At 38.5% G+C, this 45,812-nt stretch carries 36 protein-coding genes and 2 pseudogenes; 26 read left to right on the top strand and 12 right to left on the bottom strand.

Annotated elements, in window-relative coordinates; genetic code table 11:
* The 3 genes and pseudogenes from ACM03V_RS22770 to ACM03V_RS22760 form a co-directional block, all read left to right on the top strand.
* Nucleotides 1-86, top strand: a pseudogene (locus ACM03V_RS22770) (photosystem II protein D1); the annotation flags it as partial.
* Nucleotides 87-538: 452 nt separating this feature from the next.
* Nucleotides 539-1,117: a Uma2 family endonuclease gene (locus ACM03V_RS22765; RefSeq protein ID WP_414623076.1), complete on the top strand. Its 579-nt coding sequence runs from the start codon at nt 539-541 to the stop codon at nt 1,115-1,117.
* 99 nt (nt 1,118-1,216) lie between these two features.
* Nucleotides 1,217-2,089 carry an S-methyl-5'-thioadenosine phosphorylase gene (locus ACM03V_RS22760; protein WP_414623075.1) on the top strand — a complete coding sequence of 291 codons (873 nt, stop codon included), beginning with the start codon at nt 1,217-1,219 and terminating at the stop codon, nt 2,087-2,089.
* A gap of 160 nt (nt 2,090-2,249) precedes the next feature.
* On the opposite strand, the gene ACM03V_RS22755 is transcribed toward ACM03V_RS22760, so the two are convergent.
* The 3 genes from ACM03V_RS22755 to ACM03V_RS22745 all read right to left on the bottom strand — a co-directional run bounded on the left by ACM03V_RS22755 (nt 2,250) and on the right by ACM03V_RS22745 (nt 6,331).
* A complete protein-coding gene (locus ACM03V_RS22755) occupies nt 2,250-4,454 on the bottom strand; it encodes a caspase family protein (RefSeq protein ID WP_414623074.1) in 2,205 nt (734 codons plus the stop codon).
* 112 nt (nt 4,455-4,566) lie between these two features.
* Entirely contained in the window at nt 4,567-5,745 is a 1,179-nt protein-coding gene (sat, locus tag ACM03V_RS22750; protein ID WP_414623073.1) for a sulfate adenylyltransferase, read from the bottom strand.
* A 181-nt stretch (nt 5,746-5,926) separates the two neighbouring features.
* Complete coding sequence (locus ACM03V_RS22745) at nt 5,927-6,331, bottom strand: hypothetical protein (protein WP_414623072.1); 405 nt, start codon at nt 6,329-6,331, stop codon at nt 5,927-5,929.
* Between the two features lie 146 nt (nt 6,332-6,477).
* Between ACM03V_RS22745 and rppA the strand changes: the two genes are divergently transcribed.
* The gene (rppA, locus tag ACM03V_RS22740; RefSeq protein WP_414623071.1) at nt 6,478-7,152 is read left to right on the top strand and encodes a two-component system response regulator RppA; all 675 of its coding nucleotides are present in this window, start codon (nt 6,478-6,480) and stop codon (nt 7,150-7,152) included.
* A 283-nt stretch (nt 7,153-7,435) separates the two neighbouring features.
* Complete coding sequence (locus ACM03V_RS22735; protein ID WP_414623070.1) at nt 7,436-8,731, top strand: sensor histidine kinase; 1,296 nt, start codon at nt 7,436-7,438, stop codon at nt 8,729-8,731.
* A 231-nt stretch (nt 8,732-8,962) separates the two neighbouring features.
* Here the strand turns inward: ACM03V_RS22735 and ACM03V_RS22730 are convergent, their stop codons facing one another.
* Nucleotides 8,963-10,594 carry a hypothetical protein gene (locus ACM03V_RS22730; RefSeq protein WP_414623069.1) on the bottom strand — a complete coding sequence of 544 codons (1,632 nt, stop codon included), beginning with the start codon at nt 10,592-10,594 and terminating at the stop codon, nt 8,963-8,965.
* The gene (locus ACM03V_RS22725) at nt 10,587-11,558 is read right to left on the bottom strand and encodes a hypothetical protein (protein WP_414623068.1); all 972 of its coding nucleotides are present in this window, start codon (nt 11,556-11,558) and stop codon (nt 10,587-10,589) included. Before ACM03V_RS22725 ends, ACM03V_RS22730 begins: the two co-directional genes overlap by 8 nt.
* Nucleotides 11,559-12,308: 750 nt before the next feature.
* Between ACM03V_RS22725 and ACM03V_RS22720 the strand changes: the two genes are divergently transcribed.
* The 3 genes from ACM03V_RS22720 (at nt 12,309) to ACM03V_RS22710 (ending at nt 14,719) form a co-directional block, all read left to right on the top strand.
* Nucleotides 12,309-13,421 (top strand): trypsin-like peptidase domain-containing protein, encoded by a 1,113-nt coding sequence (locus ACM03V_RS22720; protein ID WP_414623067.1) that lies wholly within the window; start codon nt 12,309-12,311, stop codon nt 13,419-13,421.
* 168 nt (nt 13,422-13,589) lie between these two features.
* On the top strand, nt 13,590-14,090 hold the full coding sequence (locus tag ACM03V_RS22715; RefSeq protein WP_414623066.1) for a hypothetical protein: 501 nt from the start codon (nt 13,590-13,592) through the stop codon (nt 14,088-14,090).
* A 302-nt stretch (nt 14,091-14,392) separates the two neighbouring features.
* Entirely contained in the window at nt 14,393-14,719 is a 327-nt protein-coding gene (locus ACM03V_RS22710; protein ID WP_414623065.1) for a hypothetical protein, read from the top strand.
* 225 nt (nt 14,720-14,944) lie between these two features.
* Here ACM03V_RS22710 and mnmA read toward each other — a convergent pair whose 3' ends face one another.
* Nucleotides 14,945-15,997, bottom strand: a complete 1,053-nt coding sequence (mnmA, locus tag ACM03V_RS22705) for a tRNA 2-thiouridine(34) synthase MnmA (RefSeq protein ID WP_414623064.1) — start codon at nt 15,995-15,997, stop codon at nt 14,945-14,947.
* Between the two features lie 240 nt (nt 15,998-16,237).
* Between mnmA and ACM03V_RS22700 the strand changes: the two genes are divergently transcribed.
* Both ACM03V_RS22700 and ACM03V_RS22695 read left to right on the top strand, forming a co-directional pair.
* Complete coding sequence (locus ACM03V_RS22700; RefSeq protein WP_414623063.1) at nt 16,238-16,954, top strand: hypothetical protein; 717 nt, start codon at nt 16,238-16,240, stop codon at nt 16,952-16,954.
* Nucleotides 16,955-17,110: 156 nt separating this feature from the next.
* The gene (locus tag ACM03V_RS22695) at nt 17,111-18,709 is read left to right on the top strand and encodes an NAD(P)H-hydrate dehydratase (RefSeq protein WP_414623062.1); all 1,599 of its coding nucleotides are present in this window, start codon (nt 17,111-17,113) and stop codon (nt 18,707-18,709) included.
* 35 nt (nt 18,710-18,744) lie between these two features.
* On the opposite strand, the gene ACM03V_RS22690 is transcribed toward ACM03V_RS22695, so the two are convergent.
* A complete protein-coding gene (locus ACM03V_RS22690) occupies nt 18,745-18,984 on the bottom strand; it encodes a hypothetical protein (protein ID WP_414623061.1) in 240 nt (79 codons plus the stop codon).
* Between the two features lie 490 nt (nt 18,985-19,474).
* On the opposite strand from ACM03V_RS22690, the gene ACM03V_RS22685 reads away from it, so the two are divergent.
* The 4 genes and pseudogenes from ACM03V_RS22685 to ACM03V_RS22670 all read left to right on the top strand — a co-directional run bounded on the left by ACM03V_RS22685 (nt 19,475) and on the right by ACM03V_RS22670 (nt 23,802).
* Nucleotides 19,475-20,695 (top strand): RNA-guided endonuclease InsQ/TnpB family protein, encoded by a 1,221-nt coding sequence (locus ACM03V_RS22685; RefSeq protein ID WP_414623060.1) that lies wholly within the window; start codon nt 19,475-19,477, stop codon nt 20,693-20,695.
* A 238-nt stretch (nt 20,696-20,933) separates the two neighbouring features.
* Nucleotides 20,934-21,899: pseudogene (glsA, locus tag ACM03V_RS22680) on the top strand (glutaminase A); the annotation flags it as partial.
* Between the two features lie 105 nt (nt 21,900-22,004).
* The gene (glsA, locus tag ACM03V_RS22675; protein WP_414623082.1) at nt 22,005-22,943 is read left to right on the top strand and encodes a glutaminase A; all 939 of its coding nucleotides are present in this window, start codon (nt 22,005-22,007) and stop codon (nt 22,941-22,943) included.
* 427 nt (nt 22,944-23,370) lie between these two features.
* Nucleotides 23,371-23,802, top strand: a complete 432-nt coding sequence (locus tag ACM03V_RS22670) for an FKBP-type peptidyl-prolyl cis-trans isomerase (RefSeq protein ID WP_414623059.1) — start codon at nt 23,371-23,373, stop codon at nt 23,800-23,802.
* Nucleotides 23,803-23,931: 129 nt separating this feature from the next.
* On the opposite strand, the gene glcD is transcribed toward ACM03V_RS22670, so the two are convergent.
* Nucleotides 23,932-25,407 carry a glycolate oxidase subunit GlcD gene (glcD, locus tag ACM03V_RS22665; RefSeq protein ID WP_414623058.1) on the bottom strand — a complete coding sequence of 492 codons (1,476 nt, stop codon included), beginning with the start codon at nt 25,405-25,407 and terminating at the stop codon, nt 23,932-23,934.
* 790 nt (nt 25,408-26,197) lie between these two features.
* Between glcD and ACM03V_RS22660 the strand changes: the two genes are divergently transcribed.
* The 9 genes from ACM03V_RS22660 (at nt 26,198) to ACM03V_RS22620 (ending at nt 34,679) form a co-directional block, all read left to right on the top strand.
* On the top strand, nt 26,198-27,265 hold the full coding sequence (locus tag ACM03V_RS22660; RefSeq protein ID WP_414623057.1) for a GNAT family N-acetyltransferase: 1,068 nt from the start codon (nt 26,198-26,200) through the stop codon (nt 27,263-27,265).
* Between the two features lie 141 nt (nt 27,266-27,406).
* The gene (locus ACM03V_RS22655; protein WP_414623056.1) at nt 27,407-28,117 is read left to right on the top strand and encodes a Uma2 family endonuclease; all 711 of its coding nucleotides are present in this window, start codon (nt 27,407-27,409) and stop codon (nt 28,115-28,117) included.
* A 131-nt stretch (nt 28,118-28,248) separates the two neighbouring features.
* Nucleotides 28,249-28,818, top strand: a complete 570-nt coding sequence (locus ACM03V_RS22650) for a TetR/AcrR family transcriptional regulator (protein WP_414623055.1) — start codon at nt 28,249-28,251, stop codon at nt 28,816-28,818.
* A gap of 20 nt (nt 28,819-28,838) precedes the next feature.
* On the top strand, nt 28,839-30,116 hold the full coding sequence (locus tag ACM03V_RS22645) for an ABC exporter membrane fusion protein (protein ID WP_414623054.1): 1,278 nt from the start codon (nt 28,839-28,841) through the stop codon (nt 30,114-30,116).
* Nucleotides 30,117-30,254: 138 nt separating this feature from the next.
* Entirely contained in the window at nt 30,255-31,418 is a 1,164-nt protein-coding gene (gene devC / locus ACM03V_RS22640) for an ABC transporter permease DevC (protein WP_414623053.1), read from the top strand.
* A 102-nt stretch (nt 31,419-31,520) separates the two neighbouring features.
* A complete protein-coding gene (locus tag ACM03V_RS22635; RefSeq protein WP_414623052.1) occupies nt 31,521-32,198 on the top strand; it encodes a TMEM175 family protein in 678 nt (225 codons plus the stop codon).
* A gap of 16 nt (nt 32,199-32,214) precedes the next feature.
* Nucleotides 32,215-33,024, top strand: coding sequence for a class I SAM-dependent methyltransferase (locus tag ACM03V_RS22630; RefSeq protein ID WP_414623051.1), 810 nt, complete (start codon nt 32,215-32,217; stop codon nt 33,022-33,024).
* A 96-nt stretch (nt 33,025-33,120) separates the two neighbouring features.
* Nucleotides 33,121-33,831, top strand: a complete 711-nt coding sequence (locus ACM03V_RS22625; protein WP_414623050.1) for a DevA family ABC transporter ATP-binding protein — start codon at nt 33,121-33,123, stop codon at nt 33,829-33,831.
* Nucleotides 33,832-33,932: 101 nt separating this feature from the next.
* The gene (locus tag ACM03V_RS22620; protein ID WP_414623049.1) at nt 33,933-34,679 is read left to right on the top strand and encodes a Uma2 family endonuclease; all 747 of its coding nucleotides are present in this window, start codon (nt 33,933-33,935) and stop codon (nt 34,677-34,679) included.
* A gap of 5 nt (nt 34,680-34,684) precedes the next feature.
* Here the strand turns inward: ACM03V_RS22620 and ACM03V_RS22615 are convergent, their stop codons facing one another.
* Both ACM03V_RS22615 and miaA read right to left on the bottom strand, forming a co-directional pair.
* Complete coding sequence (locus ACM03V_RS22615; RefSeq protein WP_414623048.1) at nt 34,685-35,434, bottom strand: GDSL-type esterase/lipase family protein; 750 nt, start codon at nt 35,432-35,434, stop codon at nt 34,685-34,687.
* 122 nt (nt 35,435-35,556) lie between these two features.
* Nucleotides 35,557-36,558 carry a tRNA (adenosine(37)-N6)-dimethylallyltransferase MiaA gene (miaA, locus tag ACM03V_RS22610; protein WP_414623047.1) on the bottom strand — a complete coding sequence of 334 codons (1,002 nt, stop codon included), beginning with the start codon at nt 36,556-36,558 and terminating at the stop codon, nt 35,557-35,559.
* A gap of 429 nt (nt 36,559-36,987) precedes the next feature.
* On the opposite strand from miaA, the gene gyrB reads away from it, so the two are divergent.
* Both gyrB and rpoD read left to right on the top strand, forming a co-directional pair.
* Nucleotides 36,988-38,928: a DNA topoisomerase (ATP-hydrolyzing) subunit B gene (gene gyrB / locus ACM03V_RS22605; protein WP_414623046.1), complete on the top strand. Its 1,941-nt coding sequence runs from the start codon at nt 36,988-36,990 to the stop codon at nt 38,926-38,928.
* A gap of 1,621 nt (nt 38,929-40,549) precedes the next feature.
* Entirely contained in the window at nt 40,550-41,725 is a 1,176-nt protein-coding gene (rpoD, locus tag ACM03V_RS22600) for an RNA polymerase sigma factor RpoD (RefSeq protein ID WP_414623045.1), read from the top strand.
* Nucleotides 41,726-41,889: 164 nt separating this feature from the next.
* Here the strand turns inward: rpoD and ACM03V_RS22595 are convergent, their stop codons facing one another.
* Nucleotides 41,890-42,069 carry a chlorophyll a/b-binding protein gene (locus tag ACM03V_RS22595; protein WP_414623044.1) on the bottom strand — a complete coding sequence of 60 codons (180 nt, stop codon included), beginning with the start codon at nt 42,067-42,069 and terminating at the stop codon, nt 41,890-41,892.
* 370 nt (nt 42,070-42,439) lie between these two features.
* Nucleotides 42,440-44,965: a DNA topoisomerase (ATP-hydrolyzing) subunit A gene (gene gyrA / locus ACM03V_RS22590; RefSeq protein ID WP_414623043.1), complete on the bottom strand. Its 2,526-nt coding sequence runs from the start codon at nt 44,963-44,965 to the stop codon at nt 42,440-42,442.
* Between the two features lie 244 nt (nt 44,966-45,209).
* Between gyrA and ACM03V_RS22585 the strand changes: the two genes are divergently transcribed.
* Entirely contained in the window at nt 45,210-45,620 is a 411-nt protein-coding gene (locus ACM03V_RS22585; RefSeq protein WP_414623042.1) for a response regulator, read from the top strand.
* The last annotated feature ends 192 nt before the right edge of the window (nt 45,621-45,812 follow it).

The following is a 45,812-nucleotide window of genomic DNA, read 5'->3' as shown; positions in this document are numbered from 1 at the left end:
AAAGAAATGCACACAACTTCCCACTTGATTTGGCTGCTGGTGAAACTGCTCCTGTAGCAATCAGCGCTCCCGCAATCAACGGTTAAAATTTAATATTGATATTGTAGAGATGTAACATTTTACATCTCCACAAAATATAAAAAACGCCTTCCGAGCAATCGGGAGGCGTTTTTTATTGGTTTATTTTTCTGGATCTTCAGTACTTACTATGCTAAAAACACTCGCATAAACATTGTAAATGTTGCCATGTAATAGATTTAGACTTTTTAACTAACATTTTTACCTTTTTTACAGTTTTGAGCTTCAAACCCAGGTTAAAAAACAATATTTTAGTTTTTAACTAATAATTTGGCATACTAGGTACTGAAGAACCATTTTTCTTCTGATTAAAATACAAGTAGTTAGCTTTTGACACGGAATTAGTTTACAAGAGTGTAGTATTTAAAGATTCCGAATTAAATTAGCTGAGTATACGTTCAAAATTTTAATTTTAACTTTACTGTTAACATCACAATATAACTAAATAAAAAAAATAATCATGGTCGTAATTCCGAATTATCAATATATAACACCCCAGGAATATCTAGACTGGGAAGAACAACAACCGCTTAAATACGAATATATTAACGGTGAAGTTTTCGCTATGACAGGGGGAACTGTCAATCATGGAACTATTGGTGCTAATTGTTTTCATCAATTAAAAACTCACCTTCGAGGGGGTTCATGTCGTCCGTTTGTCTTCGATGTAAAACTAGGTGTATCAGAAAATGGCCCCTTCCACTATCCCGACGTGATGGTAAGTTGTGACGAAAGGGATAAACTCGCCACAAAAGTTATTCATCATCCTTGTTTAATTGTAGAAGTTCTTTCACCCAGTACCGAAGGAATTGATAGAGGAAAAAAATTTCAAAACTATCGACAAATATCAACTTTAAAAGAATATGTTTTAATTAGCGCAGAACAAATAATGGTGGAATGTTTCCGACTCAATGATAAAGGTTTGTGGGAACTTCAAACCTATAATCAAGGTGATGAAATTGATTTTACAAGCGTTGATTTTAAATTTTCCATCCAATTACTTTATGAGGATGTGGTATTTGAAAATTCAGAAGAATAAAGGTTAAAAACTTCTAGCTCCTAACTCCTAATTCCTAACTCCCATTCCCAATTTCCAGTAAAATAACGACCATATGACTTAAATTTACGGGAAATAATAATGGCACAGGCTCAAATTGGGGTTATCGGCGGCAGTGGTTTATACAAGATGGATGCGCTCAAGGATATTCAAGAAGTTCAAGTAAAAACACCATTTGGTAAACCTTCCGATGCTTTAATTGTTGGTAAATTAGAAGGTACATCAGTTGCTTTTTTACCCAGACATAACCGCAATCATACGCTTTTACCTTCGGAATTACCCTTCCGCGCTAATATCTACGCGATGAAGCAGTTGGGTGTGGAGTATATTATTTCAGCTTCTGCGGTGGGTTCATTGAAGGAAGAAGTTAAACCGCTTGATATGGTGGTACCAAACCAATTTATTGACAGAACAAAAAATCGAGTTTCTACGTTTTTCGGTGAAGGAATAATTGCTCACATTGCTTTTGGCGACCCAATTTGCAATAATTTAGCTGAGATTTTAGCAAGTGCGATCGCCTCTCTGAATCTTCCAGATGTTACTTTACATCGCGGCGGTACTTATGTATGTATGGAAGGGCCAGCTTTTTCTACAAAAGCGGAATCTCACCTCTACCGCAGTTGGGATGCAACCGTTATCGGCATGACTAATTTAACAGAAGCTAAGTTAGCAAGAGAAGCGGAGATTGCTTATACAACTTTGGCTTTAGCAACAGATTATGATTGCTGGCATCCCGACCATGATAGTGTAACTGTAGAAATGGTAGTTGGTAATTTACAAAAAAATGCCGTTAACGCCCAAAAGGTAATTCAAGAAACAGTAAAACGTGTAAGTCAAAATCCACCCGAAAGCGATGCACATTCGGCTTTGAAATATGCAATTTTGACACCTTTAGATAAAGCACCAGCTAAAACAAAGGAAAAATTAAAGCTGTTGTTGCAGAAGTATTTGTAAAAAGAGGGAATAGGTAATTGGTAATGGAGAGAGTGGGAAGAGGGGGTAGAATTTTCAACTCATAACTCCTAATTCCTAACTGCCAATGCCCGATGCCCAATTACCAATTACCAATTCCCATTTGTTTGCTTTAATACATTTGCTATGAATTTTTAAGCAATCAAACTACTTGAAATACGAAGTTAAAACTTGCCCAATGATTAACATTCCATACCCAATCAGCAGGTGGATTTTGTGTTTCATCTTTTTGAATGCTGGCTTGATTCAAGTCTTGTAAAAGCGCTTGTGCAACTTCAAAAGGATTTAACAACGGTGAAATGCGGTGAGTTTCTTTTGAAGAATGTTTGCCTTCTTCTAAAGCAATCAAGGTTTTAGTGAAAGGTGAGGTGCTAAAAATCATCTGGGTTTCACACCAAAAATCTGGCCCTGACATTACCCATTCAAAACCAGCAGTAGTTTTTGGTATTACTAACGATTCTCCGGGAGGAATAACTACTTGTTCAAGTTCGGGTTTGCTGGAATTTTCTTCAGAGTCTTGATCTTTATACCAGGGATAAAGAGCGATGGGATTCTTATGATTATTTAATCCCAGCAACATTAGATACAGCTGTCTATCTCCAGTATTTTCTACCCGGTAGCGTATTTTACTGCCTGTAGATACTGTAGAAATTCCTGGGGAAGATACACTATCTGCTTTCTGGCTAGATGTTTCCAACAAGAATGTTAGTCTTGTTTGACGCTGCATTAAAGTAAGCGGCAATTTCTTATCGATCGCTTCTAAAGTTACTTTGACACTCAAACCGGAAGAAGCTTCGTTTTGCGTCAGCTTCCATAATTTAGCAGCTAAAAGAGTTTTGAGTTTAGGAGCTAACCGATTAACTGCCACTTTTAATGCTTCTCCTTCTTCTCCCAAAGTTTCGGGAATTAAATCACCTCCCAAAGTAAATAAGCCATAGCGACTTGAAGACGACATAGCCATTGCATTATTTACTTTTGCGTCGGGAGCTTCGGTTTCTGGTAGCTTCGCAAATAAATAATCGGCTGGTTGCTCTCCAGCAATTACGCTACCTACGCGCTCAATAGAAGCAAAAGCACTTGTCGCGTCAACTCGTTCGATTCTTTCTAAACTAACGTCATCAAGGGCAATTTTTAATTTAATATCTTTGGGTAAAACTCGTACTGTCTCCCTAACAAGCTGCCCAACTTCGGGAGTTATTTGTTGCTTTGATTGGTTGAATGTAGCTTTTGCTTTCAAACCATTGCGACTGCGTAACACCAAGGGTGTAGTTGAAGGTGATGCTGCCGAATAAAAGGTAAATCGCGAATTGACTCCATAATATTCCAGCACTTGCGGCGGTATTCCTCCCAACCACAAATGAACGGTTTTACCATCATCTTCTATATCTGTTACACTTCCTTGCGCTCCTGCAATCAGCTTTGATTGTACGTTAGCAGCAATCAAACCGAAGCTTTGATTGTTATTTTCAAGTAAAACTGGTTCTTGTTTACTACCCAAAGACAGCATGGTACTTCCGACACGAGATAAACTTATTTGAATCGTTTTCGCAGTCGTTGTTTCCCAAAGATATTGCGTCAAAGCGTAGGTAAATAACCCAGCACTAAAATCAGAAAATACAATTTCCTTAGCCAAATCTTTTGAGTTCGAGTTAGATGCAAGCAACACGCTTAACTTATCGGCAGCAGTTTTCTTTGTTAGCTGCTTTTGAAACTCTACTTCTTCAGCTAAAAATAATCCTTCTGAAGGAGCTTTCCAACAACGATATCTTAATCCCGTAGGTTGGGAAATGCTGGGTTTGTAATAACTAGTGTCTAATATTGCCGTTGCCCGCTCGGTAGCTAACGACTGCATCATCAGCAATAAAGTGTCTTCTAATAAATAGTTAGCAATTGTCTCTGAATTTTCTATAACTTGGTTTCCATCGACGGGAATCAAAGCATTTTCCATCCCGCCAAGTAGACTTTTCGTTTTAATCCGATTACCATAACCGCTGAAATGAAAGACAACCACGTCACCGGGTTTTGCCTGGTTAACAAGATGCTCAACAAAGGCATTTTCAATACCTTGTCTGGTAGCTTGCTTGTTTGTCAAAGATAAAATATCTGACGGTTGGAAACCAAAGCGATGAATCAAAAGTTCCCTTTGCAGTTCCACATCCGTCAGACAGCCTTTAAGTACGGGAATCTTTGGGTATTGATTAATACCTACCAATAACGCTAACTTGCGTGGAGTAGTATCGGCTAGCGCCTGTTGTAGACTGCTAGCCTTCGTCCACCACTCGGACTCGGTAACTCCCAATACCGCCAAAATAGACCCAATTCGTTGTAAAAAGATTCGCCGCTTCATAAGTTCACCCCTCAACCCTCAATTCATTAGCTATCAGATTAAAGGGCTGAATTCGATTATGTAAAGCTATAGCTTATACGGTTTTTCAAGCAAAATATGTATTATGCCCGAATTAAGCTTTAATAGGAACTCGCATGGCACGCACTAACTCTGCTGCTACCTCCGGACGAGAAAATTCTGCTGGGGGTGATTCTCCCCGACGTAACATTTCTCGTACCTTGGTTCCAGAAAGGTGAATGCGTTCTTCTTTCTTGCTAGGACTTGTTTTTGCAGTCGCCATCTGCTTAGTGCGAGTGCAGTAAAAAGCGTGTTCAAACTTCATCGGGATAATGCCCAATTCACCCGGTTCAAACTCATCAAAGATGTGCTGTGCGTCGTAAGTACCGTAGTAGTCACCCACACCAGCATGATCTCGTCCAACAATAAAGTGAGTACAGCCATAGTTCTTACGAACCAAAGCATGAAAAATTGCCTCGCGAGGGCCAGCATAACGCATTGCAGCCGGATTGATAGCCAAAATAACTCTATCATCTGGATAATAGTTTTCTAATAAAATTTCGTAACAACGCATCCGCACGTCGGCAGGAATGTCATCTGATTTTGTTGCTCCTACCAAAGGATGTAAAAACAAACCATCAACAGTTTCTAAAGCGCATTTTTGAATATATTCGTGGGCGCGGTGGATGGGATTGCGAGTTTGAAAACCAACAACTGTTTTCCAACCTTTTTCCCTAAACATCTTTCTTGATTCGGCTGGATCGATTTGGTATTTAGGAAATAGTGCATTTTCCTTACGTTCCAATAACCACACATCACCAGCTATATTTACAGAGCCTTGATTGTAAACCACCTGTACGCCGGGATGCTTATCCTCCGAAGTACGATAAACATTGATTGCTTCTTGTTTTTTATCGTAATTATATTTTTCAGTGAATTCTAATACCCCAATAAATTCACCGTTTTGATTATCCAAACGAATTAAATCGCCTTTCTTAAAAGAATTTGCGACTTCTTCTGTCACCGAAAGCGTAATTGGAATCGCCCAGGCAACTCCATTCGCCAACCGCATTTCCGCAACAACCCGTTTATAGTCCGACTCATTCATAAAACCAGTCAACGGACTAAAACCACCGATCGCAATCATTTCCAAATCGGAAACAGCCCGTTCGTCAAGTTCTACTCTGGGTAAACTATCAGCTTTTGACAAAAATTCTTGTTTTTGTTCGGGTGAAGCGATGCGATTTATCAACTTTCCGCCGTGTGCGGCAATAGCATCGAGATTATTACTCAACGTATCTCCTTTATATCCTTAACTGCAACTTTTTCTCGCTATGAATAATTTACCAAGAAACGGGTATATCTACGCGCTTTTTGGGAAAAGGCATGGGGAGATGGGGTAGTTAGGAGTTAGGAGTAGTGGGAGCATCTTGCTCCTTGATAGTTATAACTGGTAATTGATAACTGTTCATTGTTCATTGTTCACTGTTCACTGTTCCCTGTCGTCGATATCGCATCATTTTGCGTACTTTTTTGCGAGACATTCCAAGTTCGGCACCGATTGCGGCTTCTACGAAGGGTATATCTGTAGTTTTTAAAAACATTTTAGATTCTGTATATGTTCTACTTAACTTTTTTATTTTTACTATGGAAATACCTTTTTTAGGATAAATTTCTACTTTTATTGATGCTATTCCATACTGGTATTCTGGCTGGCTTGCTTGCAATTTAACAGCATCATTATTGTACGAACTTAAAGTTTTCTGGGTTAACCATCCCCCAACAAACCAAAAACTTAACGCTAAAAGTGGTAACGGTAGCCAGAATTCTATTCCTAATGATTTCAGAAATTTTAGCCATTGAGGAGAAAGTTTTTTCATAGCAGTTATCAGTTATCAGTTAACAGTGAGCAGTTATCAATTACCAATTACCAGTTACTAGCTTTTTGCTGAAGCATTTCAACCTAATACTTGCACTTCATAACTGTTCGCTGTTCACTGTTAACTGTTAACTGATAACTGTAATTATGGTAATTCTACTTGTAGAAGATGATGCGAGACAGTTGGAGCCTTTGCACGCGGCTTTGTCGGCAGTGGGACATATTGTTGATGCTGTTGAAGATGGCGATACGGCACAGTGGCTGATTACTCAGAAAGAATATGACTTATTAATTTTAGATTGGATGTTACCAAATGTAACAGGTGTCGCATTATGCCATCAGTATAGACGAGCGGGAAAAACCTCTCCCGTATTAATGCTGACTGCTAAAGATACTACTGACGATAAAGTTACTGGTTTAGATGCCGGTGCCGATGACTACTTAGTAAAACCAGTTGACGTGATGGAATTGTTAGCTAGAGTAAGAGCATTAGGAAGGCGATCGCCACTTTGGCAAGGTGATATTCTCAAGCTGGAAGATTTAGAATTACATCTAAATACTTTGACTTTAACGCGAGGAGAAGCAAAAACTAAATTATCAACTCGCGAATTCCAATTAATGGAATATTTAATGCGTCATCCCAATCAAGTTTTATCACGCGAACAAATTGAAGATACCCTTTGGGAATGGGGAACTCAACCAGAAAGTAACGCTGTCACTACTTTGGTACGAAGAGTAAGACAACGTTTAGAATCAGTCGGTGCAAAGGATTGCTTGGAAACAATATACGGTATGGGTTATCGATTAAATGCACCGAAGTGAGGGGATGGGGAGATGGGGTAGAGGGGGTAGAGGGGGTAGAGGGGGAGAGGGGGGAGAAGGGGGGATGGGGAGATGGGAAGACAAGGGGACAAGGGGACAAGGGGACAAGGGGACAAGGGGACAAGGGGACAAGGAGAGGGGGTAGAGGGGGTAGAGGGGGAGATGGGGAGACTAGAAAATAATCTAAAATCCAAAATCCAAAATCCAAAATCCAAAATTCATAACTGGTAACTGATAACTGATAACTGATAACTGATAACTGATAACTGATAACTGATAACTGATGCTAACTCGTAGTCGTCGCCGTTTGGCTTATTTATTCACTCTCGCTATGGGTGGGATTTTAGTTACTTTCGCTTTTGTAGTTTATTACTTTTTGGTTAGAGAAAGGCTGCGGGGTTTTGACCTAACTTTAAAAAATGAAACTCAAAGTTATGTTTCTGAATTTAAGTATCCTTTAGAAAAAGGAGAAGGACAATATCGAGTCGAGTTTGGAGGTACACCGCTTACATCTTCTTCGGATATGCTGAAGGGATTTGAATTTGCTTGCTGGTATAATACCAATAAAAGTCCTTTAAAAATTAACGATAATATTTGTCCTGCACAAGATTTAGTTAAACCAGGCTTTCAAACCATTCAATTTAATGGGTATCCCGCTAATTATCAACAACCACTGTTCCGTCAAATAACCTCTTCAATTCAAAATGGTAACAATAAAATTGGCTACATAATTGTTGCTAAATCCTTGGAACCAGTTCAAGAAAAACTAGCAAATTTACGATTTTATTTATCTATGGGAGTACCGACTACTTTAGGTATAGTCGGAATCGTTGGTTGGTTTTTAGGTGGAGTGGCAATGAAGCCGACAAAGCGCTCTTACGAACAGTTACAGCGGTTTACTGCCGATGCTTCTCACGAATTACGTGCGCCGGTTGCGGCAATTTTAAGTAATGCTCAAGTTGGTTTGCTGGCTCCTGTTGATAATAGCGAACTACCTCGTCAACGCTTGGAAAACATTGTTGATATTTCCAAATCAATGAGCGCTCTAATCGGTAATTTATTGTTTTTAGCTAGACATGAAGGACGTTTAAATACTAAAGATTTACGAAGTGTTGAAATTATTGGTTTACTAAAAAATTTATCCGATGAATATCAATTAATTGCAAAAGAAAAAGAATTAAATATTATTGCCGAAGTTCCATCTCAAGAAATAACATTATTAGCCGACCAAGATTTATTACAGCAAGCAATTAAAAACTTATTAGATAACGCTTGTAAATATACTCCAGAAGGCGGTACGGTAAAGCTGAAAGCGTTTTCTCAAATGAGACGAATTTCGATTCAAATAATTGATAGCGGAATTGGTATCCCTGCTGAGGATTTACCCAATATTTTCGAGCGTTTTTATCGTGTAGATAGCTCGCGAACTCGTTCATCTGGTGGTTTTGGTTTGGGGTTGGCGATCGCTCAACAAATAGTTAAAGCTCATGGCGGGGAAATTACTGTAGATAGTATTGTTGGTGAAGGTACGACTTTTCAAGTTTGTTTGCCGTTGAGGAAGGTAAGCAATCAAACATAATTAATTACACAATGTCCGAAGCCGAGTGGAACAAAGTTAAACGAAGCATATGTCCTATCGGACACGCCCTCGCCGCACGCAATACCTACGGGACGCTTCGCTAGCCGCGTGTTCAGCTTGCTGACTCGTTAGAGTAACGCGCTTCGCAAGGGCTGGGATTGCTATCTCCCTATGTCAATGAAAAAGCAGAAGACGAAAAGTAACAGGCCTGCATAAAAATATCAAATTTTACTAATCTATAAGATTAAGAAGCTTTGAAGGTTTGTGAGACCAACCAGAGAATTGTAAATCTTCATAAGAAAGACGAGCAAGACCATTTGCCCATTGAAGAGGAGCAGGAAGCCGACTAGGTTGGTAAGAGAGAGTCGCAGAATGACACAGAGTCGTAAGCAGCAAAGCTAAATTTCCCAAGCTGTAGTCTTGAGGATTAATTAGCGCGCGAAATTTAACTGGCGTTGTAAGTACATTACGTTGCGGTGAAACACAGGGATACAAAGCAGCAAAGCTAGATCCTTCAGGTAAAATCGTTGTTCCCGGTTCAGGCTCAAAAGGGGTACAGTGAATTAGTGGGGAACCAGATTTGGAGTACTCAATTAAAGTAAAATCATAACCAGACAAAGATTCTCGATAAAAATCTAATGATTCATGATGCGGTCTAAGCCCGTCACGAATGAGATACAGATGCCGTCGCTTATCCAAAGATTCAGCTTTAGAAGCAATCCATAACAAACCCTCCCGAAGAATTTTTAGAGAAAGAGTCTCATCCTCGTTCTTCACTGCTCGCCAATAAGCCTGTAACGTACCATCTGGGCTAGTTAGCGTCATCACGACAATTTTGCCTTTGCTAAATCCGCCTCTGCCCAAATCTAACCCAACGAACCAACTTCGGTAGAAATTTGGAAAATTATTAGGTTTTGTAATAAAGATACTTCCATTTGCCTTTGCAAGAATAGCGATGGCAAGCCCATGTCTTGTATAACGAGGGTCGGATTCAGTAGAACAAAGTTGAAAAGCTGCTTTCTGTGAATTAAGGTATTTTAACCAATTAATAGACTCAGCAGGAGGGCGATCGCCTTTTTTGCCCTCAAGTGGTACTAACACAATTGGTTGTCCACGTGAAGTATCCGACAAGAAGGATTCAATTCCATCTCCATTCTTAATATCTTCAAGATTAGCTGAACATTGCCAATCATCAAGAACATTAACTATTTCCCGCCCAATTTGCAGCGCTTTATAAGCATTTACACTAGCCGAAAGTACACCAAGCTTCACGGAACCTGGAACAATAGCTTTATTTGATCTCACAGCACTAAGCAAATTTTTAGACAATCCTGAATTCTGTACAATTTCATCTAATGATTTAAAACAGTTACCAAAGTGATAAACTACATTCCTAGCTTGATTAACCACTTTATAATCTTTGTACAGTTCAAGTTTTTTCCCAACGAGAGATTGATTAATAAATTCAATTAGTGTTTGAATACCAGCAATCATAGGCTGATGTCGTAGAACTTCAGGGTATTTACCTTTAGAAAAAAGTTCATCAGTCGCATATGGAGTTGGAAATTTTGATCCTTGCTCAAATACTAATCTAGTAAGAGCTATGCCAATAAGAGTTTCGTCTTTATTCAGCCCGAAAGAAACTCTTTGAAGCTCGTAGCCATTGCGACAGGTCAAATTGGAACCTGGAACAATTATTTCCCGTTCAAATGGATTCCAAACTCGTAATGATGTATTACGAATATCATAGCGATAGGGGCAGCTATCTCTTTCAAGACTCCGCTCAAGCACTTTTCTCCACTCATCAGGTTTTGAGCTTCCGGGTAATCGGTAACATTCCCAAATGGGATTATGTTTAATCATTCTCTCCCTCCTCTTCCATCACAACCTTTGGCCAAACCAATGCAAGATTCATTAAGTAAAGAATTGATCGGCTCCATTCTTCCCACTGATCAAAATCTGGATGTCCGAAACAATTTCGATGTTCATTTAATGAAAAAAGAATTGAGATAGGTCTGTCTGCTGGATTATTATCATCACGATAAATTAAATTTTCATCTCTTGCTTTAACAATAAGAGTATAGAATTTTGTATGAGGGCTTTCATCTTCGACAAGCTTTCCTAATTGTTTTTTCAAAAACTCATGAGTTTTTATGACAAAACCCGATGGTTCTCTTAAAGGTTTATATTTATTTACCCATTTATGAAATTTATGCCCTTTAGCCATACGGCAAGCAATCAGTATAAGTGTTCTTTCAAGTAGTTCAATCTCTTTCTGCTTAGTTAAATCTAAATACTCAGGAAGGATTTCAACTATCTTAGGTTTAGCAGCTTGTTGAGTAGACGATTCAAACTGAACGAGAGCCTTCTTCGTCTCTTCTTGAGTTCCGCGCATCTCTTCAATTACACGGCTTTGGTTTACTGCTACATCTTTAAGAGATCCAAGCATTTCTCGAATTTGTTCGAGTTCGTCATACATCTTTTCCTGACTTTCGCCAATATCTTCAATGGCGCGAGTATCATCAAGAAGCTGATAGTCATCATCATTATCTAGCTCTTCAATAAGCGGTTTTATTCCGGGAGGTCGCTTTGTTTTTGGTTGTCGAATGTCGAAGCTATCAGCATCCTTCCGAAACTCTTCAACTAAGGCTTCGTAGGTTGGTAGATTTTTGGGGTAAACCCACGCTTTCCGATCTCCGTCCCATTGTCTACCAACAATTTTCTTTGCGCGATCTCGGTTTCCCGGATGAATACGAACTAGAAAATGCGTATCATCTTCAAAAACTTCAATCTGACCCAGCTTTCCAGGGTTTAAACTTAAGGGCATGCTCATACTAAGAACAATAATATTTGATAAAGGCTTGCCTATAGAATTCCCAAATTCATGAAGATTTTTATAGTCAAGTTTAAATTTCTTAACCTTGCATAAAAGCTTTTAATCTGAACTTGCCTCGGAGCCTGTAAACAAGAGTGATAAACCTTCAAATCAAAACTTTTGCTGCGTCTTTCGGTTTTGCTCATGATTTGAGTCAAGCTAAGATTCACTAGAACTGTTAACTCAGCACTAATCCCAGCAGACATTTCTCCTTGTAACCCTAAACTTGTATCCAAGGAAAAAGAACCACCAACTGTATGTTCGGCGCTGTTTGAGGTTATAAGCTTCTTGCAGACGATAATAGCTAGCGGGGAATATCAGATGCGCTGAAGCGCTACTACGAACTAATTTCCAACCTGACATATTCTTGTCATATTTGCCTGTCATATTAAAGCTATCGGGTAAAGAAACAAGTTAGCACCCAACAGCAATATAAACGGATATCTAACTTTTCTCTGAAACCACACACACACTTGCTTCTGGTTACTAGGAATATATTCCTAGTAACTGGATTTTTTTAAACTCTGCTTTTATTAAATTCTGTATTTAATCCCGAAAAATAATAATCTGACTTACAAACATCTCGGTAAAAATTCAAAATCCAACTGACATATTCCTGTCATATTTACCTGTCAAACTAAGATTAACAACAAAAATTTCTAATTAATCTCTTAAACAACTAACTACTATCTACTAACTACTATGAGTAACAAAGTATCCTTTCCAAAATCACTAGCTTATTTATCTGTATTCTTTGCGGGTGCTGCTTTTACTTTACCCGTCACCCAATTATTGCCAACTGAAGCTTTACAAAAACAAGAGCAACAAATCGCTCAGTTACCGGGAACTACCAGCCAAGCTGTTCCTAGCAACTTTATCGCTACTGCGGTAGAAAAAACAGGTCCTGCTGTTGTCCGAATCGATTCTACTCGCACTTCTACTAGAGGAACACGTACAAGGGAGTCTAGTGGAGTAGGTTCTGGATTTATCATTGATTCCAACGGTACCATCCTTACCAACGCTCATGTAGTCAAAGGTTCTTCTAAAGTGCGAGTGACTTTAGGTGATGGGCGCAATTTAATGGGTGAAGTTGTTGGTTTAGACGATTTAACCGATGTTGCTGTAGTCAAGGTTTCCGCGAATAACTTACCCAAAGTAGAAATAGGTAATTCCGAAAATCTTAAACCAGGTGAATGGGCGATCGCCATCGGTAATCCTTTGGGATTGGACAACACTGTAACTGCTGGAATCATCAGCGGTACGGGGCGTTCAAGTGGAGTCATCGGTGCTGCTGACAAACGAGTTCGCTTTATCCAAACCGACGCAGCAATTAACCCCGGTAATTCTGGCGGTCCTTTATTAAACCAACGCGGTGAAGTTATCGGTATAAATACTGCTATCATCGGACGCGCTCAAGGTTTAGGATTTGCAATTCCTATTAATCAAGCCCAGCAGATTGCCACTCAATTGGTTGCTGGTGAAAAAGTCGCACATCCTTACTTAGGAGTTCGCATGACGACATTAACTTCAGATTTGAAAGAAGACTTAAGTCGCGAACTTGGTTTAACCTTAGCTGCTGACAAAGGTATTGTAATTGTAGACGTTGCTCGTAATTCTCCCGCAGCCAGAGCAGGTTTACGCCCTGGAGATGTAATTCAGCAAATTGATGGTCAATCAGTAAAAACCGCAGATGACGTTCAGTTAGCAGTAGAAAAAACCACAGTCGGCGGTAACGTTCAAGTAGCAGTCAATCGCGGTGGTAAAAACGTAAATATCCGCGTTCAACCAGGACAATTTCCTGTTTCTCAAGGCTAATTTCAATTTTGGATTGAGTAATTAAAAATTGTAGGGTGTGTGACGCTTTTAGATATTTAGAAAGATAAATCAATATTTTGAATAAGCGTCACGCACTAATAATAAGTTGCAACAACTAACGCAAAATCCAATATTTCACAAACAACATTCAAGGAGTATTAATTAGACATGAAACGCTTTGATGCTATAGCTATTGTTAGTACCGGCATCGTTAGCAGTTTACTGATATCATTAAGGGCTGCACCCGCATTCGGAAAAGTAGAAAACTTAATATCAAATGTTCGTCAAGAGAGAACATTACCCGTACAAAACAACAGTGAATTTCAACCCGTCATATATACAGCAGATGCTTCTTCCGACAATGCTGGTAATCAAATCGGTGACAATACCACAATATTAGGTTTAGCAGCAATTGGTGCTGGTACTGCTGGCTTAATTTGGAGCTTCAACCGACAAAATTCAACTTTAACCCCTCAATCAGCTAACCAGCACGGTAATATCTCAATAGAACAAGCAAATCCGCGATTGAGAAAAGATTTACTAAGATTAGTTGGTGGCGACTCTAGAACAGCAAATCGATTAGTCGCTGGAATCAAACAAAGCCATCCCGACAAATCAATTAACTGGACAGTAGAAAAAGTAATTTATGATTTAGAGCGAGATAGATAGTGATAAGGTTAAAGGTGAATATTTACCATTACGACTCTTTCTAAATTATTAAATAAATCTATCATCGATACATTTTTCCGTTCTAATCATGTAAATCGATTCCTTGCAGAATCAACCTTTGCTAACCGTTACTTAGCAAAGGTTTTTTATTGATTATTATTTTTTACTTATTAGTATTAATTATTATTTTAACCGTAAAGCTTAAATTTTCACCTTTAACCTATTCTGTCATATTGATGTCATATTCCGGCAGCATACTAAAAATAATCAAACTTAAAAGTGCATATTTGAGGCATTGTTTAATGAAGTCTAAATTAATGCCAATCTTGGCTGCATCTGCTATTTTTACTCTTGCTCTTCCTTTAGCTGCAAACGCTTGCGGAGATAAGAAAAATTTGACTCAAGCACAACGCACCCAGGTTGAAGAAATTAAAAAAAACGCTCGTTCTCAAGTTGAAGCCGTTTTAAAACCGCAACAACAAGGAGAATTTCAAAGCGCTGTAGAAGACGGACAAAATATGCGTTCTGCTATTACTAGCTTAAATCTTTCCCAAGAGCAACAAACTCAAATAAACGAAATAATGGAATTAGCAAAGGAGCAAAAAAGAGCAATTTATGGCTCAAATTAACTATGAGTAAAAACTAACTTTTTACAACGTTTCAACAATTTGATTTCCCTAGAAAATACTCTCAAATGTACTCGATTTCCAATAGAAATCGGGTCTTTTTTTCGGTTATCAATTATCAATTACCAGTTATCAGTTATCAATTTTTTAATAATATTATGATGCGTTTGAGAATCAAAAAACCGGATTTCTCAATAATATTAACTGCTAACTGCTCACTGTTCACTGTTAAAACCGTTCAATTATTCCACCACCGAGGACTTTTTCGCCGTCGTACCATACGGCTGCTTGCCCTGGGGTGATACTAAATTGCGCTTCGTCGAAAACTATCCTAACGCGGGAGTTTTCTAAGGGAATTACGGTAACTGGTACTGGCTGCGAACGATAGCGAACTTGTACTTCGGCACGAATTGGACTTGAAGGCTCAGCACAAGATACCCAATTTACTCGCGATACGTTACATTCTGGGTTGGTTGCTGTAGTGCGATCGCCAACTATTACTTTATTCGCACCCGCATCTAAACCAATTACATATAAAGGTTGTGGGGCTGCAATTCCCAATCCTTTACGCTGTCCGATGGTGTAGTGATGTACGCCGTCATGTTCTCCCAATACTTTACCGTCAGCGTCTACAATATCGCCTTTTTTAGGAGCCAAATATTTATCTAAAAAAGCACGCATCGAACCGTTGCTTTCCACCAAACATAAATCTTGACTTTCTGGCTTATCAGCTGTTTGTAAATTGAATTCGGCAGCAATACGACGGGTTTCCGATTTTTCTACTTCTCCTAATGGAAATATTGAACCGCTAAGTAAATCTTGCGACAAATCATACAGGAAGTATGTTTGGTCTTTATTGCGATCAAATGCACGTAGAAGTTCGTAACGTCCGCTAGCTTCGTTGTAATTAATGCGAGCGTAATGTCCTGTAGCTATTTTTTGCGAATCCAACTTTTCCCGCGCATATTCAAGCATGGGACCGAACTTTACAGTTTTATTGCACTGCGAACAAGGTAAGGGCGTAACACCAGCACTGTAACCTGTTACCAGATAATCTACAATATTGCTTTGAAAGACATCGCGGATATCAACAACGTGATGGGGAACGCCCAGTTGTTCGCAGATATGAGCCGCGTCAACCATACCCTCAGAGCAGCATTGACCTTTACCCTTCATTAACCAAAGGGTAAGACCAATAACTTCATAGCCCCGATCGTGTAAAATGGCAGCTACAGCAGAACTGTCAACGCCACCGGAAAGACCTACTACAACTTTTTCCATATCCGTAAAACTTGCTAGGCTGTTAACTCTAAGTTAACACTATCTAATTGCTACGATGGTTTGCTTAATTAATTCAGTTTCAAAATTATCCGCTCTATCAAACTTCGCTAAAGACAAGTTGAGGTTTTTCGGTAAGTAGTCAATATAATTGATACCATAATAATTTTTACCAGTAATTACGCTGGCACGACATTAATTCGTGGGAATAATCTAAAATCCAAAATTTAACAAGTGCTATTTATGTTTAATAAACTTCCCTACTTGATTCGTCCTTCTTTAATTGCCTATTCCTTACTAGGAAGCTGTTTAACCTTTATCTCAATTACACCAACAGAAGCTAAAACACCTGAAAACTCTCAAAAATTAGCACAAATAAAATACGCTCAAAGTGAATTCGATTTTAATTCTCAATTTAATCCAAATTCCGAAAGCTATTTAGTGATTGTAGATAATACTGACCCTAATTTACTTCAACAAGTACGCATTGTTGAGCCTACCGCCTTTGCAGGTGACTTTCTCGGACGTTCTGTAATCCAAGCAGGAGTATTCGGACGATTAGACAATGCACAAGAAAGAATTAGACAGCTACAAGCTTACGGTGTCGGTTCTCGCATCTACAGCCGAAATACCGGCAGAGAAATCGCTAATTCTAACGGTGGCAATTTTTCTGCTCCTGGAAATGCATCCGATCCTATTGCTAGAAATAATAATAGTACAAGGGAAAGGACTAAATATTACTATGTAGCCATTCCAGACAAACCTGACAAATTATTTCAAATTGAAAACCAAATCAAGCAAAGTGCTGGAGGAGACACCGTAGGAGTATTTGTCAGAAACGCTCCCAGAGGACCTCACGTAGCAGTTGGCCCTTTTGCAGGACGCTTACAAGCAGAACAATGGAACTACTATATACGTTCCCTCGGATTAGATAACGCTAGAGTTTATTACGGGAAGTAAAGAGATGGGGAGATGGGGGGAGGGGGAGACAAGGAGACAAGGAGACAAGGGGACAAGGTAGAATTTTAATTGGTAATTGGTAATTGGTAATTGGTAATTGATAATTGATAACTGGTAACAAGTTACCGATAACTGCTCACTGTTCACAGTTCACTGATGTTTGATAACCGAGAATTAATTTCCCAAGTCGCAGTCACCGCAGCCCAAATGCGCGATATCGAAGCGCGTATCTTTGCAGCAGGAATGCCTGTAGCTGCTTTGATGGAAAAAGTTGCAGGACTTATTACTCGTCGAATTGAAGAGATTATCGGACAAGGGGAATATTTGAAAAACATTTATTTTCCCCCCTCTACCCCCTCCCCCACTCTCCGCGTCGGCATCCTCGCAGGGCCAGGTCATAATGGTGGTGATGCTTTAGTCGTTGCTCGCGAGTTACACTTTCGCGGCTATCAAGTTAAGGTTTATTGTCCGATTTCAAAGCTGAAGGAATTAACTTCGCAGCATTTAGAATATGTCCGCAGTTTGGATATTCCTTGCTATGAATCAATTGAAAAGCTGCAAGATTGCGATTTTTTTATTGATGGTTTGTTTGGTTTTGGCTTGGAAAGAGATATTACTGAACCGATTGCAAGTGCTGTTAATAAATTAAATCAATGGCATAAACCAATTTTTAGTATTGATGTACCTTCTGGTTTACACACGGATACCGGAAGAATTCTTGGTCTAGGGGTTCGCGCTACCCATACTTTTTGTCTGGGTTTGTGGAAATTAGGTTTACTTGAAGACCAAGCTTTAGAATATATCGGTGAAGCTGAATTAATCGATTTTGATATTCAATATGCAGATGTACAAGCTGTATTGGGAGAATATCCAAAAATCAAACGCATCACCACAGCATCTGCACTTTCTACTCTTCCTTTACCCCGTCAACAAGTAACTCACAAATACAAAGAAGGTCATTTACTATTAATTTGCGGTTCTCGTCGCTATTCCGGAGGTGCAATTTTATCTGGTTTGGGAGCGCGTGCTTCTGGTGTGGGAATGCTTTCTATCGCCGTACCCCAATCTCTCGCAGCCACAATGGTTTCACATTTACCTGAAGCGTTAATTATTGGCTGCCCGGAAACTGAAAGCGGCGCTATTTCTCAATTACAATTACCAGATAATACCGATTTAGATACCTTTGATGCGATCGCTTGCGGCCCCGGTATTACCTTAGATGCTAACCCAATCCTACAAGAAATATTAGATAGTTCTAAGCCTTTACTTTTAGATGCCGATGGTTTAAATATTCTCGCAGGCATGGGAACCATACAAACACTGCTTCATCGGCAAGAATCAACCATACTTACACCCCATCCCGGCGAATTTAAACGGTTATTCCCAGATATAGAAAATGTTAACCTTTCGAGAATATTGGCAGTACAAGAAGCCGCAAAACAATCTGGTGCAACTGTTTTGTTAAAAGGTTCAAGAACTGCGATCGCAAATTCTCAAGGCTGCGTTTGGATTAATCCCCAAAGCACTCCAGCACTAGCTCGCGGAGGTAGTGGTGATGTGTTAACTGGATTGCTCGGAGGATTAATGGCGCAAGCTGTTTCACGAAATTTATCTGTAGAACAAATGGTGGCAACTGCTGCATGGTGGCACGGTAGCGCTGGTATTTTAGCTGCTCAAGAACGAACTCAATTAGGGGTAGATGCTTTCACTTTGACACAATATCTTATGTCCGTTTTAGCATTCGTAAAGAAATAATTATTAAGCCGAGTCGTGTTTAAAATCTATGATAATTATGAGTTACACACCATGCGCGACTGAGCTAAATCGCGAATCAATGGTACGCGCGAACTAATATATGAACTCATTTCGTTAATTTGTTCGCCACTAAGTAACTTCTTATTTTCTAATTGCTTGAGCAGCTGTCCAATTAAGTCTGTATCGTTCAAACTTAAAATTGTCTTTGTTTCGGTTTCTTCAATCACCGACCATACATAACGCATTGTAACTGCTCGTTCTCTAAGTCCTAACATAGCTTTATCATCCCAAATCTAAATTTGATATTCAATTCTTATCCCTAACCCACACTCGATTTTTAAGAAAATCCAGTTTTGTACCGGAATGCTTATTACCATGCAAATTAGTTTAACAACCTAAAGAAAATATTAAGCCTTAAATCTAAAGAAAATGTTAAATGTTGCATTTCTTAACTGATTCTATGAGAATCTAAACACAAGGTTACATAAATAAATTTTTGTCAGGTCAATCACTTTAACGACCTTTAAGTTTTTAAGCGGGGACAGCTTATATAAAGTCCTTGAATATATAAAAAGAAGTGCCAACCACGATTTTATGATGGTTGGCGCTTTTTGTTTATAAAAAATGTGAGAGGCTTTCATCTCTCGCCTTATAGGCGGGAGATGAAAGCGACCAGGCACGTAAACGTGCCGTCAACATTTCTATTGGAGTTGCTGATTTATGCTGTGCGTAATAGCATAAGAATGTAGTTGGCAAGGTCGAGCCATGCGAGTTGTAGAATTTAAGTTGTACGGGAAAGACAGGCAATTGAGGTGTGTTGACGAAGCAATAAGAACAAGTCAATTTGTTCGCAATAAATGTCTTAGATATTGGATTGACAATCCAGGCGAGAACATTAATAAATATGCACTAAATAAGTATTGCGCTGTATTAGCCGCCTCATTTCCATTTGCTGACAAACTAAACTCAATGGCTCGACAATCTGCGGCTGAACGTGCATGGTCTGCAATTAGTAGATTTTACGACAACTGCAAGAAGAAGATTAAAGGAAAAAAGGGATATCCAAAGTTCAAGAAAAATACTCGCTCGGTAGAGTATAAGTCTAGTGGTTGGAAGCTTTCTGAAGATAGAAAGTATTTAACCATAACTGACAAGCAAGGAATTGGAACTCTTAAATTAAAGGGAACCTATGACTTGCACTTCTACAATATCAAACAAATCAAGCGAGTTCGTTTAGTACGTCGTGCTGACGGATATTATGCTCAGTTTGCTGTTGATGTTGATATTAAAATTGAATCTCAACCGACGGGTAAAGCTATAGGTCTGGACTTAGGATTAAAATATTTCTTTGCTGACAACAATGGCAATGTTGAACCTTCGCCGTCATTTTACCGTAAGTCAGAAAAACAGCTAAATCACGCTAATCGTAAGAAATCCAAGAAGTACGTAAAAGGGAAAAAACCGCAGTCGAGCAACTATCACAAGGCTAGAAATAGATATGCTCGAAAACATTTAAGAGTAAGTAGGGAACGAGAAGAATATTGCAAGAGTAAGGCATATTCCGTCATCCAATCTAACGATTTGGTCGCCTATGAAGACTTAAAAGTTAAGAACATGGTACGTAATCGAAAGCTAGCTAAATCTATTAGTGATGCTGGCTGGTCTACTTTCCGTCAGTGGCTGGAATATTTTGGTTTAAAGTACGGCAAGATAACTATTGCTGTACCTTCCTATAATACGAGTCAAGACTGTTCCAACTGTGGCGAAAAAGTTGAAAAGTCTTTATCAACAAGAACTCACGTTTGTCCAGGGTGTGGGTTTACTGAAGACAGAGATGTCAACGCCAGCATCAATATATTAAAAAGAGGACTAAGTACCGTAGGGCATACGGGAACTTACGCTTCGGGAGAGATGCCCTCTTGGGCGGTTGGTGTAAACCTGCTGCTCGAAGGCGACTCGTTGAACGAAGAATCTGCCGCCTTATAGGCGGCGGAGTGTCAAAAGGGTTGAGTATTGATTGTATGAGATAAGTTGATTAATTTCCCAATGAGTAGCAAGTAGGGAGTAGAGAGTAGAAAGTGGAGAGTTAGAAATTAAAAAATTCCCAATTCCCAATGCCCAATTCTTAAATAGGTATATTTTCATTCATTTGTCAGATGCAATACTGCGAACAATGATAGAAATAGTTGAAACTTAGGTAATTTGCAATTTTTTTGAATGCGATATGACCGATATCAAGGATTTTCGACGTTTAAATGCTCCCGATAGAGGAATCACTCCAGCACTGACGAGTTTTCTTGAAGATTTATATTACTTTTATCAACCCCTTAATGAGGGAACGGTTGCACAAAATATACCGGAGTTGGCTAAAGCTAACCCGGATTGGTTCGGCATTTGTGCGGTTGATGTGGATGGTAGGGTTTTTGATATCGGTCATACTACGCAGGAGTTTAGTATACAGTCAATTTCTAAACCGTTTGTGTATGGATTGGCTTTGGAAGATTGGGGCAAGGATTACGTACTCGAATGTATTGGTGTGGAACCGACTGGGGAACCTTTCAACTCGATTATGGAACGGGAAGAAATATGCCGACGACGCTATAACCCAATGGTTAATGCGGGTGCGATTGTGACTACCAGTTTAATCAAAGGTTCGGATGCCGCTCAACGTTACCATCGTTTGCTGGATATGTTTCGACGCTACATTGGTAGAAATGTATCTATTGATTTGGGAGTATGTAACTCTAAGCAAACCAGCGACCATTTAAATCGGGCGATCGCCTATATTATGCTAAATTTTGGTTTAATAGAAGGCGATATTAATGACATTATTAATCTGTATTTTCAACAGTGTTCTTTAACTATTAACTGTCACGATTTAGCAGTGATGGCGGCAACTTTAGCTAATTTCGGCTTAAACCCAATGACGGGGGAGCGGGCTATAGATAAAAAGTATGTCAAAAATATATTAAGTATTATGTATACCTGCGGTCTGTACGAATTTTCAGGGCAGTGGGCTTACAAAATTGGTTTACCGGCGAAAAGTGGTTTATCGGGTGCAATTATCGGAGTTGTTCCTAACCAAATGGGAATAGCTGTATTTTCTCCTGCTCTGGATGAGCGCAAAAAAAGTTGGAGAGGAGTCAAAGTTTTTGAAGCACTCTCAGAAAGATTTAAACTGCATATTTTTACTACCGATAACAAAGAAAAAGAAATTTCCCCACAAAAACAGCCTCCAGTTCAGTCTGCTAATTCATCAAGTCCGCAAAATCCCACTCAGCCAAAGGTAGCAACCCTGGGTAATCTACCTTCCAAGTCTTTAATTGAATTTTTACGAGAATTACATAGCAAATATCTTCCTTTAAGAGATGGAACAGTTTATGTCAGCGAACCGGGTTTAGTAGAAATTAATCCCGATTGGTTTGCTATCTGCATCGCTACGCTAGACGGACAAGTTTACTGCGTAGGAGATTGGGAAGAGTCATTTTTAATTCAGTCAATATCAAAAGTTTTTGCTTACGGATTAGCGCTTGAAGACAAAGGAAGAGATTACGTCTTAACCAAAGTTGATGTCGAACCAACCGGAGACGCTTATAATTCCATTATTAAAGTAGAATCAAAATCCAAACGACCTTATAACAGTATGGTTAATACCGGAGCGATCGCCACCACCAGTTTAATAGAAGGAGCAGGCCCCGGACATAAACTCAAACGAATATTAGAAATGTATCGTCGCTATATCGGACGTAGAGTTTTTGTAGACACACCCATACTAGTATCCGAACAAAATAGTGGCGATCGCAATTGGGCAATATCATATTTGCTGCGTAATTTTGGCATGATTTCCGGTGATATCAGCCAAACTCTTAGTTTATATCTCCAGCAGTGCAGCGTAATTATTAACTGTCGCGATTTAGGATTAATGGGAGCGACTTTAGCAAATAATGGTTTAAATCCCGTAACCAAAGAACGAGCAATTAGTTCTAATTATGTTAAAGACCTTCTCAGCGTTATGTATACCTGTGGGATGTACGATTTTGCAGGAGAATGGGTATATAAGGTTGGATTTCCAGCCAAAAGTGGAGTTGGTGGTGGAATCATCGGTGTAGTTCCCAATCAAATGGGAATCGCAGTATTTTCTCCTCCCCTAGATGCTCGCGGTAACAGCGTTCGCGGCATTAAAGTTTGCGAAGAACTTTCAAAATATTTGGGGTTACATATTTTCGCGGAATAGGAAGAGGGGATGGGGAGATGGGGAGATGGGGAGATGGGGAGATGGGGAGATGGGGAGATGGGGAGATACGGAAGAATTACTAATTTACTACTCCTAACTCTTAACTGTTGGCTATTCCCTATTCCCCGTTCCACCTTTGTTGCACAAATCTTAACAAAATCGAAAATATTTAGATAATCCCGCTTGTCAGTACTACTGTTAGAAAGTGCATTTATTTGCCTCGCCGTGTGAAATGCCCGCACTATAATTAATTAGCTATCATTGTAAGACGGTAGAAACTTTAAAGTAGAAGCTTTGCTGTCAGTAGAATTCAGTTAAGTTTGAAGTTGCCATTAGGTAAGTTATTTAATATCGCCGAAAAAATAGAATCGAGCAGATAAAGGCGATTTGCACAGTAAAGTATTAAGAGTGTTTAAGGAGAAAAGACATGACACAAGCAAAAGCTGGTAACAATGTAAAAGTTCACTACACGGGCAAATTGGATGACGGTACAGTTTTTGATTCCTCTGCCGAACGCGAACCTTTACAGTTCTCCCTTGGTTCGGGAAATGTAATTCCTGGTTTTGAAGAAGCGATAGTTGGTATGGCTCCCGGAGAATCAAAAACTACACAAATTCCTCCAGATCAAGCTTACGGGCCTCAACGTGAAGAATTAGTTATCACAGTTGAGAAAGAGCAAATACCTACAGATTTGTCAGTAGAAGTCGGTCAACAATTACAGATATCTCAAAATAACGGTCAAGTAATTCCGGTTATCGTTACAGATGTCTCAGATTCCAAAGTCACCCTCGACGCGAATCATCCTCTAGCAGGGCAGCAATTAACTTTTGATATTGAGTTGGTTGAAGTTAACGAATAAAGGTCAAAGGTTAAAGGTCAAAGGTCAAAAATGAGGAGTTAGGAGTTAAGAGTTAGGAGTTAATAAGAATTCTCTACTCCCCTCTCCTCTCTCCTCCAATTAGCAATTAGCAATTAGCAATTACCTTTCCTAAAATTTCTCTACATTCTCAAATTTATTTTCACTCATAGCCCTTGCAGCTTCACCGCAGGTGCGCGGGGTGGGAAATATTTTTTCCGGGTTTGCTAATCCTTTGCTGTTGAAAACTTGCTTAACCCACTGCATTGTTTCTAAATCGGCATCTGAAAACATATCTGGCATATAGCATTTTTTATCTGCACCGATACCGTGTTCGCCGGAAATACTGCCGCCAACTTTGACGCATAGCTTGAGAATTTCTCCACCTACTTCTTCAACTTTTTCTAATTCACCGGGAATAGAATTATCAAACAAGATTAACGGATGTAAGTTACCATCACCAGCATGAAATACATTGGCAATTTTGTAACCGAATTTCTGACTTAAATTCTCAATTTCTTGCAACACATAAGGAAGTTGAGTCCGAGGAATTACCCCATCTTGCACGTAATAATCTGGACTTAAATGTCCGGCTGCTGCAAACGCGGCTTTTCTGCCTTTCCATAACTTTAAACGCATTTCGGGGTCGTTCGCAGAAGTTACATTACGCGCACCATTGTTTTTACAAATATCAATAACCCGCTTTTTATTAGCTTTCACCTCTACATCCAAACCATCGATTTCAACCAACAAAATCGCTACTGCATCGCGGGGATAACAATTCATTGCAGTTACATCTTCTACTGCATTGATGCTCATGTTATCCATCATTTCCATACCACCAGGAATAATTCCGGCGCTGATAATATCCGAAACTGCTGCACCTGCTGCTTCTATGCTGGTAAAATCTGCTAACAACACGCAAATCGATTCAGCACTTTTGAGAATTCGTAAAGTTATCTCTGTTGCGATTCCCAGCGTACCTTCCGAACCAACAAATATTCCCGTTAAATCGTAACCGGGCATTTCTTGAACTTGTCCGCCCAAATCGACGATATCACCATTAGCCGTGACAACTTTTAATCCTAAAACGTGGTTAGTGGTGACACCATATTTTAAACAATGTACTCCACCGGAATTTTCTGCAACGTTACCGCCGATAGAACAAATAATTTGACTAGAAGGATCGGGAGCGTAATAAAAACCAGCACCGCTAACAGTTTGCGTTACCCAATTGTTAATTACTCCAGGCTGAACAACAACCCGTTGATTATCTAGATCGACGTTGAGTATCTGCCGCATCAAAGAAGTTACGATTAAAACGCATCCGACAGTAGGCAAAGCACCACCAGATAAACCAGTACCCGAACCCCTGGCAAGAAAAGGAACCGAATATTTATTACATATCTTTACAACTTCAGCAACTTGTTCTGTGGTTTTGGGTAAAACAGCCACATCCGGGCGTTGACGATAGCTAGCTAAACCATCGCATTCATAAGTAATTAGTTCCTCACGACGCTGGATTACGCCTTTTGTACCTAAAACCGCTTCAAATTCCTTGATTATCGGTTTCCAGTTGCGTTGTTGAGATTTTTCTTGAGTAAGCATGGTTTGTTATCTGGTGTGGGATGCAGTGGTTATATTGATCTGATCGGTCTTACTACTATTTTTACAGCAATTTCCTTTTCCGTTAACGCCGTGTAAATTTATAGCTTCTTAAAATTGATATTCGATCAAAACTCAAACAACAGTAATTTGATTTAGCTTTTTTCAAAAAAAAATCAACACAGGCAATTATGTCTTGTTTGATTGTCAACAACCGTGATGCTTGTATAGCAATAGCCAGATAGGTTTATTTTCGTTCGTTTTTACTAAAATATTTCAGTTTTTATATTTTAATGATTAAAGTATGATAAAAAATGTTTTATATCATATTTTTTTCAATAAATAATAAAAAGCAACTAGAATCTAAGTTGACAAAAAATTGCCATAGCTTTTATTTGACTCATATTCTAAAATATTTTTTATTAAGATAAAAAAGTTTATTTATATTTTTTTTGTTTTGCAATAAATAAAACTGATGTTTTATCCAATTATTCTCAGAAAGCTTATATATCACTTTTTCAATTTCTATTATTTAAATTTTGAATAAAATCCCGATACTATTTTGAGCTTTGTCTAAATTTTGTATAAAGGAAATGAATTCACTATGCGAAACCATATATTATTGAGAAAACAATAAACTTATGAGTTAAATATTTCATCATTTATTTACTCGATAAATGCTGTATCTTTAATGCTGACGATTAGAAGGCATCCTCTTTATATAGTCTCTGAGAATCATATTCTTGGCTATGTATTTTACTTTCCTCAATATTAAATATCTTTGATACCTCAAATGCAAGTAGAAATAATAAATAGTATTCGGCAATTCGATCAATTAGAAACAAATTGGAATGATGTCTACGCTTGCGACTCTAACGCTCAAATATTCCTATCGTGGTCTTGGTTGCGAGGATGGTTGGAAGTTGTTCCTCATGACTGGTTTATATTAGCTGTTAGAAGCAAGCCCGATCTACCTTATGTTGCTTTTTTCCCATTAGCAATACGTTCTCTAGAATGGGCTAACATCAACGTTTACAGATCGTTACAAACTTGCGCTCACCCCGTGGCAGACTATACGGGATTTATCTGTAAGCCAGAGTATGAACAGGATGCGATTAAGAATTTTGCACTGTATATCGATCAAGATTTGCAGTGGGACATTTTTCATGTAAAAGATATACAAGACTCCAGATTAAATGTTTTCGCCAAACACTTTTCTGAAAGCGAGTTTCAAATTGAGAGTAACCCAGGTGCGACTTGTCCCTACATTTATTTACCCGATACGTGGGAGGAATACTTACAAAACTTTATTAGTCGAAAACCTCGCAAGAACTTACGTAATTCGTTGAACAAAATAGAGAAAAATAGCGATTTCTACTTCAGCAATATTCAAGCTGATAATCTCGATAATCAAATCGAAGTTTTATTTGAACTTTGGCAAATTAAATGGGGAAAACAGCCCGAATCAACTTTAAATACCTACCGCAGTGTTTTTCATCAATGTGCAAAAAATAATTCTCTGTGGATAGATGTATTGTGGGATAAAACAACCCCAGTAGCTGCTACTGGTATGTATGTCGATCGCGATAAAAAAGCTGTTTACGGACAAATGACGGGTTTTAACCCCGAATATTCTAAATTATCACCGGGGAGAACAGTTATAGCATTTAGCATCAAAAAAGCTATCGAAAATCAGTTCAAATTTTACGATTTCCTCCGAGGAGATTTAGATTATAAAATCTCATTGTTAGGAGCAGAAAAAAGATGGAATACTGATTGCAAGATTGTTCGGAAGAACTTGAGAACAAACACAATTCGGCTGGCTCAGTATTCTAAAAAGTTATTATCTCTAGCAAGGTAGATAAAATTAAGAGGTGCGTTACGGTTCGAGTCTTTTTTATGAACAAAGACTTGAACCGTAACGCACCTTATTGTTATTTCATCAAATAGATACCAATCGTTTAAAGTAGATATATAAACCCAAATTATTAGATAATCTATTATGGTCAAGCAAGTTTTGATTGATAATGATGATGGCTTCTATATCCCAGATGCCAATCAACTAATCACTGAAGATGATACACCTGTGGATAATTTTGCATCTGCTAAACAACAACGGCTTTTAGTCGGTTCTCTTTATAGTTCTTTACAAAAACAACCATTCCTTGCAGAATCTAATGTCGGTGTTTACTACACAGATTTAAAACCAGCTATAGTACCCGATGTTTTTCTCAGCCTAAACGTTCAAGTTCCTCAAAACTGGTGGGAAAAACAAAATCGTTGCTACATGGTTTGGCGCTTTGGGAAACCCCCTGAAGTTGCAATTGAAATTGTTTCTAATAAAGTTGGTGACGAATTGGGAGAAAAACTGAGAATATACGAACATATGCGAGCCAGTTACTATATCGTATACGACCCCACCAACCAACTTAGCGAAGAAATCTTGCGTATTTATGAATTACGAGGAATGCGCTATTTCCAAACTTCAGAAACCTGGTTAGAACAAGTCGGATTGGGTTTAACTTTGTGGGAAGGTGAATTTGAAGCCAGACGAGACTCTTGGTTGCGCTGGTGCGATCGCGATGGTACCGTTTTACCGACAGGGGATGAACGCGCTCAAACCGCCGAACAACGCGCTTCAAGTGCCGAACAAAGAGCCGCACAACTAGCCGAAAAACTCCGAGAAATGGGGATCAATCCAGACACAGTGTAGAGACGTAGCACTGCTACGTCTCCTTCACCTAGTAAACCCCATCGACCTATTCAAGCTGCAATAAATAACTATTGCCATAAATCACACCATTAATTTATAATATAACTATCGTTCGATATAAAAAGCCATAAATGCCGAAAATTGTAGACCACGAAAAGTATAGGAAAGAACTGCTATGGAAAAGCTTCGATTTGTTCGCATCTAAAGGCTATGCTTCCGTTACCATGCGCGAAATTGCCAAAGAGTTGGGTGTTTCAACAGGAACGCTATATCATTACTTTCCTAATAAAGAAGCTATTTTTTTACAGTTAGTAGAAGAACAGTATCAACAGGAAATTATAAATTTTTTAGCTGAAGCAGGAGATATAAAATATGTACCAGAGCGAATCAGGGCTTTGGTTAATTTTACCGAAAAAAATGAAGAGTATTTCATCAATCAAATATTACTTTGGAGTGACTTTTATCAACAGCAAGGAAAAAGCGAAGTATTAAATAACGAAATTTTAAAGCAAGTAGCTCAGAAAATGAGAGAAGAATTATTAGAATACTTAGAAATTCAAGATAAAACAATAGCTGATTTTGTAGTTAACTTTTTAAACGGTTTAATTTGCGTGCGAATGTTTGAAGGTGAAATGGTTTCTTACGAAGAACAAGGAGAGTTATTAGTAAAAATGGTGAGTGTTTATTTGGGTAATGGGTAATAGGTAATAGGTAATTAACTATGCAAATACTTTCAAAACCTTCTAATAAATTAATCGGTATGGTAGCCACTGCTATTGTGGTGACGGCAGGAATTGCCTATTACGGAATCTCTCAAACTGGCTTGCTGACTCAATCAGAGACACCTGTAACAGAAGCGCCACCAGCGGTTAAAAAAGTCACCGCTTTGGGAAGGTTGGAACCACAGGGAGAAGTAATTAACTTATCCGCACCTTTAAATTTAGACGGTGACAGAGTTGCAAAACTATTAGTACAAGAAGGTGACAAAGTAAAAGCGGGAGATGCGATCGCAATTCTGGATTCTCAAAAACGATTGCAAGATGCTGTATTACAAGCAAAAGAACAGGTAAGGATGACAATCGCAAAATTAGCACAGGTAGCAGCAGGAGCAAAAAGCGGACAAATAGAAGCGCAACTCGCAACTATTGCAAAATTACAAGCTGAACAAACTACTCAAACAGCAGCACAACTCGCAACTATTGCGCGTTTAGAAGCTGAGAAAAAGACCGAAATCGTCGCACAGAAAGCAAGTATTGCCAAATTACAAGCAGAGGTTGATAATGCCAATACTGAATATCAACGTTATCAAAAGTTGTTTAATAATGGTGCCGTTTCTAATTCTTTACGAGATAGCAAACGCTTAACTTTACAAACCGCAAAAGAGCAATTTAACGAAGCACAAGCTAATCTTAACCGCATTCAATCATCACGACAGCAAGAGCTTTCCGAAGCACAAGCAAATCTCAATCGCATTCAATCATCGGGAAGCGAACAAATTAAAGAAGCACAAGCAACTTTAAATCAAATTACCGAAATTCGTCCAGTGGATATTCAAGCGGCGCAAACAGAAGTAGACAATGCTCAAGCTACCTTAAAACAAGCTCAAACCAACTTAGAACAAGCTTACATCCGCGCACCAATAGCGGGACAAATTCTCAAAATACATACGCGAGAAGGCGAAAAAATGGCTGATGCAGGTATTGCAGAATTAGGAAAAACTCAACAAATGATGGTAGTTGCAGAAGTATATCAAACCGATATAGAAAAAGTTAAGTTGGGACAAAAAGCGTTAATTACAGGACAAGCATTCTCAGATAAATTACAGGGAGAAGTTGCTCAAATTGGCTTACAAATTAACAAACAAAACGTTTTTAGCAATCAACCAGGAGAAAATTTAGATCGGCGAGTGGTTGACGTAAAAATTCTTCTCAATCCAGAAGATAGCAAGCGGGTAAAAGGTTTGACTAATTTACAAGTTCAGACGGAGATTGAATTATGATTTCAATTAATTTAATTTATAACGAATGTTTAATATAAGAATTTGTTGTTAGTAGATAGTGGATAGTTGTTAGTTGTTTATTTAATTATTTCACTAAAAAAATACATTCCTCACTGTTAATTGTTAATTGATTAAATCATGTTACGTAAATTATTTCGCCGCACACCCTTAGCGTGGCTGCAATTAAAAAAAGAGAAAACGCGGCTTGCAATTGCTTTATCAGGAATTGCTTTTGCCGATATGTTGATGTTTGTTCAGTTAGGGTTATCAGATGCACTCTTTGATAGCGCTACCAAACCCCATCAAACTTTACAAGCCGATTTAGTTTTAATTAATCCTCAGTTTCAAAGTTTATTTTCTGTGAAAAGTTTTTCTAGAGAAAGATTACAGCAAACTTTGGCATACGAAGGCGTAAAATCAGTTCGTCCTTTGTATATTAATACTGCCCAATGGCGCAACCCAGAAACTCACGTCGATCGCGCAATTTTAGTATGGGGCATCGATCCGGTAAATCCGCCTTTTGATTTTCCAGAAGTCAATAAAAATTTGGAACAATTAAAACAACTAGATAAGGTAATATTTGACAGTGCATCTCGTCCCGAATATGGTTCAATTCCAGATTTAATTACACAAAAAGGAGCTGTCGAAACTTTAGTAAACGAACAAAATATTCAAACCGTTGGTTTATTTAAAATGGGTACTTCCTTTGCAGCAGATGGAAATATAATTACCAGCGATTCTACATTTTTAAAACTATTTCCCAACCGCAAAGCAAATCAAATCGAAGTCGGTTTAATTAATTTGAATCCAGATGCAGACGTAGAAAAACTGCGATCGCAACTTCAAGCGAATATACCCAACGATGTCAAAGTACTAACACCCCAAGAATTTGCTCAAACAGAGAAAGACTACTGGGGAAATCAAGGTATTGGATTTATTTTTGGTATTGGTGTAGTAGTCGGTTTTATCGTCGGTATCGTAATCGTGTATCAAATACTTTACTCCGACGTATCCGAACATTTGCCAGAATACGCCACACTCAAAGCGATGGGATATAGCGACGGTTATTTAATGATGATGTTGATGCAAGAAGCCTTAATTCTCTCATTATTAGGATTTTTACCCGGTATGTTGCTTTCGATGGGGCTATATCAAATTACTTTCGCTGCGACTTTATTACCCATCGCCATGAAAATTAATAGAGCAGTTTTTGTACTAGTTTTAACTATTATTATGTGCAGTTTTTCGGGTGTAGTTGCAATGCGAAAACTCCAAAATGCAGACCCTGCCGATGTTTTTTAGATTAATACTCACCAAAAGCCCCACTTTCTAAGGGGGGTTGGGGGGATCGAAAATCTTGAAAGCCTTATTATCCTATTGAAGTTAAATCAAACAGTAAGTGAAATGAATAATAATTCCAATTCAACAAACATGATTTGCCATCTCGGTAGATTATCGGATACTATTTTTGCTTTAGCAATGGCGCTAATAATTTTCGGATTTGACTTCCCAAAATTCGCTGAATCAATCAGCAATAGCGAAATAAATGATTTCTTAGTTTCGCAATTAGGAACTTTAGGAAACTACTTAATTACATTTGCGATATTAGCTTTTTATTGGATAGATCATGTAAAGCAGTTTAGTTACTATCAAAAAACAAATGAAATACATCTTTGGCTCTACCTAGCTTATCTAATGTGCTTATTTATAATTCCTTATTCAAACGTTTTAATCGCGTATTTTCCTCAAAATGCAGTAATTCAAATCTCCTACAGCATTAATGTATTTTTAATCGGGTTCTTCTCATTTTTAAACTGGACTTACGCAACACATAAGCATCGTTTAGTAGACGAAAATTTAGATAAGACAACAATTAAATATATAAGGATAACATCATTAATCGAGCCAATCGTTGCTTTAATAACGATTGCTGTTGCATTTCTGAAACCAGCACTATGGGATATATCTTGGGCATCGGTAATAATTTTCTATATTTTGGCGGAAATATTTATTAAAAAATCTGTCGATACGAGGTTAACAGATGATTTGAATAATGATATGAAATCTGAAGCAATAAATTAATTCACGAGCTATTACAATGACGGAAGAATCAATTAATTTAATTAACAATCAAACCCGCGAAGCCTGGAATGCTACTGCTAAAGTGTGGGATGAAAGAATGGGCGATGAAGGTAACGACTTTTATCGGGTTTTAGTTCGTCCAGCGATAGAAAAATTATTGCAATTAAAACCGGGACAAAGAATATTAGATGTTGGTTGTGGTAACGGTTTAACTACTCGTAGACTAGCTAGTTTAGGTGCAAGGATGTTAGGAATAGACTTTGCATCAGAAATGATTAATAACGCTCGTAAAAGAACTAATTATAATCAAGAATTAATTGAATATCAAGTTTTAGACGCTACCGATGAAACAGCTTTATTAAAACTTTGTGAAAGCTCTTTTGATGCAGCAGTTTCTGCAATGGTATTAATGAATATGGCAGAAATTGAACCATTATTTAAAGCACTGACAAAGTTAGTTCGTCCCGGTGGCTGTTTTATTTTTGCTGTAATGCATCCCTGTTTCAACAGTATGCATACTAGTATGGCAGCGGAGTTAATAGAGAAAGAAAATCTAATTTATACTGAATATTCAGTCAAGGTTAAAGCCTATCTAAAACCTACCAAAGTACGCGGATTAGCATTAGAAAATCAACCACAACCACACACTTATTTTCATCGTCCTTTAAATATTTTGTTGAATACAGCCTTTAATGCTGGTTTTGTATTAGATGGTTTAGAAGAACCTACTTTTTTACCCGAATTAGCTGCTGAAAATATTGGTATTGGTTGGTCAAAATTTAGCGAAATTCCACCCGTGATTGTTGCGAGATTGCGACTTTTGTAAAAGTTTTACATTTAGATAAATCTGTAGTGCGAGCATCTTGCTCGCTGTATGTCTCAAGCGAGCAAGATGCTCGCACTACTTACTATAAAAAAAATTATGTCACCACAACCCGTTATCTCTGTACAAAATCTCAACCACTATTTCGGCGATAAAAATCTTCGCAAACAAGTATTATTTGATATCAACTTAAATATTCATGCTGGCAAAATTGTAATTTTAACTGGTCCATCTGGCTCCGGAAAAACAACTTTATTAACTTTAATGGGTGGTTTACGTTCGGCACAATCAGGTAGTTTGAAGATTTTAGAGCAACAAATCTGTGGAGCAAGCAAACAGCAATTAACCAAACTTCGTCAAAACATCGGCTACATTTTTCAAGCGCATAATCTGATGAGTTTCTTAACAGCGAAACAAAACGTACAGATGTCTTTAGAATTGCATGACAAATTTTTAGAGCAAGATATTGGTGCCAAAGCCAGAGCTATATTAGAACAAGTTGGATTAGGAAATCGAATGGATTATTACCCAGAAAAACTATCGGGAGGACAAAAACAGAGAGTAGCGATCGCTCGTGCTTTAGCAAGTAATCCTAAAATAGTTTTAGCCGACGAACCAACCGCTGCACTTGATAAGAAATCGGGAAGAGATGTAGTAGAAATAATGTATAAATTAGCGAAAGAACAAAGTTGTACAATTTTGCTTGTAACTCACGATAACCGTATTTTAGATATTGGTGACAGAATAATTTATATGGAAGACGGAAAATTAATTTGTGATGGGTTTGATGTTGCGATGAAGGTAAGTTGATTTTTTATAGGTAATTGGTAATTGGTAATTGGTAATATATCAACTTGCAGACGAAAAATTAATTAAACTAGAAAAAAGACGCGAAATCGGTGGATAATTTTATGGTTGAACAAATTTTAGTATCTGATGATAACTTCTATATCCCAGACGCTAACGAATTAGTTACCGAAGACGATACCCCTGTGGATAACTTTGCTTCCGAAAAACAACAACGGCTTTTAGTCAGTTCTCTTTACAGTTCTTTACAAAATCAAACTTTTTTAGCAGCAGCAAATGTCGGAATCTACCATATATCCAAACAACCTCCCATAGTTCCTGATGTCTTCCTCAGCTTCGATGTTCAAGTACCAGAAAACTGGTGGAAAAAAAACAACCGCTGTTATTTAATTTGGGAATTTGGTAAACCCCCAGAAGTTGTAATTGAAATTGTGTCGAATAAAATCGGCGATGAATTGCAGGGTAAACTTAAAACTTACGAACATATGCGAGTAAGTTATTACATAGTATATGACCCAACTCAACAATTAGGAGAAAAACAGCTTCGGATATACCAACTTATTGGAAGACGCTATCAAGAAACTTCGGATTGGTTAGAACATATTGAATTAGGCTTAACTTTATGGGAAGGAGAATTTGAAGGTAGGCAAGATACTTGGCTGCGCTGGTGTTACCAAGATGGTATAGTTTTACCGACAGGAGACGAACGCGCTCAAACTGCCGAACAGCAAACCCAAACCGCACAACAACAAGCCGAAGATGAAAAACAGCAAAAAGAACAAGCGCTTTCTCGTGCAGAGCTTTTAGCTGAAAAATTGCGCGAAATGGGTGTCAATCCAGATGATTTATAAAAACATTAATTTACTGCAACATATTTCTCAACAGCTTCCTTCCAAATCAAATAAGCTTTTCCGTTCAAATGTACGCCATCTGTCGTATATTTAACATCTAATTGATTTTCGGAATCTGCTAAATAAGAAAATACATCTATATATTGATAATGAAATTCTTTTGCTAATGCTTGCAATTTCAAATTGAATTTTATTACATTCTCATTGTCTTGCAAAAAATAAGTTAAATTATTGTTTACCGGCAAAACGCTTTGAATAAATACTTCTGTGTGGGGAATTTGTTTTTGCAATTCTTCTAAAATCATTTTATACTTACCCAATACTTCTTCTATTGATTTCTTTTCATTAACAAAATCATTAATCCCAACCATCAAAAAAATCTGCTTTGGCTTTGTCTGAATAATTACATCCAAACGATTCAATATTCTTCTTGTTGTATCGCCAGAAATTCCTCGATTAACGATATTAGTATTTCCTAATAACTCTACCCATTCGCCTTCATCGGTTAAACTATCCCCTAAAAAGAGAATAGAATCATTTGATTTAGGAAGTATTTCAAATTGACTCTTTTTATGTTTGTAATAAGAATTTATATTCAAATCGCTTTGAATATTTATCTTACCCATAGTCAAAACTTTACTTTTAAGATAATTAATTCCACCTTTCTTGAAAATCACTAAAACAACAAGCAGTAAAAATATAAAGTTTAAGCTTGTAGAAATTAGCAGCAATAGATTATTCAGATTGTAGTTCATTCTACTATTATTGACTGTAAAAAGATTAATAAAGAATCGTTTACGCATTTAAGAACACGCCAGTATTTCTAATTGTGGTATTACTATTAATTGCGATGAAAGCAATATATAGCTTGCATTTATTAGAATTTTACTGAGGTTAAACCATCTGTATTGTCATTATTGATAAACTTTTTAATTCGCAACCAAACCTGTTCTAAGAAATCCGGAGATTCAGTATCATACCATTCAATTTGAGCATCTTTTCTAAACCAAGTACGCTGACGCTTTGCAAATTGTCGTGTATGCAAAACAGTTAATTCCTTTGCCTCATCTAAAGATATATCTCCAGCTAAATATTGTTTGATTTCTTGATACCCCAAAGTATTGAGTAAAGGTAAATCCTTGCCATACTTCTGAGAAAGATACTCTACTTCCTCAACAAAACCATCTTTTACCATACTCTCCGTTCGCCGTGCAATACGATTTGTCAGGTGAGCAACATCGCAATCCAACCCAATTTGAAGAATCGGATAATCTGGTGGATTTTCTCCCTGTAGATTAGAAATAGGACTACCAGTAATATAAAATACCTCTAATGCTCTTAAAGTCCGTACCGAATCATGGCGATGAATTTTTTGTGCTGCAACAGAGTCAACTTGTTGTAACATAGCGTAGAGTTGGGTTTGACCTATTTGAGAAAGTTGCGATCGCAATTCGTTATTAGGTGCCACTCTAGGAATTTTCATTCCCCGCACGATTGATTTAATATACAGTCCAGTACCGCCGACTAGGAAGATGGGGAGATAGGGAGATGGTAAGCCACTCTCGTGGGTTGTCTCCCTCGGTTGAGAGAAGTGGCGCAACCCGAAGGGGGAGATAGGGGGAGAATCCAAAATCTTTTGTGCTTTTTGTTGATAGTCAGCAACCGTCATAGTGTCGGTTGGATTGCATATATCAATTAAATAATGAGGTACTAACTTTTGTTCTTTAATTGTGGGTTTTGCAGTACCGATGTTAAATTCTCGGTATACTTGGCGAGAATCAGCACTAATTATGATGGAATTACAGCGTTGAGCTAAAGCTAAAGCTAATCCAGATTTACCTGTTGCTGTCGCACCACAAATTACAATTAACTTAATCATTCGATTTTGGATTTTAGATTTTAGATTTTGGATTCTCTCCCTATCTCCCTATCTCCCTTGTCTCCCTGTTCCCTGCTCCCTACTTCCTAGTTTCTTAAGACATATAACCCAAACTTCAATCTAAAAACAAAAAGAAATAATTTTTAACTTTTAACATTTAATCTAAAATCTTTTATCTAATACTTTTTTCAGCCGTGGCTTTTCCACTGTCAAAGCCTTTATTTCCAGTTGTAGAGCGCACTTATCCCCAACTTGTAAAAGTAGAATTTTTGATAATTACCATTATTCTGACTGGGTATTGCCAGAGGGATAAATTTCACTTCTAATACCTCTATATTCCCCTGCAAGGCTTTTGTGTTAGAATCTGGGAGTGTTTTTGAGTTTTGAGTTTTTTTAGGCGACCTCAGCCCCAAGAATCAGGAGATTTTCATGACGAGCAGTTACAATGCCGAACAGATTCAAGTTCTGGAAGGTCTCGAACCCGTTCGTAAACGACCGGGGATGTACATCGGTACTACTGGTCCGAGAGGACTGCACCACTTGGTTTATGAGGTGGTGGATAATTCTATTGATGAAGCTTTGGCGGGTCACTGCACCCATATTGAGGTGGAACTCAACGCCGACGGTTCCTGTACTGTAACAGATGATGGTCGGGGTATTCCTACTGATGTACATACCAAAACCGGAAAATCGGCGTTGGAAACTGTGTTGACTGTATTGCACGCTGGTGGGAAGTTTGGTAGCGGCGGCTACAAAGTTTCTGGTGGATTGCACGGTGTAGGTGTTTCTGTAGTAAATGCCCTTTCGGAATGGCTGGAAGTTACTATCTGGCGAGACAATAAAGTACATACCCAACGTTACGAACGTGGTGCTGCGGTTACGGAGTTAAAAGTTGCTCCGAGTAAAGAAAACCGCACGGGAACCCGCGTTAGCTTCAAACCAGATGCACAAATTTTTACTACCGTTACTGAGTTTGACTACGATACTTTATCCAGCCGTTTGCGAGAGTTGGGATATCTGAATGCGGGTGTAAGAATTTCGTTTACAGATAACCGTTTGGAATTACTCAAAAGCAACACCCCGCGTGTTGAAATTTATGAATATAAGGGCGGAATTAAAGAATATGTAGCTTATATGAACGCTGACAAGCAATCGCTGCATGAAGAAATAATTTACGTCCAAGGCGAACGCAATAACGTCCAGGTGGAAGTGGCGTTGCAGTGGTGTGTTGACGCTTACTCGGATAGTTTGCTGGGTTTTGCCAACAACATCCGTACCGTTGATGGTGGTACGCACCTTGAAGGTTTAAAGACAGTTCTAACTCGGACTTTTAATAGCATTGCTCGCAAACGTAACAAGATTAAAGAAAATGAGTCTAACCTCAGCGGCGAACACGTGCGTGAAGGTTTGACGGCGGTAATTTCGGTCAAAGTACCCGATCCGGAATTTGAAGGACAAACTAAGACAAAATTGGGTAACACCGAAGTTCGAGGAATCGTTGATTCTTTTGTAGGGGAAGCTCTCGGTGAATATTTAGAATTTAATCCCAACGTTGTCGATACGATTTTAGATAAAGCAATTCAGGCATTCAAAGCCGCAGAAGCCGCTCGTCATGCGCGAGAATTGGTACGCCGTAAATCTGTGCTAGAGTCTTCACCATTACCCGGTAAGCTAGCAGATTGTTCTTCTCGCGATCCGGCTGAATCCGAAATATATTTGGTGGAAGGAGATTCTGCGGGTGGAAGTGCCAAACAAGGGCGCGACAGACGCTTTCAAGCGATTCTGCCTTTGCGCGGTAAAATTCTCAACATTGAGAAAACCGACGATAGCAAAATCTACAAAAATAATGAAATCCAATCTCTAATCACCGCACTAGGCTTGGGTGTTAAAGGTGAAGAATTTGATTCAACGCAGCTTCGATATCACCGCATCATCATCATGACAGATGCTGACGTAGACGGAGCGCACATCCGAACTTTATTATTAACTTTCTTTTACAGATATCAGAAAGCTTTAGTTCAAGAGGGTTTCATTTACATCGCTTGTCCGCCATTATACAAAGTAGAACGAGGGCGCAATCATTATTATTGCTATAGCGATCGCGAATTACAAAACTTGATTACCAACGAGATGCCCCAAAACGCTAAATACACCATCCAAAGATTTAAGGGTTTGGGTGAAATGATGGCTACTCAACTTTGGGATACCACCATGAATCCTGAAAGCCGAACTTTAAAAAGAGTAGAAATCGAAGACGCAGCAGAAGCCGACCGAATTTTTACAATTTTGATGGGCGATCGCGTTGCACCGAGACGCGAATTTATTGAAACTCACAGTTCCAAACTTGACATGACGGATTTGGATATCTAATATCTTTATCGGTTCAAATTTTAAATTATTTATTGTTATTGGCGATCGGTAAGTGACTTTAAGGAGACACAATTACCGATCGCTTTTTTTATAACTAGAAATTGGAGTAGCTGTCTGCTCTCGAATATATATCTTGGAATTACCGCTCTCTTGATTATTTCACTTTATCAAGTATAATTTATACTTCTATAAACCGGAAAATTACTATATGTAGTTTGATTGACTAAATCATTGTAATAACACAATGCAATTGATTCAAAGCAAATACTGATTAAACAAAAATGTAAATTTGTCAATCTTCCGGAAGAGGTAAGGTGAAAAATGAACAGAATATCCAGGATAGTAGCTTTATGATTTTTTGAAAATGTGTCAAAAGGTAAGTAAATGTTAAGTGTATATTACTGAGTTAAAATTCCTACAGGAGTATAATTATTTCTTCTGGAATTATAAATACGCGATTGTAAAGTATACTGTCTTTTACGCTTGTTACACGTTAGTGACCATTAGAGGCATTTGTTCTAAGTAAAGGCAACGATGCAATTAACTAACGAAGCGGTTTTTTCAACATTAAATGGAACTTTCTGCCGAACATGGTAATTGATAAAAGTATCTATGTATAAAGCTCCAACATTTTGTCAAGAATCTTAAGGCTGAAATTTGAATGGTGCGCTAAGGTGTAGTTATAAGCAAGTGGATTCAATTGAATGGTTTGCTTAGCTACAATGAGTAATTTTTGATGAGCGTCTATATTTTCAGCCAACAAATGTTAATAGAAGGTAAAAGTGTCGTTAATGACGATTTTGCCTTACCTCTACTCAAATTGGATAAAGGATAAAACAAAAATCGACGGTCGCGGTATCTACATCTAATTTTACGAGAGAATATAAACTACGCAATGCATTTAGGTAAAGTATTCATCAACATTAATCGCTTAAATTCAACCAGAATTGCCAACGGTAGGGTAATTCCCTCTGTATGTAATGTTGTATATGTAGACTTAGAACATAAATGTAACTGTATGAATGGTTCTTTTACATTGAGAATGTCAGTGTAATTTATTTCATTTTGGAAAAAAATTACACAATATGCCTACTAACTTCAATGTATTTTTGCTAAAACAGACCATTAATAAGTTTATAACTTTATGGATACCACAGTCAGGCATAGTGCAATTTCTGTGAAACAGGCTACAATCGGAACAGTCTTTCTGGAAAATCTTACCCAAGTCATATTACTTTATATATATGAGGGGGGTTGATGACCCGAAAGTTGAATTTTTCTAAAAACAAGTCGGAAATTTTAAGTAACGACATTGATCGTGGTGTTTACTTTTCACAACGCCGGAAGTTACCCGAATTAAAAGGACTTTAAAACAGGCAACGTGCTTTTTGTATAACTACAGAGTCGGCAGTTTGTTGTCTAAATTAAAGTAATTGACGGGCTGTATTTTGGTCGTACTTAAGTACAACCAATACAAAAACTTTCCATGTTTGTCGAAAAGTGGGCTATCGCCCTTTATGAAAAATAAAAACGTCTTTCTGACTGTCTAACAAACAGCAGCTTTGTACGGAAAAACACCACCACTAGTAATTGATTCTGCAAGGAGCATGAGGAACGCGGCATGAACCAGGCTAACAACGTACTCGAAAATATTTATCAACCTAACTTGGGAGTGATAAATCGGCCCGAGATGGAGTTAGAAATCTTAATCGATGATGACGAAGAAGAAGAAGAAGATTTAGTTAATGAAGGCGAAGAAGAAGAATTTGTAGGGCCTGGTGGATCTGCTGGCACAGCAAAGGCTGGAAAAGCTGCTAAAAGTCGTCGTCGGACACAAGCCAAGAAAAAGCATTACACCGAAGATTCAATTCGCCTGTATTTACAGGAAATCGGTAGAATTCGACTTCTACGAGCAGACGAAGAAATTGAATTAGCACGTAAAATTGCCGATCTGCTCGAATTAGAGAGAGTAGGCGACAGATTAGTGCAGCAGTTGGAACGCCAACCCCAAGAAAGCGAATGGGCCGAAGCGGTACAATTACCTTTGCAAAAATTCCGCTATCGCCTTCACGTCGGACGTAGGGCGAAAGACAAAATGGTTCAATCTAACCTGCGCCTTGTAGTTTCGATTGCTAAGAAATACATGAATCGCGGTTTATCTTTCCAGGATTTGATTCAGGAAGGTAGCCTTGGTTTGATTCGCGCTGCTGAAAAGTTTGACCACGAAAAAGGTTACAAGTTTTCAACCTACGCTACATGGTGGATTCGTCAGGCTATTACTCGTGCGATCGCCGATCAATCTCGGACGATTCGTCTACCAGTTCACCTTTACGAAACTATCTCCCGCATTAAGAAAACTACCAAGTTACTTTCTCAAGAAATGGGACGCAAACCCACCGAGGAAGAAATAGCTACTCGTATGGAGATGACTATTGAAAAGCTGAGATTTATTGCTAAATCTGCTCAGCTACCAATTTCTTTGGAAACTCCTATCGGTAAAGAAGAAGATTCCCGTTTGGGTGACTTTATCGAGTCCGATGGCGAAACACCTGAAGACCAAGTTTCTAAAAGTTTACTACGCGAAGACCTGGAAAAAGTTTTAGATAGTCTCAGCCCTCGCGAACGCGATGTTCTCAGATTGCGCTACGGCTTAGATGATGGTCGCATGAAAACTCTTGAAGAAATTGGACAAATTTTTAACGTAACTCGCGAACGTATTCGTCAAATTGAGGCAAAAGCACTTCGTAAGCTGCGTCACCCCAATCGTAATAGCGTTCTTAAAGAATATATCCGCTAGAAAATATTTACATGAAGTTACATGAAGTCGTTTGTCATTATTAACTAATAACAAACGATTACAAAAAGACCTGGGAGACAATTGATGCTCCCAGGTCTTTTTCTATTTATAAACTCATTTTAAAACCTTAATATCCGATAGTATTCAATGTTTTAAAATTTAATTTACAGAATGCCCCAGAAGTGTAAAAAGCCTTGACCAGAAAAAAGTTCGATTAAAGCAGCAGCCAAAAAACCAATCATTGCCAAACGACCATTCCAAATTTCTGCTTGAGGAGTAAATCCCCAGCGCCAGGCATTACGTTCTTCAACAGTTGCAATTGGTGTTTTTGTTAAGTCTGTCATGATTATTACTCTTAACTGAATTATGAATTATTTGTTACGTACAGCAACATTGTATAGATTTTTCTCTCATAATGCAACGTTTTTTTACAAATTTACCAAAATACATTGACATAATTTTTTTTTTAGGATAATCATCTCAACAGGCAGAGCCTTTATATGCAAAAAATATTGTGACACGAGCATCCTTGTCCGTATCACAACAAAATAGATGTTTTTTATCGAGCTTTTAGCTTTTAGCTTTTAGCTACGAGCGGGTTAAATACCCTACCGATTTTGACGGTGTAAACCGTCTTGTTGCGGTTTAAATCGCGATCCAATTGCCAACAGAGCTAATAGCTAAGAACTAATAGCTTTCAATCAGCTTGAAACATCAGGAGTTATTATCAACTACAACTTCGTGAACGGTGACAACTGTTTCATCGCGGTTGAGTTCTACAACCTTTTCACCTTTATCATTTTTAGTTAATAAAGGTACGCTTTCCCCATTCAGACGTATCACTCGTTGATTACTGGTAACAAGAGCTATTTCAGTTTCGGATTTGATTAATGCTATACCGGCGAGGTTGTCAGTTGGAACGCTAAACTTAAATGCTTGAGCGCCTAAGTCACCCCGATTGCCTAACTTCAATTTGCTTGCACTAATTTGTTTGGCATATCCGGATTGAGTCACCAGCAATAAATTGTGGTTTTTCTCAAAGCTGGTACAGCCGACTATTTGATGTTGTTTACCTACTCGCAAGGCTTGTAAACCTACAGCAGTACGCCCCATACAGGGAAGTTGTTCGTCATTAACTTCAAAATGCAGCAGTCTTCCACCCGAACTAGCCACAACTAAACGATCGCCTCTGTTGACAAACTTAGTTAATAATAATTCGTCATCTTCTTTCAGCTTCAAAATAGTAACTCCACGACGAGTTACATTAGTTAATTCTTCTCCGGACAAACGCTTGATACGTCCTTGTTTAGTTAAAAGAACTACATCTGTATTAGTTGAATTTTCGGGAATTAATAAACGACTAACAATAGATTCACTTTGACTTTGAGCGGTAGATGTGAGCAAAGTGATCAGGGGCGTTCCTCTAGCTCCGCGTCCAGTTGTGGTAGGAATTTCTCCTATCTGTAACGGGTAAGCTTTACCACTGCTAGTTACAACTAGTAAGTCATTAGCAGTATTAGTTTCGTCAGCTTGAATGATGAAATCATAATCGGGAACTCCGCCGTCAGATTTCGATCTTTTCGAGGATGAACTAATTCGTCGCACGTAGCCGCGCTGCGAAAAATCTAATACTACATCTTCAACAGGTACCTGCGATTGTAGATTCCCAACTTGAGATTTAGCGCCTTTCTCTTTTTGGGTGCCTTTATTCTTCTGTTGAGCAAATGCTTTATTATCTGGCTTTACTACAAATTTAGTGCGCCGCTTATCGTTATAAGAACGTTTTAAACTCCGTAAATCTTTTTTGAGACTTTTAAGCAATTCTTTTCTATCGCCGAGTAAATTACGCAACGTATTAATTGTAGTTTCAAGTTCTTCGTACTCTTCCTCTAATTTCTGCCGCTCCATACCAGTCAGGCGACGTAAAGGCATGGCTAAAATTTCATCTGCCTGCACTTCACTCAACTCCAGTCTACTTATAAGACCAACTTTTGCTTTAGTTCCATCGGGAGCCTGTCGCAAAATATCGATTACTTCATCTACTTGAGAAAGAGCTAAGAGCAAACCTTCTACCAAATGCGAGCGACTTTCTGCTTTACCTAATTCATGAGTATAGCGACGACTAAGAGTTTGTTCGCGGAAATCCAAAAACTCTTGCAACAACTGACGTAAACTTAACTGACGCGGTTGTCCGTCGATTATTCCTAAAAGAATTGCCCCAAAAGTAGTTTGTAGCGCACTCTGCTGATACAAATAATACAAAACTTCCTGGGGGTTAGTATCGCGCTTCAACTCGATAACTACCCGCATTCCATCGCGATCGCTTTCATCGCGAATATCACCAATTCCGTTTAACCTACCTTGATTGACTAAATCGGCAACTTTTTCAATCCAGCCGGCTTTATTTACTTGATAAGGCAATTCCGTAATTATAATGGCGGTGCGGCGTTTGTTACCTCGCCCGGTGGGCACTTCTTCAATATTGGCAACCCCCCGCAGCAGAATACCACCTCTACCCGTGGTATATGCTTCATTAATACCATTTTTTCCGACGATCTCTCCACCAGTAGGAAAATCAGGACCAGGTATAATTTTAAATAATTTTTCGTCAGGTAAACTAGGGTTGTCAATCAAAGCAATCAACCCATCCACAACCTCACCTAAATTATGCGGTGGAATATTCGTAGCCATACCCACAGCAATTCCGGCACAACCATTAAGTAATAAAAACGGTAATTGTGCGGGTAAAACTGTTGGCTCTTGCTGAGAACTATCAAAGTTGCCGATAAATTCTACCGTTTCTTCGCCAATTTCGGCGAGCATTCCCTCATGGCTAATAGGTGCCAGACGGGTTTCCGTGTAGCGCATCGCCGCCGGTGGGTCATTATCTACACTACCGAAGTTACCATGTCCCCCCAACAAAGGATAACGGCAAGAAAATGTTTGTACTAAACGGACTAAAGCATCGTAAACCGATTGATCTCCGTGGGGGTGATATTTACCCAGCACGTCTCCAACTACACGAGCGCATTTTCGGTAAGGTCTATCCGGAGTTAAACCGAGTTCGTGCATGGCGTACAGAATGCGCCGGTGAACTGGCTTCAAGCCATCGCGCACGTCTGGTAACGCCCGCCCCACGATTACACTCATGGCATATTCAAGATAAGACCTTTGCATTTCTGTATGCAAGGCTGTAGTGATTACCTGTCCCGTCGAGAGAAGGTTTAACTGTTTTGCCATGAGTTTTTTCCCTGAACTTTTACTACACAGATATTGCCGTAACGTCGGAGAGCAGCAACCTTACTTATAACTGATGAAATACCCTTCATCGCCCCCATATTGATATTTATGTCTTATTTATAGCGGTAGTATTATCCTTATTTACAAGGATACAAATTGTTGTATTGAATATAGACGCGGTATAAATCGTGCTATCTTCAATCTTTTATCACCCCTCCAAATACCAAGAACGTAATTAATTGCCATGAAAACTGTTTTGATTGTCGAAGACGATCTTGTTAATGCTCGTGTTTTTTCAAAAATCTTAACTAAACGCGGAGGCTTAGGTGTCAAACACACTGAAAATGTAGACGAAGTAATCAAAATTGCCCAAGCAAAAGAAGCAGACATTATTTTAATGGATGTTTCTCTTTCTAGAAGCGTTTACGAAGGTAAATCTGTTGATGGTATCAAGATTACACAAATGTTGAAATCTGACCCCCAAACAGCAGCATTACCTATTATCTTGGTCACAGCCCACGCTATGGAAGGCGATCGCGAAAGCTTTCTTAAACAAAGTGGAGCCGATGGTTATATTTCCAAACCTGTGGTGGATCACCAACTATTTGTCGATCAAATCATCGCACTTTTGCCGTCTGACAATAACCCAAATTAAAGCCAACTGCTACCGGATACCCCAGCCCGTTAATTCTAAAGCCTGCCCCTTAAATGGGCAGGCGATTTATAAACAGGTGTTTGACGGAAGCGACTGCCGGGACTACAATTCCGGTTTTAAAGCTTTATTGCCCTAATCCCGGAAATTGTAACCCATCAACATGACTCTGGATTGCTGTTGACCTTCACAATA

It is taken from the genome of Calothrix sp. CCY 0018 (assembly GCF_963920925.1).
In the GTDB taxonomy this organism is placed as follows: Bacteria; Cyanobacteriota; Cyanobacteriia; order Cyanobacteriales; family Nostocaceae; genus Rivularia.
Note: the sequence above shows the minus strand (reverse complement) of the source record. Positions and strands in the feature narration are given on the sequence as shown.

Bases quoted from the DNA above. Each gene is read 5' to 3' on its own strand.
- gyrB (WP_414623046.1), top strand. From the start codon at position 36,988: ATGACGAGCAGTTACAATGCCGAACAGATTCAAGTTCTGGAAGGTCTC.
- ACM03V_RS22620 (WP_414623049.1), top strand. From the start codon at position 33,933: ATGGTTGAACAAATTTTAGTATCTGATGATAACTTCTATATCCCAGAC.
- ACM03V_RS22685 (WP_414623060.1), top strand. From the start codon at position 19,475: ATGCGAGTTGTAGAATTTAAGTTGTACGGGAAAGACAGGCAATTGAGG.
- ACM03V_RS22690 (WP_414623061.1), bottom strand. From the start codon at position 18,984: ATGTTAGGACTTAGAGAACGAGCAGTTACAATGCGTTATGTATGGTCG.
- ACM03V_RS22755 (WP_414623074.1), bottom strand. From the start codon at position 4,454: ATGAAGCGGCGAATCTTTTTACAACGAATTGGGTCTATTTTGGCGGTA.
- rppA (WP_414623071.1), top strand. From the start codon at position 6,478: ATGGTAATTCTACTTGTAGAAGATGATGCGAGACAGTTGGAGCCTTTG.
- mnmA (WP_414623064.1), bottom strand. From the start codon at position 15,997: ATGGAAAAAGTTGTAGTAGGTCTTTCCGGTGGCGTTGACAGTTCTGCT.
- ACM03V_RS22720 (WP_414623067.1), top strand. From the start codon at position 12,309: ATGAGTAACAAAGTATCCTTTCCAAAATCACTAGCTTATTTATCTGTA.
- ACM03V_RS22710 (WP_414623065.1), top strand. From the start codon at position 14,393: ATGAAGTCTAAATTAATGCCAATCTTGGCTGCATCTGCTATTTTTACT.
- ACM03V_RS22635 (WP_414623052.1), top strand. From the start codon at position 31,521: ATGAATAATAATTCCAATTCAACAAACATGATTTGCCATCTCGGTAGA.
- ACM03V_RS22695 (WP_414623062.1), top strand. From the start codon at position 17,111: ATGTTTGATAACCGAGAATTAATTTCCCAAGTCGCAGTCACCGCAGCC.
- ACM03V_RS22625 (WP_414623050.1), top strand. From the start codon at position 33,121: ATGTCACCACAACCCGTTATCTCTGTACAAAATCTCAACCACTATTTC.
- ACM03V_RS22585 (WP_414623042.1), top strand. From the start codon at position 45,210: ATGAAAACTGTTTTGATTGTCGAAGACGATCTTGTTAATGCTCGTGTT.
- glcD (WP_414623058.1), bottom strand. From the start codon at position 25,407: ATGCTTACTCAAGAAAAATCTCAACAACGCAACTGGAAACCGATAATC.
- ACM03V_RS22745 (WP_414623072.1), bottom strand. From the start codon at position 6,331: ATGAAAAAACTTTCTCCTCAATGGCTAAAATTTCTGAAATCATTAGGA.
- ACM03V_RS22595 (WP_414623044.1), bottom strand. From the start codon at position 42,069: ATGACAGACTTAACAAAAACACCAATTGCAACTGTTGAAGAACGTAAT.
- ACM03V_RS22645 (WP_414623054.1), top strand. From the start codon at position 28,839: ATGCAAATACTTTCAAAACCTTCTAATAAATTAATCGGTATGGTAGCC.
- ACM03V_RS22670 (WP_414623059.1), top strand. From the start codon at position 23,371: ATGACACAAGCAAAAGCTGGTAACAATGTAAAAGTTCACTACACGGGC.
- ACM03V_RS22650 (WP_414623055.1), top strand. From the start codon at position 28,249: ATGCCGAAAATTGTAGACCACGAAAAGTATAGGAAAGAACTGCTATGG.
- gyrA (WP_414623043.1), bottom strand. From the start codon at position 44,965: ATGGCAAAACAGTTAAACCTTCTCTCGACGGGACAGGTAATCACTACA.
- ACM03V_RS22615 (WP_414623048.1), bottom strand. From the start codon at position 35,434: ATGAACTACAATCTGAATAATCTATTGCTGCTAATTTCTACAAGCTTA.
- ACM03V_RS22760 (WP_414623075.1), top strand. From the start codon at position 1,217: ATGGCACAGGCTCAAATTGGGGTTATCGGCGGCAGTGGTTTATACAAG.
- ACM03V_RS22765 (WP_414623076.1), top strand. From the start codon at position 539: ATGGTCGTAATTCCGAATTATCAATATATAACACCCCAGGAATATCTA.
- ACM03V_RS22735 (WP_414623070.1), top strand. From the start codon at position 7,436: ATGCTAACTCGTAGTCGTCGCCGTTTGGCTTATTTATTCACTCTCGCT.
- ACM03V_RS22660 (WP_414623057.1), top strand. From the start codon at position 26,198: ATGCAAGTAGAAATAATAAATAGTATTCGGCAATTCGATCAATTAGAA.
- ACM03V_RS22700 (WP_414623063.1), top strand. From the start codon at position 16,238: ATGTTTAATAAACTTCCCTACTTGATTCGTCCTTCTTTAATTGCCTAT.
- rpoD (WP_414623045.1), top strand. From the start codon at position 40,550: ATGAACCAGGCTAACAACGTACTCGAAAATATTTATCAACCTAACTTG.
- ACM03V_RS22725 (WP_414623068.1), bottom strand. From the start codon at position 11,558: ATGCCCTTAAGTTTAAACCCTGGAAAGCTGGGTCAGATTGAAGTTTTT.
- ACM03V_RS22655 (WP_414623056.1), top strand. From the start codon at position 27,407: ATGGTCAAGCAAGTTTTGATTGATAATGATGATGGCTTCTATATCCCA.
- ACM03V_RS22730 (WP_414623069.1), bottom strand. From the start codon at position 10,594: ATGATTAAACATAATCCCATTTGGGAATGTTACCGATTACCCGGAAGC.
- ACM03V_RS22630 (WP_414623051.1), top strand. From the start codon at position 32,215: ATGACGGAAGAATCAATTAATTTAATTAACAATCAAACCCGCGAAGCC.
- ACM03V_RS22715 (WP_414623066.1), top strand. From the start codon at position 13,590: ATGAAACGCTTTGATGCTATAGCTATTGTTAGTACCGGCATCGTTAGC.
- devC (WP_414623053.1), top strand. From the start codon at position 30,255: ATGTTACGTAAATTATTTCGCCGCACACCCTTAGCGTGGCTGCAATTA.
- miaA (WP_414623047.1), bottom strand. From the start codon at position 36,558: ATGATTAAGTTAATTGTAATTTGTGGTGCGACAGCAACAGGTAAATCT.